The organism is Tahibacter harae (assembly GCF_024437735.1).
In the GTDB taxonomy this organism is placed as follows: Bacteria; Pseudomonadota; Gammaproteobacteria; order Xanthomonadales; family Rhodanobacteraceae; genus Tahibacter; species Tahibacter harae.
The window spans coordinates 1-57,671 of the sequence record NZ_JANFQO010000006.1 but is presented as its reverse complement, the minus strand read 5'-3'; the positions used below and the strand labels follow the sequence as shown (position 1 = coordinate 57,671).

The 57,671-nt window shown below is 68.8% G+C and carries 47 protein-coding genes (1 of these 47 running past the window's edge); 23 read left to right on the top strand and 24 right to left on the bottom strand.

Annotation, left to right across the window (positions count from 1 at the left end; genetic code table 11):
* From rapA to NM961_RS07980, 3 genes are all read left to right on the top strand, one after another.
* Window positions 1-872, top strand: partial view of an RNA polymerase-associated protein RapA gene (gene rapA / locus NM961_RS07990; protein ID WP_255913530.1) — the final stretch only. 1,972 nt of this gene lie to the left of the window's left edge; only the last 872 of its 2,844 coding nucleotides appear in the window; the start codon falls outside the window, past its left edge; its stop codon occupies window positions 870-872.
* Between the two features lie 316 nt (window positions 873-1,188).
* On the top strand, window positions 1,189-3,852 hold the full coding sequence (locus tag NM961_RS07985; protein WP_255913529.1) for a winged helix-turn-helix domain-containing protein: 2,664 nt from the start codon (window positions 1,189-1,191) through the stop codon (window positions 3,850-3,852).
* A 306-nt stretch (window positions 3,853-4,158) separates the two neighbouring features.
* Window positions 4,159-6,096: an LVIVD repeat-containing protein gene (locus NM961_RS07980; protein ID WP_255913527.1), complete on the top strand. Its 1,938-nt coding sequence runs from the start codon at window positions 4,159-4,161 to the stop codon at window positions 6,094-6,096.
* A gap of 263 nt (window positions 6,097-6,359) precedes the next feature.
* On the opposite strand, the gene NM961_RS07975 is transcribed toward NM961_RS07980, so the two are convergent.
* The 4 genes from NM961_RS07975 to NM961_RS07960 form a co-directional block, all read right to left on the bottom strand.
* Window positions 6,360-6,953, bottom strand: coding sequence for a class I SAM-dependent DNA methyltransferase (locus NM961_RS07975; protein ID WP_255913526.1), 594 nt, complete (start codon window positions 6,951-6,953; stop codon window positions 6,360-6,362).
* 64 nt (window positions 6,954-7,017) lie between these two features.
* Window positions 7,018-7,380, bottom strand: coding sequence for an MmcQ/YjbR family DNA-binding protein (locus tag NM961_RS07970; RefSeq protein WP_255913524.1), 363 nt, complete (start codon window positions 7,378-7,380; stop codon window positions 7,018-7,020).
* A 7-nt stretch (window positions 7,381-7,387) separates the two neighbouring features.
* Complete coding sequence (locus NM961_RS07965; protein WP_255913523.1) at window positions 7,388-8,050, bottom strand: L,D-transpeptidase family protein; 663 nt, start codon at window positions 8,048-8,050, stop codon at window positions 7,388-7,390.
* Window positions 8,051-8,309: 259 nt separating this feature from the next.
* Window positions 8,310-10,229, bottom strand: coding sequence for a formylglycine-generating enzyme family protein (locus tag NM961_RS07960; RefSeq protein WP_255913522.1), 1,920 nt, complete (start codon window positions 10,227-10,229; stop codon window positions 8,310-8,312).
* Between the two features lie 97 nt (window positions 10,230-10,326).
* On the opposite strand from NM961_RS07960, the gene NM961_RS24145 reads away from it, so the two are divergent.
* The 4 genes from NM961_RS24145 to thrC all read left to right on the top strand — a co-directional run bounded on the left by NM961_RS24145 (window position 10,327) and on the right by thrC (window position 16,471).
* The gene (locus NM961_RS24145; protein WP_255913520.1) at window positions 10,327-11,412 is read left to right on the top strand and encodes a ribonuclease D; all 1,086 of its coding nucleotides are present in this window, start codon (window positions 10,327-10,329) and stop codon (window positions 11,410-11,412) included.
* Window positions 11,413-11,740: 328 nt separating this feature from the next.
* Window positions 11,741-14,254 carry a bifunctional aspartate kinase/homoserine dehydrogenase I gene (gene thrA, locus NM961_RS07950; protein WP_255913518.1) on the top strand — a complete coding sequence of 838 codons (2,514 nt, stop codon included), beginning with the start codon at window positions 11,741-11,743 and terminating at the stop codon, window positions 14,252-14,254.
* Between the two features lies 1 nt (window position 14,255).
* Entirely contained in the window at window positions 14,256-15,179 is a 924-nt protein-coding gene (locus NM961_RS07945; RefSeq protein WP_255913517.1) for a homoserine kinase, read from the top strand.
* Window positions 15,179-16,471, top strand: a complete 1,293-nt coding sequence (gene thrC / locus NM961_RS07940; protein ID WP_255913858.1) for a threonine synthase — start codon at window positions 15,179-15,181, stop codon at window positions 16,469-16,471. Before NM961_RS07945 ends, thrC begins: the two co-directional genes overlap by 1 nt.
* A 345-nt stretch (window positions 16,472-16,816) precedes the next feature.
* Here thrC and NM961_RS07935 read toward each other — a convergent pair whose 3' ends face one another.
* Window positions 16,817-18,484, bottom strand: a complete 1,668-nt coding sequence (locus NM961_RS07935; RefSeq protein ID WP_255913516.1) for a hypothetical protein — start codon at window positions 18,482-18,484, stop codon at window positions 16,817-16,819.
* Between the two features lie 378 nt (window positions 18,485-18,862).
* Here NM961_RS07935 and NM961_RS07930 point away from each other — a divergent pair, with 378 nt between their 5' ends.
* Complete coding sequence (locus NM961_RS07930; RefSeq protein WP_255913514.1) at window positions 18,863-20,014, top strand: glycerophosphodiester phosphodiesterase family protein; 1,152 nt, start codon at window positions 18,863-18,865, stop codon at window positions 20,012-20,014.
* Between the two features lie 448 nt (window positions 20,015-20,462).
* On the opposite strand, the gene NM961_RS07925 is transcribed toward NM961_RS07930, so the two are convergent.
* The 3 genes from NM961_RS07925 to NM961_RS07915 form a co-directional block, all read right to left on the bottom strand.
* A complete protein-coding gene (locus NM961_RS07925) occupies window positions 20,463-22,583 on the bottom strand; it encodes an alpha/beta hydrolase family protein (protein WP_255913513.1) in 2,121 nt (706 codons plus the stop codon).
* Between the two features lie 78 nt (window positions 22,584-22,661).
* Entirely contained in the window at window positions 22,662-24,593 is a 1,932-nt protein-coding gene (locus NM961_RS07920; RefSeq protein WP_255913512.1) for an OPT family oligopeptide transporter, read from the bottom strand.
* Between the two features lie 248 nt (window positions 24,594-24,841).
* Window positions 24,842-25,528 carry a hypothetical protein gene (locus NM961_RS07915; RefSeq protein WP_255913511.1) on the bottom strand — a complete coding sequence of 229 codons (687 nt, stop codon included), beginning with the start codon at window positions 25,526-25,528 and terminating at the stop codon, window positions 24,842-24,844.
* Window positions 25,529-25,765: 237 nt separating this feature from the next.
* On the opposite strand from NM961_RS07915, the gene NM961_RS07910 reads away from it, so the two are divergent.
* Entirely contained in the window at window positions 25,766-27,580 is a 1,815-nt protein-coding gene (locus tag NM961_RS07910) for a peptide MFS transporter (RefSeq protein WP_255913509.1), read from the top strand.
* Window positions 27,581-27,795: 215 nt separating this feature from the next.
* Here the strand turns inward: NM961_RS07910 and NM961_RS07905 are convergent, their stop codons facing one another.
* From NM961_RS07905 to pdsR, 5 genes are all read right to left on the bottom strand, one after another.
* The gene (locus NM961_RS07905) at window positions 27,796-28,944 is read right to left on the bottom strand and encodes an FAD-dependent oxidoreductase (protein ID WP_255913508.1); all 1,149 of its coding nucleotides are present in this window, start codon (window positions 28,942-28,944) and stop codon (window positions 27,796-27,798) included.
* A 507-nt stretch (window positions 28,945-29,451) separates the two neighbouring features.
* Window positions 29,452-30,927 carry an anthranilate synthase component I gene (gene trpE / locus NM961_RS07900; protein ID WP_255913507.1) on the bottom strand — a complete coding sequence of 492 codons (1,476 nt, stop codon included), beginning with the start codon at window positions 30,925-30,927 and terminating at the stop codon, window positions 29,452-29,454.
* A 169-nt stretch (window positions 30,928-31,096) separates the two neighbouring features.
* A complete protein-coding gene (locus NM961_RS07895) occupies window positions 31,097-33,130 on the bottom strand; it encodes an ATP-binding protein (RefSeq protein ID WP_255913506.1) in 2,034 nt (677 codons plus the stop codon).
* A gap of 17 nt (window positions 33,131-33,147) precedes the next feature.
* Complete coding sequence (locus NM961_RS07890) at window positions 33,148-33,336, bottom strand: hypothetical protein (RefSeq protein ID WP_255913505.1); 189 nt, start codon at window positions 33,334-33,336, stop codon at window positions 33,148-33,150.
* Window positions 33,337-33,356: 20 nt separating this feature from the next.
* Entirely contained in the window at window positions 33,357-34,046 is a 690-nt protein-coding gene (pdsR, locus tag NM961_RS07885; RefSeq protein WP_255913502.1) for a proteobacterial dedicated sortase system response regulator, read from the bottom strand.
* Between the two features lie 335 nt (window positions 34,047-34,381).
* Here pdsR and NM961_RS07880 point away from each other — a divergent pair, with 335 nt between their 5' ends.
* From NM961_RS07880 to NM961_RS07870, 3 genes are all read left to right on the top strand, one after another.
* Window positions 34,382-34,558: a hypothetical protein gene (locus tag NM961_RS07880; protein WP_255913501.1), complete on the top strand. Its 177-nt coding sequence runs from the start codon at window positions 34,382-34,384 to the stop codon at window positions 34,556-34,558.
* Between the two features lie 314 nt (window positions 34,559-34,872).
* On the top strand, window positions 34,873-36,894 hold the full coding sequence (locus NM961_RS07875) for a marine proteobacterial sortase target protein (protein WP_255913500.1): 2,022 nt from the start codon (window positions 34,873-34,875) through the stop codon (window positions 36,892-36,894).
* The gene (locus NM961_RS07870; RefSeq protein WP_255913498.1) at window positions 36,891-37,457 is read left to right on the top strand and encodes a class GN sortase; all 567 of its coding nucleotides are present in this window, start codon (window positions 36,891-36,893) and stop codon (window positions 37,455-37,457) included. The genes NM961_RS07875 and NM961_RS07870 overlap by 4 nt, the downstream gene beginning before the upstream one ends.
* Before the next feature lie 112 nt (window positions 37,458-37,569).
* Here NM961_RS07870 and rpe read toward each other — a convergent pair whose 3' ends face one another.
* From rpe to NM961_RS07855, 3 genes are all read right to left on the bottom strand, one after another.
* Window positions 37,570-38,244, bottom strand: a complete 675-nt coding sequence (gene rpe / locus NM961_RS07865) for a ribulose-phosphate 3-epimerase (RefSeq protein ID WP_255913497.1) — start codon at window positions 38,242-38,244, stop codon at window positions 37,570-37,572.
* Between the two features lie 107 nt (window positions 38,245-38,351).
* Window positions 38,352-39,158, bottom strand: a complete 807-nt coding sequence (gene djlA / locus NM961_RS07860) for a co-chaperone DjlA (RefSeq protein WP_255913494.1) — start codon at window positions 39,156-39,158, stop codon at window positions 38,352-38,354.
* Window positions 39,155-39,469 carry a c-type cytochrome gene (locus NM961_RS07855; RefSeq protein ID WP_255913493.1) on the bottom strand — a complete coding sequence of 105 codons (315 nt, stop codon included), beginning with the start codon at window positions 39,467-39,469 and terminating at the stop codon, window positions 39,155-39,157. The genes djlA and NM961_RS07855 overlap by 4 nt, the downstream gene beginning before the upstream one ends.
* Window positions 39,470-39,553: 84 nt before the next feature.
* Between NM961_RS07855 and NM961_RS07850 the strand changes: the two genes are divergently transcribed.
* Together NM961_RS07850 and NM961_RS07845 are read left to right on the top strand one after the other, a co-directional pair.
* Window positions 39,554-40,450, top strand: coding sequence for a phosphoribosylaminoimidazolesuccinocarboxamide synthase (locus NM961_RS07850; RefSeq protein ID WP_255913492.1), 897 nt, complete (start codon window positions 39,554-39,556; stop codon window positions 40,448-40,450).
* Window positions 40,451-40,756: 306 nt separating this feature from the next.
* A complete protein-coding gene (locus tag NM961_RS07845; RefSeq protein ID WP_255913491.1) occupies window positions 40,757-41,524 on the top strand; it encodes an oxygen-binding di-iron domain-containing protein in 768 nt (255 codons plus the stop codon).
* A 204-nt stretch (window positions 41,525-41,728) separates the two neighbouring features.
* Here NM961_RS07845 and NM961_RS07840 read toward each other — a convergent pair whose 3' ends face one another.
* Window positions 41,729-42,964: a hypothetical protein gene (locus NM961_RS07840; RefSeq protein WP_255913490.1), complete on the bottom strand. Its 1,236-nt coding sequence runs from the start codon at window positions 42,962-42,964 to the stop codon at window positions 41,729-41,731.
* 575 nt (window positions 42,965-43,539) lie between these two features.
* On the opposite strand from NM961_RS07840, the gene NM961_RS07835 reads away from it, so the two are divergent.
* Entirely contained in the window at window positions 43,540-44,493 is a 954-nt protein-coding gene (locus NM961_RS07835; RefSeq protein ID WP_255913489.1) for an AraC family transcriptional regulator, read from the top strand.
* 137 nt (window positions 44,494-44,630) lie between these two features.
* Here the strand turns inward: NM961_RS07835 and NM961_RS07830 are convergent, their stop codons facing one another.
* Complete coding sequence (locus NM961_RS07830) at window positions 44,631-44,954, bottom strand: helix-turn-helix transcriptional regulator (RefSeq protein WP_255913486.1); 324 nt, start codon at window positions 44,952-44,954, stop codon at window positions 44,631-44,633.
* A gap of 473 nt (window positions 44,955-45,427) precedes the next feature.
* Between NM961_RS07830 and NM961_RS07825 the strand changes: the two genes are divergently transcribed.
* The 7 genes from NM961_RS07825 to NM961_RS07795 all read left to right on the top strand — a co-directional run bounded on the left by NM961_RS07825 (window position 45,428) and on the right by NM961_RS07795 (window position 50,850).
* On the top strand, window positions 45,428-46,252 hold the full coding sequence (locus NM961_RS07825) for an alpha/beta fold hydrolase (protein WP_255913484.1): 825 nt from the start codon (window positions 45,428-45,430) through the stop codon (window positions 46,250-46,252).
* Between the two features lie 54 nt (window positions 46,253-46,306).
* Window positions 46,307-46,804 (top strand): DUF2306 domain-containing protein, encoded by a 498-nt coding sequence (locus tag NM961_RS07820; protein ID WP_255913483.1) that lies wholly within the window; start codon window positions 46,307-46,309, stop codon window positions 46,802-46,804.
* Window positions 46,805-46,819: 15 nt separating this feature from the next.
* Window positions 46,820-47,479 carry a cysteine hydrolase family protein gene (locus NM961_RS07815; protein WP_255913482.1) on the top strand — a complete coding sequence of 220 codons (660 nt, stop codon included), beginning with the start codon at window positions 46,820-46,822 and terminating at the stop codon, window positions 47,477-47,479.
* On the top strand, window positions 47,476-48,552 hold the full coding sequence (locus NM961_RS07810) for an SMP-30/gluconolactonase/LRE family protein (protein WP_255913481.1): 1,077 nt from the start codon (window positions 47,476-47,478) through the stop codon (window positions 48,550-48,552). The genes NM961_RS07815 and NM961_RS07810 overlap by 4 nt, the downstream gene beginning before the upstream one ends.
* On the top strand, window positions 48,507-49,106 hold the full coding sequence (locus NM961_RS07805; protein ID WP_255913480.1) for a hypothetical protein: 600 nt from the start codon (window positions 48,507-48,509) through the stop codon (window positions 49,104-49,106). The genes NM961_RS07810 and NM961_RS07805 overlap by 46 nt, the downstream gene beginning before the upstream one ends.
* 39 nt (window positions 49,107-49,145) lie before the next feature.
* Window positions 49,146-50,066, top strand: coding sequence for an alpha/beta fold hydrolase (locus NM961_RS07800; RefSeq protein ID WP_255913479.1), 921 nt, complete (start codon window positions 49,146-49,148; stop codon window positions 50,064-50,066).
* Window positions 50,067-50,352: 286 nt separating this feature from the next.
* Window positions 50,353-50,850: an Mpo1 family 2-hydroxy fatty acid dioxygenase gene (locus NM961_RS07795; protein WP_255913477.1), complete on the top strand. Its 498-nt coding sequence runs from the start codon at window positions 50,353-50,355 to the stop codon at window positions 50,848-50,850.
* Between the two features lie 248 nt (window positions 50,851-51,098).
* Here the strand turns inward: NM961_RS07795 and NM961_RS07790 are convergent, their stop codons facing one another.
* The 4 genes from NM961_RS07790 to NM961_RS07775 all read right to left on the bottom strand — a co-directional run bounded on the left by NM961_RS07790 (window position 51,099) and on the right by NM961_RS07775 (window position 52,891).
* Complete coding sequence (locus NM961_RS07790; RefSeq protein ID WP_255913476.1) at window positions 51,099-51,368, bottom strand: DUF2845 domain-containing protein; 270 nt, start codon at window positions 51,366-51,368, stop codon at window positions 51,099-51,101.
* 225 nt (window positions 51,369-51,593) lie between these two features.
* Window positions 51,594-51,941 (bottom strand): GFA family protein, encoded by a 348-nt coding sequence (locus NM961_RS07785; protein WP_255913475.1) that lies wholly within the window; start codon window positions 51,939-51,941, stop codon window positions 51,594-51,596.
* Window positions 51,942-51,970: 29 nt separating this feature from the next.
* Window positions 51,971-52,507 carry a DUF1697 domain-containing protein gene (locus NM961_RS07780; protein WP_255913474.1) on the bottom strand — a complete coding sequence of 179 codons (537 nt, stop codon included), beginning with the start codon at window positions 52,505-52,507 and terminating at the stop codon, window positions 51,971-51,973.
* Window positions 52,508-52,540: 33 nt separating this feature from the next.
* Window positions 52,541-52,891, bottom strand: a complete 351-nt coding sequence (locus tag NM961_RS07775; RefSeq protein WP_255913473.1) for a VOC family protein — start codon at window positions 52,889-52,891, stop codon at window positions 52,541-52,543.
* Between the two features lie 84 nt (window positions 52,892-52,975).
* Between NM961_RS07775 and NM961_RS07770 the strand changes: the two genes are divergently transcribed.
* Window positions 52,976-53,383, top strand: a complete 408-nt coding sequence (locus NM961_RS07770; protein WP_255913472.1) for a VOC family protein — start codon at window positions 52,976-52,978, stop codon at window positions 53,381-53,383.
* A 586-nt stretch (window positions 53,384-53,969) separates the two neighbouring features.
* Here the strand turns inward: NM961_RS07770 and NM961_RS07765 are convergent.
* Window positions 53,970-56,474 (bottom strand): efflux RND transporter permease subunit, encoded by a 2,505-nt coding sequence (locus NM961_RS07765; RefSeq protein ID WP_255913470.1) that lies wholly within the window; start codon window positions 56,472-56,474, stop codon window positions 53,970-53,972.
* 89 nt (window positions 56,475-56,563) lie between these two features.
* On the bottom strand, window positions 56,564-57,671 hold a 1,108-nt coding region (locus tag NM961_RS07760; RefSeq protein WP_255913468.1), incomplete at its 5' end, for a WD40/YVTN/BNR-like repeat-containing protein.

Genomic DNA, 57,671 nt, shown 5'->3' with positions numbered 1-57,671 from the left:
CGCGCCTGGTGCACGCCGGGCGCGACCGCCTGCTGGAACTGGCCGCCAGCCGCGAGGCGCGCACGGAAACCCTGCGCGAGGCCCTGCTCGCCGGCGACGCGGATCTCGAAACCGAGGACTTCATCCTGCGCCTGTTCGAGCAGTTCGGCGTGCAGCACGAGGAAACCGGCCCGCGCACCTGGGTGCTGGATCCGGAATACCTCAGCACGGAAGGCTTCAGCGGCCTCAAGGACGGCCCGCAGCAGGTCACTTTCGACCGCGCCACGGCGCTGGCGCGCGAGGAATTGCCGCTGCTGCGCAACGACCATCCCATGGTGATCGGCGCACTGGACCTGCTGCTGGAAGGCGAGCAGGGCAATGCGGCCTTCCTGGTCGATGACGTGCTGCCGCCGCGCACGGTGCTGATCGAGGCGGTGTACGTGCTCGAATGCATCGCCCAGCGCAGCCTCGGCCTGGAACGTTTCCTGCCGCCGCTGCCGCTGCGCGTGGTGGTGGATACCAAGCTGCAGGCGCGCGAATACCGGCCCAATCCGGTGTCGCTGAAGAAATCCGCCGACCGCGCGGTGGATTTCAACCGCTACCGCAAGTTCCTCGCCCAGCTGGTGCCGCCGATGCTGGAGCGCTGCGAGAGCGTCGCCCGCGACGCGGCCGCGCGCGAGATCGACGCCGCCGTAGCCGCGGCCCAGGCCGCGCTGTCGGCGGATATCGCGCGATTGCAGGCGCTGCGCAGCGTGAATCCGGCGGTGCGCGCCGAGGAAGTGGACGAACTGGTGAACGAACGCGCGGCCGTGCTGGACGCACTGCCGCGGGCGCGGCCGCGGCTGGATGCGGTGCGTTTCGTCTGCAGCCAGGATTTCCTGGCGCTGCGTTGAGGCGGGACTTGCCGTGAAAGACGCCGGGACACCGGTTGACAGGCCCCGGCCGCGCCGGCCGGAAATCCACCATGCGCCGCGCCGGGCGAAGCAGGTTTGCGCCTGTCCGGCGAGCGCAAGCCCTGGCCGGCTCATGCCGCCGCCCGCCTGAGCCCGGCGACCGCGGCAGGACGACGCAACACGCGCCTGGCGCTGTTGCGCAGACCTGCCGCAAGACACAGAAGCCCGCGCCTCGAACGGCTATTCTGGCCGTTCCTGATGCGACGTTACGCCGGTTCCTCGCGTCCTGCCCATTCCTGCCGATTCCGTCGCACGCATGCCGCATCTGCATTACCGCTTCGGCGAATTCGACCTGGACCCGGCCGCGCGCGAACTGCGCCGCGGGACCGAACGGGTTGAGCTGCCCGGCAGCGCCTTCGACGGATTGGTCTATCTGATCGCCCAGCGCGACCGCGCGGTCGGCCGCGACGAACTGATGGCGGCGATCTGGGGCCGCGCCGACGTGGCCGACAGCCTGCTCGGCCAGACCCTGGTGCGCCTGCGCCGCGCCCTCGGCGACAACGGCGAGACACAGCAGTGGATACGCACCGTGCCGCGCTTCGGCTACCGCTGGGTGGGGGAACTGCGCGAGGAAATGCCGGGCGAGGCAGAGGCGGTTGCGGCGGACGCCGCGGCTGCCGCGGCAACGGCAGCGGGCGCCGCAACCACGGCTGCGATCGCGGTGCGCAGCACAACCGCGACGGCAGCGGACGCCGTGGCGGCGGCAACGGCAGCCAGCGCTGCAACGGCGACGGATGCCGGGCAGCCCGGCCCGAAGGCCGCCGCCGCGGCGCCCGTTACGACGCCAACGGCCGCCGCGCCAGCGGCGGTTGCAGCACCGGAGGTTCCCGCCGCCGTAGCCGCACCGCCTGTCGCAGCCGCTCCGGGCGCGGCGTCCGAGGCCGCAGCCGGCGCCGCACCGCCGGTCGCCGATCCATCCGTACCCACCGCCGCGCCCCTCCACCCGCCGGCGCCGGCGGCCGCCCCGCGGCAGCGTCCGGCCGCCTTCCTGCTGGCTGCTGCCGCCTTCGCCGCCGCGCTGGCAGCGCTGCTCTTCGTCCACCTTGCCGGCAGCCGCCGCACCGCGGCGCCGGACGCCGCCGTTCCGGCCGCGCTGCTCACGGCACCCGCGCTGGTGCTGCCGGCCCAGGTCAAGACCGGTCCGGAATGGGAATGGCTGCGTCTGGGCCTGATGGATCTGATCGCCGGCCGCCTGCGCCGCGGCGACCTGGCCACGGCGGCCAGTGAAAGCGTGGTCGCGGTGCTGCGCGAGCATGCCGATGTCCCGGCCGAGGCCCTGCTGGACCTGCCCGGCCTGGCCGGCGCCGACAGCCTGCGCATACTGCCGGAAGTGGAACAGCAGCAGGGCCGCTGGCTGCTGCGCCTGCACGCGCGCGACCGCAGCCGGCGCTTCGTGGTGGAGACCCGTGCCGACGACGCCATCAGCGCCGCGCGCGAAGCCGCCGACATCCTGCTGCTGCGCCTGGGCCACCTGCCGCCGGCCCAGCCCGAGGACAAGCCGCAGGAACTCACCGAGCTGCTGCAGCGCACCCGCGCCGCCATGCTGGCCGACCAACTGCAACTGGCCGGCGAACTGATCGCCCGCGCCGACCCGGCCCTGCGCGAGCGGCCGGAGATCGTGCTGCGCCAGGCCAATGTCGAACTGCGCGCCGGCGCCTACCTCGCGGTGGAGCAGCGCCTGCTGCATTTGCTGGACCAGATCCCGCCCGAACGCGATGCCGAACTGCGCGGCCGCGCCCTGGTCACCCTGGCCGCCAGCTACATCCGGCGCGAGCGCCCGGCCGACGCCGAGCGCTACTACGAGGAAGCCATACAGCTGCTGCACGGCAGCACCGCCTCGGATGCGCTGGGCATCGCCCTGCTCGGCCGCGGTCTGGTCGCCACCCTGCGCGAGGACTACGCCTCGGCCATGAGCGACCTGGGCCAGGCCCGCGGCGAGACCGAGACCGCCGGCAATCCGCTGGGCACGGCCCAGGTGGACCTGAACCTGGCCCTGATCGAGGTGCGCCGGCTGCGCCCGGCCACGGCCCTGCCCATGCTGGTCGACGTGGCCGCGCGCTTCGAGCGCCTGGGCGCGCAGGAAGAGTACGTGTTCAGCATCGCCAGCATCGCCGAGGTGCAGCAGCTGCTGCTGGATCACCAGGGTGCCCTGGCCACCATCGCGCGCTGCTGGCCGCCGCAGGAGCACAGCGCCAATCCGCGCCTGCGCTGGAAGATCAGCCTGGTACGGGCCGAGGCATTGCTGGAAACCGGCCAGGTCGAGGCCGCCGACCAGCTGGCCCAGTCCATCGTCGCCGGCGCCGACAGCAACCTGGATGCGCCGGCGCTGGCCCGCACTACCCTGCTGCAGGCGCGCCTGGCCGCGGCCCGCGGCGACGCGGCCGCCAGTGCCGGCCTGGCCAGGGCCGCGCTGACGCCGGTGCTGCAGGCCAACGACAGCGTGCGCTACGTCCAGGCCTGGCTGCTGCAGCTGCGCGGCCTGCGCGGCAGCGGCCGGCTGGCCGAGGCGGCGCAGGAAACCGCCCGCCTGGGCGACTGGGTCAAGCAGCATCCGGCGCCCTGGCGCCAGGCCTATGCCGATCTGGCCCAGGCCGAGCAATACGCCGCCGAAGACCGCCACGAGCCGGCCCTGGCCCGCTTCGACCAGGCCCTGCGCCTGATCGACGCCGCCGGCGCCATCCCCGACGACGTGGTCGAAGTGATCCAGCCCTATGCCGCCCTGCTGGTGCGCGACGGCCGCCTGGACCAGGCCCGCGCCCTGAGTGCGCGCATCGCGCCCTGGTCCGAGCGCGACTTGCGGGCCGCCACCGTGCTGGTGCAGATCAACAGCGCCCCGGGCCGCAGCGAGGCGCGCCAGAGTGCCGAACAACGCGCCCTGCAGCTGGCCGGCGAACGCCGCCTGATCCAGGCCCAGCGCTGAGCCAGGCTGCCGCACCGCCGACCACAAGCCGAGCTGGGCCGCCGCCCCGCGGCGACCTGAGCGGCATCACTGCCGCAATGGCCTGAGCGGCACCATTGCCAGCGGCAACCCGAGCTGTGCCAGCCGGCGACAACCAGGACTTCGCCGCCGCCACGATGGCCTGGGCTGTGCCGCCGGCAGCCCGGCCGCGGCGCGGCGCCAGCGCCGCCCTCAGGCAAATCCGCATGACAAACGCATGGCGAACGAATGCGCCGGCGCACGGTGCTGCCGACACTTGGGCGGTTGCAATCCTTGTCTGGAGTACCCATGAAAGCGCCGCATACCGTTCTCGCCCTGTCCCTGCTCGCCGCCGCCGCCGCCGTCGCCTCCGCCACCGCCGCACCGCCGGCGCCGACCGCCTTCATCGCCGCCCGCGGCGGCAATGCCGTGCCGCCGGTCGCCGCCGAGAGCCGGGTTTATTTCGCCGCCGGCTCCACCCTCACGGTGTGGGACCGCAACGCCGACGGTTCGCTGCGCTTTGCCGGCGACACCCGCACCAGCCCGGCCAAGGGCCTGCTCAACGGCCTGGCCCGCCAGGGCGACTATCTGTATGCCAGCTACCGCGCCCATGCCGAGGACGTGTCCGGCGTGGCGGTCTACTCCATCGCCGACCGGGACCACCCGCAGCTGCTGGGCCAGTACCCGTACAGCAACGGCAGCCTGCTGTACGCGCAGAACATCGCCATCGCCAACGGCTATCTCTACGTGCTGGACAACGAACACGGCCTGTTCGCCAGCAACCTGGCCAACAATCCGGCCATGCCGGTGTTCAGCCAGGTGTATACCGGCTGGAGCAACTACGACCACGTCGTGGTGGACGGCAACCGCCTCTACACCACCGGCCGCAATTTCCTGTCCAGCACCTCGTTCAACATCTTCGACCTGAGCACGCCGCTGGCGCCGCAGCTGCTGGGCTCGGCCACGCTGGACGGCTACGACAATTTCCGCCTCAAGGTGCAGCCGCCCTATGCCTACGGCGTGGGCCTGGCGCTGAACGTCACCGATTTCAGCGATCCCGCCGCCATCACCCAGCGCGGCCGCGTGGACGCGCCCATTGCGTACGAAGGCCTGGTCCTGGGCAGCCATGCCTGGAGCGTCGGCCTGCAAGGCATCGATGTGTGGAACGTCACCAATCCGGATGCGCCGGCCGAAGCCGGCCATGCCGATATCGACAGCTTCGCCACCATCGCCACCAAAGTACTGGGCGACGACGCTTTCCTCGCCACCCTGGCCGACCGCCTGGTGCGCCTGGACGCGACCCAGCCGGCCACGCCCACCCTGCGCGGCGAAGCCCTGTTGCCGGGCGGCGCCATGACCTACGACATCGCCATCCGCGGCGATACCGCCCTGATGCTGGGCAGTGCCTACGGCCTGGGCGTGGCCGAACGCGCCGACCTGGCCCCGCTGGGCCGCATGGTCGCCGACCTGGAGCTTTCGATTCAGGGCCGCGCCTTTGAACAGCTGGCCCTGGACGGCGACCGCGCCTACCTGACCAGCTGGGGCAGCGGCCTGGTCATCGCCGATATCAGCAACCCGCGCCAACCGGTGCAGACCGGCTACTGGGAATATCCCTTCGCCACCGCGATCGCCGCGGCGGGCAACTACGCCTACGTCGGCCGGACCACCAACGGCGGCGAGCTGGTGGTGCTGGACGTGACCGATCCGGCCAACCCGCAACCGCTGGCGTCGATGGAAACCAGCAAGCTCATGCGCCTGGCCCTGCACGGCAACTATCTCTACGTCGCCGACGAGGCGCAGATGGGCAATACCGGCGCCGGGCTGTACATCCTGGATGTGTCCAAGCCGGCGGCGCCGCAGCTGCTGTCCCACTTCGACGGCTGCGGCAGCACCCGCGACCTGGCCCTGGCGCCGAATGGCCGGCGCCTGCTGCTGGCCTGCGGCGACAAGGCCCAGCTGCTCGACGTGAGCAACCCGGCGGCACCGGTGCTGCTGGGCAGTTACGCCGCCGATACCTATTCCGTGGCCCTGCACGGCGACCGCGCCTATATCGGCGCCCAATACGGCCGCCTGGAAGAAGTCAGCTTCGCCGACCCGGCCCAGCCGCAGCTGCTGCAGCACTGGGACCAGGCCGCCGGCGTGATGCGCCTGCAGGTCGGCAGCGATGCGCGCGTCTACGCCATGACCACGGTCGGCGGCGTGTACGTCTACGAAGTCGACCGCCTGTTCGCCGACGGCATGGAATGAGCGGCGCGGAAAATTGATCGCAGGACGCCGCGACGCCGCACCACGGTTTCGCGTCCGGGCTGAGGTGTGCCGCTTTCCTCCCCTACCCCCCGGTGCGGCACACCCCGGGACGTCACGCCGCGCTTCCCTCGCGCGGCGTGACGTTCGTTTTCCGGACGTCTTCGCCGGGCAGCTGCGGGCACGAGGCAGTCACGGGCGCGCTTGCGCGGCCGGTCTGCCCGCTTCGTTTCCGGAGCGCTTCGCCGCCTGCGGACGCCGGCCGGCTAGCCCGCTTCCATCGCCGTGATCCATGGCGCCTGGCGCGGGCCCACCCAGCCCTGCGAGCCCACCGACAGCAGCCCGGCCTCGGCAAACACCTGGCGGTACCAGCGCGGCGTGCGGCGCTGGAAACCGACCATGTCGCCGTCGAGGCGGTCGGCCGTCGTATACACCTCCAGATAGGCCAGGCCTTCGAGCTGATCGACGATGCCGTCCAGGCCGCGGCGCAGCTCCGGCGCGCGCAGGTAGTGCATTACGTCGGCGCAGATGATGAGGTCGTAGCGCTCGCCCAGGCGCAGCTGGCCCAGGTCGCCGAAGCTGGCCAGGCGCAGGTTGCGCTGGCGGCCCCAGCGGGCGATGGCGTATTCGCTGGAATCCAGGCCGAGGTAGCTCGCCTGCGGCCGCAGCGCGCGCAGCGGCTTGTACCAGGCGCCTTCGCCGCAGCCCACGTCGAGCACGTTGCGGATGGGCCGGCCCAGGTAGTACTCGGCCAGGCCCACCGCCAGCGCGGCCTTGCGCGCGAGCACGCCAGAGGAAATCACGCGGTGCCGGCCGTCGCGGTACCACTTGTCGAAATAGGCCTTGTCGTAGATTTTCATGCGCACCGGAAAGTGGGGCTGCCGCGCCGGCACAGCCGGCACGCGGACAGCGTGGCGAAGGATGTCAGCGCGGCTGCAGCGACTGCTGCGCCTTTTCCGGCAGCTTCTCCACCACCAGCTCGTAGGAGCGGCGCAGATAGGCCTCCAGTTCGCCCGGGGCGAGCTGGGCCGGATCGGTCAGGGTGACCCAGAACGCCCGCGCCATGTACGGCGCCGGCATGAAGCCGGGATGCTCGGCCAGTTCCAGGAACTTGTCCGCATCCACCTTGAAGGAGACCCGGCCGCGTTCCACGCCCAGGGTGCAGTAGACGGCGAACATCTTGCCGGCCACGTTGTAGACCAGGTCCACTTCCCATTTCAGCGTGGTGCTCACGCCGGGCCAGTCGGCGCAGATCGCGGCCAGTTGCTCGGCTTCCAGTGTCGTCATCGCCTGCCTACCCCTCGCCGATCCGATAGCGCTTGTTTTCCACCCGCACGCGCGGCGGCTGGCGCTCGCGCTCGAACGCATCGTAACCGGGCTTCAGCTCGGACCAGAAATCGAACCAGGGCGAGGCCCGCGCCGCAGCGAGCGCGGCATCATCCAGGCGGAACGGAAAAGCATGCACCTCGAACGCCGCCTGGCCCTGGCGCAGGGCGGCCTCGGCCAGGGTGTAGATCTCCTCGATCGCCGCATCGCCCATGGCGTAGCAGCCGATGGAAACGCAGCTGCCGTGGACCATGAGGAAGTCGCCGGTATAGCCGTTGGCGCGCTCGTAGGCGTTGGGATAGCCCAGGTTGAAGGACAGGTGGTAGCTGCTGGCCGGATTGAGCTGGCCCAGGCCCACGCGGTAGAAACCTTCCGGCGCCTGGCGGTCGCCCTGGCGCCGCTTGGGGCCCAGCCCGCCGGAGAAGGTGCAGATCGGATAGGTGCGGAACAGCTGGTAGCGGCCGTCCTTGCCGGCCAGCCACAGTTCCAGTTCGGCCTCGCGCTTGAAGATGCGCATGAACACGGCGCCGCCGTATTCCAGGCCCAGTGCGGCCAGATCGCGCTGCAGCGCCGGCCTCACGCGGGCCGCGGCCTGCTGCGCGCGACTGCCGCCGCCTTCCACGGCATTCACGAGGGTTCTGCCCGATTTGCTCCAGGCCCACGGAGCCATGGCCGCCGCACAGGCGGCAAGCAGGAAAAGCGTCCAGCGCAGCATGTTCGGCGTCCGGTAGCGGCGGAAGGCAGGGTGTATCGACAGGGGCGGCGGCGCGGGGTTGCGGGGGCGGGATGCGGGATTGGGAATTCGGGATTCGGACTGGCGCTGCCGGCGCCGCGGCGAAGGTCGGCGAAGCGGAACCGGCCCGGGCGGCGTGGCGGCACCTGCCGCACGCCTACAGATCCCGCGCTACGCGGAAGCCTACGCGACCGCTGCGCGTGGTGCTCAGCGCGGACAGGCGGAAGGCCGAGCGCACCTGGTCCGGATCGCTGCCCCAGGAACCGCCGCGCACCACATGACGCTCGCAGCCGGCATTGACCCAGGCGCGGCTGTCGCGCGGCGCGCGGATGTAGTTGTCATGCCAGCAGTCCTGCACCCATTCCGACACATTGCCGTCCAGGTCGAAGAAGCCCAGCGGATTGGCCGGGAAGGTGCGCACCGGCGCCGGGCCCCAGTGATCGTCGGAATAGCGCGCGAAGGCCTTGCGCCAGGTGCGGTGGGCCGGCGAGCGGTCGCCGGTGCCGGTGTAATTGCCCAGTACCCGCGGCGGATCGCCGTCGCCCCAGGGAAAGCGCGTGACCGAGCCGGCGCGCAGGGCGTATTCGAATTCGGCTTCGGACGGCAGGCGATAGCGTTTGCCGCTGCGTTCGCCCAGCCAGGCCAGGTAGGCGCTGGCATCGTCCCAGCTCACATGCACTACCGGCAGGTCGTCGGCGGCGCGGCGGCCGCGGTAGTCGTCCTGCCAGGTCACGCCGCGGCCGTCGCCCATGCGGCCGGAATTCTCGTCGTAGACACTGGAGGTGCCTTCGATCTCGGCCGTGGTGCGGTAGCCGCTGGCGCGGATGAACTCGCGGAACTCGGCCACCGTGACCTCGCTGCGGCCCAGGGCGAAACCGCTGTCGATCACCACCTCACGCTGCGGTCCTTCGGAACTGCGGTGGCCTTCCTCGGCATCGGGCGAGCCCATGAGGAAACGGCCGGTGGGCACGACCAGCAGCGCCGGCGCCGAGCCGGCGCGATCGAGGAAGGGATCGCTGACCAGCTGGCCCGGGCGCAGGCTGGCGTACAGGCGCGCGTTGCGCAGGCGGTCCTGGAATTCGTCCACGCCGGGCAGATCGGCGCTGATGCCCTGGGCCTGCGCGGCCAGGCGCTCGGCCAGGTCGGCATTGCCCGAATCCAGCGCCGACTGGGCCTGGGCCAGCACGGTCTCGGCACGCTGGCGGCGCACGCCCTCGGTGCGCGTGCGCGTGTCCAGCAGCTGCTGCGAACCCGGCGCTATGGTCGCGGCCTGGGCCAGGATGGCGTCGGCGGCGAGGAAATCGTCCCGCGCCACCGCGGCCAGGGCGCGTTCGAGCACGCCGCGCTGGATCTGCTCCAGGCCCTGTTGCGCCAGCACATTGGCCGGATCCAGTTCGCGCACGCGGCGGTAGACATCCAGCGCACTGTTGCCCGGCGGCTCCAGCCCCTTGCCTTCGCGCAGCAGTTCGGCAGCCTGGGCCAGCAGCGGCTCGACCTGGCGCGCGAGCTTCACCCGTGCGCGCAATTCGGCGAAACGGTTGGCCTCGTGCGGCAGTTTTTCCAGCGCGGCCAGCATGCGCTCGGCCTCGTCCGTGTCGCCGCCGTCCAGGCGCGCGCCGATGTCGCCCAGCAACTGGTCCTGCACCGCGGCCAGGCCGCTGCGCGCGCGGCGGTTGCCCTTGTCCTCGTCCAGTGCCTCGCGGTACAGCAGCAGGGCGCTGCCTTCGGCCGGCTCGAACAACTGGCCGCGGGCCAGCGCCTCGTCGGCCTGCTTGAGCAGGCCGGCAATCTTCTCGCTGGCCGGCACTTCGGGTTCGGGCGGCGCCTCGGGCAGGGCCTCGGCCACGCCGGCCAGTTCGCGCGGCGGGCCGAATTCGACCACCGCCGGCGCCGCGCCGCGCACATTGATCGGCGGCGGCGGCGCGCTGGTGCGCACCGGCAGGCCGGCCGGGCGCTCGCCCGGGGAAACGTGGATCACTTCGGGAAAAAAGCGGTAAACCAGCGCGAAGCCCAGCAAGGCGATACCCGCTGCCCCACCCCAGGTGGTCTGCTTGCGGACTTTTTCAGGACCAGCCATGCGCGCTTTCAGTGTGACAGCAGGGGCGACTGACCTTAGGCTAATGCGTTTGACCTGACAACCGCGCGCGCCCCGCGCGCCCTGCCCGGAGTATTGCGTGCACCAATGGATAGCGCAGCCTGAAGCCGCCGCCGAGCTGCTCAACCGCCACCCCGCCGCCCGCCTGGTCGGCCTGGACACCGAGTTCATGCGCATAGACACTTTCTATCCGCGCCTGGCCCTGGTACAGGTCAACCTGGAAGGCGAGATCGCCCTGCTCGACCCGCTCGCCCTGGGCGGCATAGGCGCCCTGGCGCCGCGCCTGGCCGATCCGGCCACGCTCTGCGTCATGCACAGCGCCAGCGAAGACCTCGAAGCCCTGGCCGAGGCCGTACCCGGCGGCCTGGGCCAGCTCTTCGACACCCAGATCGCCGCCGCGCTGTGCGGCTACGGCGCCGGACTGAGCTACCAGAAACTGGTCGCCGCCATCGCCGGCGTGGATCTGCCCAAGGCGGAAACCCGCTCGGACTGGCTGCGCCGCCCCTTGAGCGCCGAGCAGCTGGACTACGCCGCCCAGGACGTGATCCACCTCGCCGCCATCCACGCCGAACTCGATGCGCGCCTGCGCGCCCGCGGCCGCAGCGACTGGCATGCGCAGGACTGCCAGCGCCTGCTGGCCAAGGCGCGCAGCCGCGACGGCGACCCGCAGCCCCAGCGCAGCTTCAAGAGCGCCGCCGAATGGAGCCGCCCGCAGCAGGCCCTGCTGCGCCGCGTGCTGCTGTGGCGCGAAGCCACCGCGCGCCAGATCGACAAGCCGCGCCCCTGGCTGATCGACGATGCGCATATCGCCGAATTCGTGCTGCGTCCGCCGCACGATACCGACGAGCTGTTCCAGCGCGCCAAGGGCCTGCGCGCCCTGCGCGGGCCGCAGCGCGAGGAATTGTTCCTGCAGCTGGCCACGCCGCTGCTGCCCGAGGAAATGGACTTCGCGCCGATCTTCCCGCTGCCCAGCCCGGCGCAGAAGCGCACCATCGCCGCAATGAAGGAAGCCGTGGTCGCCATCGCCGCCGAACTGGACATTCCCGACGGCCTGCTCTGCGCCCGCCGCCACCTCGAAGCCTACGTCTTCGACGGCCAGTGGCCCGAGGCGCTGGAAGGCTGGCGCCGCGAGGTGCTTTATCCGCGTCTGGCAACGCTGCTCTGACTGCCGCACTTTCAACAGTTCCACTTTGAAACACAGCCGCGCCGACCCTGTGCCGGCGCGGCCCGGACGTTATGCCATCTGCGCCCTTGACAGCACGGGGCCGCATCCGCTCCACTGGCCCGCATGTCCACGACCCCGCACAGTGAACTGAACGCGACCGCCCTTGCGGCGGCAGCGTCCATTGGCGGCGGTACCATTACCACCACCACTACCGTGGTGCGGCGAGTCGTGCGCGAATAGGTTCATACGCAAACGGCCCCGCACCCGAACACGGATGCGGGCCAGAACCCGGATCCCTGTGACGGCGGGGCCTCTCAACGGAGGCAGCATGAGTTCGTCCGCTGTACAGGTTCAGGAGTCCGGGGCCGCCGCACTGGCGGCGGCGCCCTTGTCCATCATTGCGCATAAATTCGGCGGCTCGTCCGTCGCCGACGCGGCGCGCTACCGCCATGTGGCCGGCCTGCTGCGCGCCCGCGACGAGGCCGTGCAGGCCAGCGTGGTCTCGGCCATGAAGGGCGTCACCGACGCGCTGATCGGCCTGGCCCACAGTGCCGCCGACGGCCGCGACTGGCGCACGCCCTGGGAAGCCCTGCGCGGGCGCCATCTGGACACCGCCGCCGATCTGCTCCAGGCCGATGCCGCTCCCGTACAGGACTGGCTGCGCGCGCAGTTCGACGAACTGGCCGAACTGCTCCACGCCCTGTCCGTACTCGGCACGCCCACGCGCGAGGCGCTGGAGCGCGTACAGGGCCTGGGCGAGGTGTATTCGGCACGGCTGCTGTCGGCCCATCTCGCCGCCCTGGGCGAGGACGTGGCCATGCTCGACGCGCGCGAGGTGCTGGTGGTCAACCACGGCGACCTCGGCGTCGCGGTGGACTGGCCGGCCAGCGAGGAACGCCTGGCGCGCTGGCGCGAACGCCATCCGGCGCCGCGCATCATCATCACCGGCTTCGTCGCGCGCGACGGCGCCAACCGCATCACCACCCTGGGCCGCAACGGCAGCGACTATTCCGGCGCCATCTTCGCCGCGCTGTTCCAGGCGCAGGAGCTGCACATCTGGACCGACGTCGACGGCGTGCTCTCGGCCGATCCGCGGCTGGTGCCCGACGCCGTGCCGCTGGCCGCGCTGTCCTATCACGAAGCCTGCGAACTGGCCTATTTCGGCGCAAAGGTCGTGCATCCGCAGACCATGACGCCGGCCATCAGCCGCGGCCTGCCCATCCTGATCCGCAACAGCTTCCGGCCGGAACACCCGGGCACGCGCATCGCCGCGGCCGGCGACGAGGCCGGCCCGGTCAAGGGCCTGACCCTGTCGCCGGGGCTGGCCCTGCTCAATCTCGAAGGCGCCGGCATGATCGGCGTACCGGGCACGGCCGAGCGCGTATTCGCCGCGCTGCGCGATGCGCGCGTATCGGTGGTGATGATCTCGCAGGGTTCCTCCGAACACTCCATCTGCTGCGTGGTGCGCGAAGCCGAGGCCGAGATCGGCCGGCGCGCGGTGCAGGCCGCGTTCGCGCGCGAACTGGCCAACGCCCAGGTGCAGAACGTGCAGCTGATCCGCGACATCAGCGTGCTGGCCGCGGTCGGCGACGGCATGGCCGGCACGCCCGGCGTGGCCGCGCGCCTGTTCGGATCGCTGGCGCGGGCGCAGGTGAACATCCGCGCCATCGCCCAGGGCGCGTCCGAACGCAATATCTCCGTCGCCGTCGCCAGCGCCGATGCGGACAAGGCCCTGCGCGCCGCGCACGCGGGCTTCTGGCTGTCGGCGCAGACCATCTCGGTCGGCCTGATCGGCCCGGGCAAGGTCGGCGGCGCCTTGCTCGACCAGCTGCATGCGGCGCAGGCGCGCCTCAAGCGCGAAGCCAACCTGGACCTGCGCCTGCGCGCCGTCGCCGCGCGCGGCCAGATGTGGCTGGACGAGCGCGGCGACACCGCCGGCTGGCAGGCACGCCTGCAGGCTTCGGCCGAAGCCACCGATCTCGACCGCTTCACCGCGCACCTGCAATCGGCCCATCTGCCGCATACCGTCATCATCGACTGCAGTGCGAGCGACCGCGTGGCCGAGCGCTATGCCGGCTGGCTCGCCGCCGGCATTCACGTCATCACGCCGAACAAGCAGGCCGGCGCCGGCCCGCTGGAACGCTACCGCGCGATCCGCCAGGCCGCCGCCGCGAGCGGCGCGCGCTTCCGCTACGAGGCCACCGTCGGCGCCGGCCTGCCGGTGGTCGGCACCCTGCGCGACCTGCTCGACACCGGCGACGAACTGAGCGCGGTGGAAGGCATTTTCTCCGGCACGCTGGCCTGGCTGTTCAACCGCTACGACGGCTCGGCCGCGTTCTCGGCCCTGGTGCGCGAGGCGCACGGCCTGGGCTATACCGAGCCGGATCCGCGCGACGATCTCTCCGGCACCGACGTGGCGCGCAAGCTGGTCATCCTCGCGCGCGAGGCCGGCCGCGAACTGTCGCTGGCCGATGTGCGCGTGGAAAGCCTGGTGCCCGAATCCCTGCGCGCCGCCGCGCCGGAGGAATTCATGCAGCGCCTGGGCGAACTCGACACCGCCTTCGCCGCGCGCCACGCCGCCGCCGCCGCGTCCGGCAAGGTGCTGCGCTACGTTGCGCAGCTCGACCGCGACGGCCGCGCCAGCGTGGGCCTGGTCGAACTGGGCCGCGAACACGCCTTCGCCCATCTGCGCGAAACGGACAACATCGTGCAATTCTCCACAAGACGCTATTGCAACAATCCACTCGTGGTGCAAGGCCCCGGCGCCGGGCCCGAAGTCACTGCCGCCGGGGTCTTTGCCGATCTGCTGCGCGTCGCCGCCACGCTGGGAGCGCGCATCTGACATGAAGCATGAGGCTACTGCTTTCTCGCCGGCCTCGGTCGGCAATATCGGCGTGGGTTTCGACATCCTCGGCCATTCCATCGCCGGCGCCGGAGACCGCGCCACAGTGCGGCGCATCACCGAGCCCACGGTGCGCATCGCCGCGATCCGCGGCAGCACCGTGGACCTGCCGCTGCAGGCCGAAGCCAATACCGCCGGCGCCGCGCTGATCGCGCTGCGCGAGGCGCTCGCCCTGCCCTACGGCTTCGAGATCGAACTGGACAAGGGCATTGCGCTGGGCTCGGGCATGGGCGGCTCGGCCGCTTCCTGCGTCGCCGCGCTGGTCGCGGCCAATGCGCTGCTCGATGCGCCGCTGTCGCCTGCGCAGTTGTATCCGCATGCCATGACCGGCGAAGCCGTCGCCAGCGGCGGCCGCCACGGCGATAACGTAGGCCCCATGCTGCTGGGCGGCCTGGTCCTGGCCACGGCCGACCACGTCGTCGCCGTGCCGGTGCCCCCGCAATGGACCTGCGTACTGGTGCATCCGGATGCGGTGCTGGAAACCCGCCGCGCCCGCGCTGCTTTGCAGGGCGCCTACGAACTGAAGGAATTCGTCGCGCAGAGCGCCAACCTCAGTCTGGTGCTGGCCGGCTGCTGGCGCGGCGATGCGGCCCTGGTGCGCGCCGGCCTCAGCGACGTGCTGGTGGAACCGCGCCGCGCGCCGCTGATCGCGGGCTTTGCCGCGGTCAAGCAGGCCGCGCTGGATCACGCCGCGCTGGGCGCGAGCATTTCCGGCGCCGGCCCCAGCGTATTCGCCTGGTTCGAGGACGCCGCCAGCGCAAGCCGCGCCGCACCGGCCATGCAGGCCGCCTTCGCCGCCGCCGGCTTTTCCAGCCAGGCCTTCCTGTCTCCGGTGGCCGGACCCGCGGCCGAGGTGCTCGCATGATCTTCGTCAGCACCCGCGGCAAGGCGCCACCCGCCGGGCTCAGCGCCGCGATAGCCGCCGGTCTCGCGCCCGACGGCGGCCTGTACGTGCCGCAGAACCTGCCGGCGCTGAAACCCGAAGACTTCGCCGGCCGCGACACCCTGCCCGCCATTGCCGCACGCCTGCTGCAGCCGTTCTTCGCCGGCGACGCGCTGGAGGCCGAGCTGGATGCCATCTGCGCCGAAGCCTTCGACTTCCCCGCACCGCTGCGCGCACTGGCCACGCCGCGGGACTCCGTGCTGGAACTGGTGCACGGCCCTACCGCCGCGTTCAAGGATTTCGGCGCGCGCTTCCTCGCCGCCTGCCTCAGCCGCCTGCAGCGCGCACGGCAGCAGCCGCTGACCATCGTCGTAGCCACGTCCGGCGACACCGGCGCCGCCGTCGCAGCGGCGTTCCATCGTCAGCCCGGGCTGCGTGTGGCCGTGCTCTATCCCGACGGCCGCGTATCGCCGCGCCAGGCGCACCAGCTCGGCTGCTTCGGCGGCAATATCCACAGTTACCGCGTGGCCGGCTCCTTCGACGACTGCCAGGCCCTGGTCAAGCAGGCGCTGAACGATGCCACGCTGCAGCAGGCCGTGCCGCTGAGTTCCGCCAACAGCATCAGCCTGGGCCGGCTGCTGCCGCAGATGAGCTATTACGCCGCGGCGTCCTTGCAGCACTGGCGCCGCCACGGCGAGGTGCTGAACTTCGTCATACCGACAGGCAATCTCGGCAACGCCTTCGCCGCGGTTCTGGCGCGCGCGCTGGGCCTGCCGCTGGGCGAAATCGTGCTCGCCACCAATGCCAACGACGTGCTGCCGCAGTTCTTCGCCGGCGCCGACTACACGCCGCGCGCCAGCGTGGCGACCCTGGCCAATGCCATGGACGTGGGCGCGCCCAGCAATTTCGAGCGTCTGCGCTGGCTGTATCCGGACGCCGCCGCGCTGCGCAGCGCCTTCCGCGCCGTGCGCGTGGACGATGCCGCCATCCGCGCCACCATCGCCCGCCGCTGCCGCGATCACGGCGAAGTGTTCTGCCCGCATACCGCTACCGCGGTACATGTGCTGGAAACGCTGCGTGGCGAAGGCCGCGATGGCGACTGGTGCGCAGTGGCGACGGCGCATCCTGCCAAGTTTGAAAGCATCGTCGAACCGCTGATCGGCCGCACTGTGGACGTGCCGCCGGCCCTGGCCGAACTGCTGCAACGCCCGGCCCGGGCCGAACCGCTGGCGGCGGACTATGCGGCGTTTGCGGGAGAACTGCAGCGGATGTGAGCCGACGATGGCGGAGAATCGCAGCCACGCTGCACGGCTGCCGCACCAATCCGCAGCCGCAGCGCGAAGACAGCTGCGCAAACATGCCACAACCGTTCCCAATCGCCCTCGCCCCGCCGATGCACCAGGAAAAGCCCTCTCCCCCAAGCGCGTTCACGCGCCTGGGGGAGAGGGTTGGGTGAGGGGCGACGCCGGCCTCCAGCGCAACATCAGGTTTTTCGGCGCGAGTTCAACATTGAAAATTCAAGTGAATTTGCAATCTCCCGCCAGCACCGGCACCGCTCCCGGCGCAAACCATCGCGACCCCAGCCGGTGCCTGGCCACCGCGCGCGGTACCTGCATGCGCTACGGCAACACCACCTCCGCCGCCGCCCCGTCATTGCCGGCATTCGCATCCGGCTGCCCGCCGGAGACCTGCACGCTGGCCTGGGCCACCCCGGCCGGCACGCCGCCCACTTCGACCAGCAACGCCGGCGCACCCGCCCCCGGTGCGACAAAGCCGGCATAGCTGCAGCGCGGCGCGGGCACGGTCGTATCGCACTGCCAGCCGCTGCCGCCGGCACTGAGCACCACGCCGCCGGCCGGCGGCGTCAGCACCGCGACGATTCCGCCCGCCGTGCCCATGCCGCGAACCGGCGACGGCATCTGCAGATTGTCCACACCGATCTGGTAACCGATCAGCGTCGGCGCCGTCGCACTCTGCACGCTGGCCTGCAGGCGCGCCGCCAGATCGACGCTGGCGTAGGCGGCGATGCGCCGGCCCACCACGCCGAAATCGTTGCTCCAGGACGATTCCGCGTTCTGCCACACCACCGTGGCGTCGCCGTCGGCATCGGCGGCAATCTGCGCATAGGCCGCTCCCGCGGTGCCGTCGGAGATCAGCTGCTCGCTGCTGCGCGCCGTGCCGTTCGCCGCGTAGCTGCGCACGTAGATAGTGCTGCTGCGCCGCTGCCAGCTCACGCTGAAATCGCCGCTGGCCCGCGCCATCGCCACCGAAGGCCGGGTCGGTTCCTCGGCCGGATAGCCCTGCTTGTAGGCCAGGACGAATTCGCCGCCGACGGCCGCGCCGTTCGCGCCATAGCGCTGGCCCAGCACACGCGAATCGTTGCGATTGATGTAGCTGTCCCAGACCACGACGCTGTTGCCGGCCGCATCCATGGCGATGTCGGCCACGCGCTGCCCGCCGGCGTAGGCGGTGTTCACCCGCTGCACCGGCCCCTGGGCGATGCCATAGGCGTCGAAGCGGCGGCGGAACACGTCATAGTCGGCGCCGTTGCCCGTATCGTGCGTCCACACCACGGTGAAGGCACCGCTGTCGTCGGTGGCGATGCTCAGATCCGGCCCGGCATAGCCGCTGCCGCGCACGGCGACGGTGATCTCGCCGCCCAGCGCATTGCCGGCCGCATCGAAGCGGCGCGCGCGGATCTCGGCGCCGCTGGCCGGATAGGCGTCCCAGGCCACCACATAGCGGCCATCGGCGCTGCGCGCGACCACGGCGCCGCCCGCCTCGGGCACAGCGGTGTCGATCTGTTGCTGCGGGCCCAGCGGCACGCCGTTGCGGTCGAAGCGGCGCATGTGCACATGGGTAAGGCTGTACAGCTGCGTGCTCGACGCCGACCAGACCACGACGAAATTGCCGTCCGCATCGGTGGCGACGGACGGGTGGTAAACGCTGCCGGCCTGGGCAATGTCGTTGACCAGGATTTCGGCACCGGCCGGCGCGCCGGCGCTGTCGAGCAGGCGCGCACGCACACCGGCGGGGCCGGCGCCGGAATCAGGCCGGCTGTACCAGACCGCGACGGCGTTGCCGTCCGCCGCCGCGGCGACCGACGCCTGCTGCTGCGGTCCCGAGCTGACCTGGTTGTAGCGCAGTACCGCACCGGCCGGCGCGCCGGGCGCGACCGCCTGGGCCGTGCCCGCGGCCGCGAGGCCCAGCAGCACGGCAACGGCGAGCACGCGGCGGCGGGAAGAAATGGATTCGAGGAAATCGGGTACGAGGGAGTGCAATGGCATGGGTCGCTCCTAGCGATGAAGTTCCAGGGAGCGGCAGCCGGCGCCGGCAGGGCCGGCGTCACGCTGCCGCCATCGCAGTCTGCGAAATTCACCGCGTACCGGCCTGCCGGCCTTGTCCAGCGCGCTGCGAAGAACTGGACAATTTGTTCGGTCGGGCCTTGCGTCGCGGTAGTTGCGACAGGAGCATGCAGCGCGATGTTCAACCGGCTTCTCGGGCAGCGGAATCCGCTTGGCCAGGACACGGCGGCCCTGCGCAGCGCGACATCGCCCCGGCGGCGGCTGTCGTATCCGCTGCGGATCGCTTCGATAATGCTGGCCGCCCTGCCCGTCGCCTGCACGCAGGCACCGCCGCAGCCCTCACCTGACAGGGAAACCCGCATGCCGACCGCCACGCCGCTTGTCATCGCCCACCGCGGCGCCAGCGCCTACCGGCCCGAGCACACGCTCGCCAGCTACGCCCTGGCGATAGAACAAGGCGCCGATGTGATCGAGCCCGATCTGGTGCCAACCCGCGACGGCGTGCTGATCTGCCGCCACGAGAACGAGATCAGCGGCACCACCGACGTGGCCGCACGGCCGGAATTCGCCAACCGCCGCACGCGCAAGCGCATCGACGGCGAGGAGGTCGAAGGCTGGTTCGCCGAGGATTTCACCCTGGCCGAGATCCGCACCCTGCGCGCACGCGAACGCCTGCCGCAGCTGCGCGGCGGCAGCGCGCGGTACGACGGCGAATTCGGCATTCCCACATTCGCCGAAGTGATCGCACTCGCCGCCGCGGCGCCGCGACCTGTCGCGATCTATCCGGAAACCAAGCATCCGACGTTTTTCGCCCACGAAGGCCGTTACCTGGACGGCACGCCGATACACGTATCGCTGGGAACGCTGCTGGTCGAGGAATTGGTACGCAGCGGTTTCACCGACGCCACGCGCATCTATATCCAGTCGTTTGAACTGGCCAATCTGATCGAACTGCGCGACAGGCTGCTGCCGGCCGCCGGCCTGGACGCGCGGCTGATGCAGCTGTTCGGCGATACCGGCACGGTCACGGCGCAGAACCGGGATTTCGCCCTGCCCCACGATTTGCGCTGGCATGCGCAGCGCGGCGACGATCTCGATGCGCTGTATCCGGGTTTGCGCGAGGTGCTGCCGGTGCTGGGACAAAGCCCCGTCAGCTACGGCGATCTCGGCGCGCCGGCCGTGCTGCACTGGATGCAGGCGCGGTATGCCTACGGGATTGCGCCGTGGAAGGACAATCTGCTGCCGCGCAGCACTGTTCCGGATGAAGTCCTGCCGCGACTGAGCGGCACGGTGTCGCCACTGATTGCGGCTGCGCATGCGGCCGGACTCAAGGTGCATACCTATACCTTGCGTGCGGACCCGGGTTTCCTCGTTGCGGACGCCGATGGCCGCACCTTGCCGATGCCGCAGGAAATCGCGCTGCTGCTTGCCGCGGGGATAGACGGCTATTTCACCGATTTCCCGGATCTGGGCGTAGCGGCGCGGGATGGGTGGAAGGCGAAGGCGAACTAAATTGTTCGCTTGAGTCGACGATCTCAAGAAACGTACGTTTCCTGAACCACGATGATTGCGAACCACGCAATGGATGAAACGAAAGCGCGACAGAGCTCAAGTTAGCGATAGCCCTCTCCCCCAAGCTTGCTTGGGGGAGAGGGTTGGGTGAGGGGGAAACGCCCACACCATCGGCAAAGCAGAAGTCTTAGCCATGCCTTGCATGCGGCGGAAAACCAGCAATGAGGTGATCGTCCGCGTCGCCCCATCACCCCGCCCCTCTGCCCCAGGCGCGCTTGGGGTAGAGGGCGATTTACCGCAGGGGTTTGATCCCAGGGGTCCGGAATCAGAAAGCGCGACAGGGCTCAAGTTAGCAATAGCCCTCTTCCCCAAGCTTGCCTGGGGGAGAGGGAGATCTACCGCCGCGAACCAGCCAATCGAACCTCACCACTACTCCGAATCCCGATCTTTACTGCCCCGTCCACCGCTTCAACCAAGCCCCCACCGTCTCATGCCACTGCACGCTGTTCTGCGGCTTGAGCACCCAGTGGTTCTCGTCGGGGAAGTGCAGCAGCTGGCTTTCGATACCCTGGCGCTGCAGGGCGGTGAAGGCGCCCAGGCTCTGCTCCAGCGGAATGCGGAAGTCCATGCCGCCCTGGATCACCAGCATCGGCACCTTCCACTTGGCCACGTGGTTGGCGGGGTTGAACTTCTCGTAGTTCTCCGGCTTTTCGTACGGCGTGCCGCCGTTTTCCCACTCGCTGAACCACAGCTCTTCCGTGGAATAGCCCATCATGCGCGTGTCGAACACGCCGTCGTGGTTGACCAGGCATTTCCACGGCTGCTGCCAGTGGCCGGCGATCCAGTTGATCATGTAGCCGCCGTAGGACGCGCCCAGTGCGCAGGCGCGGCTACCGTCGAGGAAACTGTACTTGGCCAGCGCGGCAGCCCAGCCCTTCTGCAGGTCCTCCAGCGGCTTGCCGCCCCAGTCGCCCGAGATGGAATCGGTGAAGGCCTGGCCGTAGCCGGTGGAACCGTGGAAATTCACCGCGACCACGGCGAAGCCCAGGCCCGCATAGGTCTGCGGGTTCCAGCGGTAATGGAAATCATCGCCGTAGGCGCCCTGCGGGCCGCCGTGGATCAGGTAGGCAACCGGATACTTCTTGCCTTCTTCATAATTCCACGGCTTGACCACATAGCCCTGCACGCGCTCGTTGTTCCAGCCCGGGAAATCGAAGAACTCGCGTTCGCCGAAGGCGATGTCCTTCAGCTTGTCGGCGTTGCGGTCGGTGAGCTGCCTGGCCTTGCCGCCCTTGACCGTGGTCAGGAACAGCTGGCTGGGCGAGCGCAGATGATCGCGGCCGAACACCAGCGTATTGCCGGCGACGTCATAGCCGTTGATATGGCCTTCGCCCACGATCTGGCGCACCTTGCCGCTGGCGACATCAATGCCGAACAGCGGATGCTGGCCGTTGTCGTCGGCGGTGGCGAATACGGTCTTGCCGTCGGCGGAGAGCTGGATGGAGCCGGCGGAGCGGTCCCAGTCCGGGTTCACTTCGCGCGCCTTGCCGCTGGCCAGATCCAGTGCCATCAGGCCGAAGCGGTCGGCCTCGAAGCCGGGCCGCTTCATGGCCAGGTAGTACAGGGTCTTGCCGTCGGCCGAAGGCAGCGGGTTGGCATCCCAGGCCGGGTTGGCCGCGGTCAGGTTGCGCGGCTGGGCCGAAGCGTCGGCCGGTACGGCGTAGAGATCGAAATTGGTCGACCAGGGCTCGCTCTTGCCGGCGATGCGCGCGCCGAAATAGACCGTCTTGCCGTCCGGCGAGAAGGCGTATTCGCTATCGTCGCCGAAGGGCTTGGACGGCACATCGCCGTCGATGCCGCGCGACATCAGCTTCAGGCGCGGCCCGAGCTTGCCGTCGGCGCCGATCTCGCCCAGGAACAGCTGGCTGCGGCGGCCGTCGGACCAGGTATCCCAGTGGCGCACGAACAGCTTGTCGTACAGCACGCCGGTGTTCTTGGCGGCGGCGCGCTCATCCAGGCGCTTCTTGGTGCATTCCAGATCGGGGCAGTCGGTGAACACGTCCAGCCCCAGCAGCACGTGCGTGCCGTCCGGCGAGAGCTTGAACGAGCCCACGTCCAGCGGCAGGCCGCTGGTGACCACGGCCGGCTGCGGCCGCGCCTCGAAGGCGTCGCGCATCACCGATTTGGGCGCCTTGTCGCTGCCTTCCAGGGCCGGCGCGATTTCCACGCGCCAGAGCTGGTTCACGCCCTCCTGCACCGCGGTGAAATAGACGCTGCGGCCATCCGGCGCCCAGCGCGGACCGGCGCTGCTCTTGCCCGGCGCGGTCAGGCGCAGCGGTGCGGACTTGCCATCCAGCTTGAGCAGCCACAGGCCATTGACGCCCTTGTTGGCGGCGTAGTCGGTCTCGCGCACTTGGTAGGCCAGGTAGCGGCCGTCGGGCGAGAGCTGCGGATCGCTGATGCGGTCCAGGTTGACCAGGTCGTTCACGGTGAAGCCGCGGGCGGCCGCGGCATTGCCGGCGCCCAGCGCCGCGAGCACGGCGAGGGAAAGCGTGGCAGACAGTTTCATGAGTCCGTCCATCATCGGAAAGGTGGAAAACAATAGTTCTTCACAAGGCACGCCGGCGGCGCGGCCGCCGGCGCGGGCTCACTGGCCCTGGCCCTTGATCGCGGTGCGGTACAGCAGCCAGCCAGTGATGCCCAGCACGATCAGGCCGGCGAACTGGCCCAGGTGCCACGGCGTCGGCAGGGCCAGCACATCGGCGCGCTCGCTCAGCACGATGGGCACGGCTATGCCTATGCCCATCAGCGCCTCGCCGGTGATAAGGCCGGCGGCGAACAGGGTGCCCGGACGGTGCACGCGGTCGCGCGCTTCCTCGTCCGTGGCCGGCACGCCGAAGCGGCGCTCGACGATGTAGGACAGCACGCCGCCGAGGAAGATGGGCACCATCAGTTCCAGCGGCAGGTAGATGCCGATGGCCGCGGCCAGCACCGGCACGCGGAAGTGCGACTTGCGCGCCTTCAACCATTCGTCGTAAGCAATGATGGCCGCGCCGATCACGGCGCCCAGGCCGATCATGTCCCAGGGCAGCTTGCCGCCGAACAGGCCCTTCGCCACCGAGGCCATCAGCGTGGCCTGGGGCGCATTGAGCGAATTGGGATGCTCCGGCGTGGCCGGGCCTATGCCGTAGGCGGTGGCAAGCAGGTTCAGCACCGGCGCCATCACCAGGGCGCAGGACAGCGCGCCGATGGCCAGCATCACCTGCTGCTTCCACGGCGTGGCACCGACCAGGTAACCCGCCTTGAGATCCTGCAGGTTGTCGCCGCCGACCGCGGCCGCGCAGCAGACCACGGCGCCGATCATGATGGCGGCCACCGCGCCTATGGGCGAATCGCGGCCCAGCAGCAGCATCAGTACCACCGAGGCGAACAGGATGGTGGCGATGGTGATGCCCGAGACCGGGTTGTTGCTGGAACCGACCAGGCCGGCGAGATAGCCCGACACCGATACGAACAGGAAGCCCGCCACTACCATGATGATGGCCATGGGCACGCTGACCACCCAGTTGCCCACGATGGCCTGATACAGCAGCAGCAGCGGCAGCACGAACAGCACCAGCGCAATCAGCATCCACTTCATGGGCAGGTCGCGCTCGGTCTCGGCGACGTTTTCCGTACCGCCCTTGCGCGCGGCGGCGATACCGCTCTTGATGCCCGACAGCAGCGACTTGCGCAGCGAGAACAAGGTCCACATGCCGCCGATCAGCATGGCGCCGACGCCGAGGTAGCGCACCTTCTCGGCGCGGATCAGGCCGGCGGCTTCGGCCGCGCCCAGGCCGGCCAGGCGCGTGGCCAGTTCCGGGTCCAGGCTCTGCGCAAACAGGTGGAACAGCGGAATGGCGATGTTGTACGACAGCACGCTGCCCGAGAGCACGACGATGCCGATGTTCAGGCCGACGATGTAACCCACGCCCAGCAGCGCCGGCGACAGGTTGGTGCCCATGTAGCCGAGGAACTTGCCGAAGAAGGTCGCGCCGGAGGCGTTGTCCGGGATCATGCGCAGGCCGCTCTCGGCCATCAGCTTGACCAGGGCGCCGATGGCGCCGGAAATCGCCAGGATCTTGATGCCCGGGCCGGGGTTCTCGCCGGCCTTGAGCACTTCGGCCGCGGCCTTGCCTTCAGGGAACGGCAGCGGTTCTTCCACGATCATGGAACGGCGCAGCGGCACCGAGAACAGCACGCCCAGCAGGCCGCCCAGGCCGGCGATGGCCAGCACCCAGGAATAGCGGAAGTCCTGCCAGTAGTTGAGGATGATCAGCGCGGGGATGGTGAAGATCACGCCCGCGGCGATGGACGAGCCGGCCGAGGCGCCGGTCTGCACGATATTGTTTTCCAGGATGGTGCCGCCGCCCAATACGCGCAGCACGGCCATGGAGATCACGGCGGCGGGAATCGCCGTGGCGATGGTCAGGCCGGCGAACAGGCCGAGGTAGGTATTGGCGGCGGCGAGGATCATCGCCAGCACCACCGACAGCACGACGGCGCGTACGGTCAGCTGCGGAACGGCAGGTGTACTCATGCGGACTCCGGAATCGCGGAAAACACGGCCGCGCGGCTGGCGCGGGGGCGCCAAGCATAACCGGGATGGGTGCGGGGCTGGATGCCCGGAAAGCGCGATGGCATCACCGGCGACCTACCCTGCCATTGGTCATGGTGATTTTTGCTGCGCCGCGCAAAAAACTGTGCGACAGAACCTGCAACCGGCCCCAAGCGAGGCCAGCTGCGCCGCTTTTCCCGATGTGGATTAATCCATCGGCAGCACGGACCTCACTTGCGCGATTCCGCACCCCACGCCGCCGGCGGCAGCTTCTGCGGCTTGCCCAGATCGAACTCCACCCGGAACAGCCGCCCGGGCCGCGCCAGTTCGTAGATGAAGCGCTGTCCGTCCAGTTCCAGCGCCCAGACATTCGGTATCGACACCGCCCGGTCCAGCTTCTGGAACAGTGCCTTGGATTCCGCATCGGCCGGGAATTCGTAGCGCCAGCGGTCCGCTGCGGCGTCGCGGTCGGCGGCCTGGGTCTCGCCGCCGTACGGGGTCATCGCATCGGAACTGCCGTCCTCGTGGCGGTGATCGTGCTTGAGGCGCAGCCGGCCGCCGTCCAGGCGCGTGATGATCCAGGTGCGCGAGCGGTCGTCGCCGACGTGGAAGGGAATGCGCAGCGTGTCCGCCGTGCAGTCGCGCAGGTGCATGACCAGGGGCTTGCCGGCGAAGGGGTTGTCGGCACTGGGCGGGGTGTCGGCGACTATGCGGCCGGCATAGGCCTTGCCGCAGTGCGCGCGCAGCTGCGCGAGAAAGGCATCGCGCGCCGCGGCGGCATCGGGCGCGGGCTTTGCGGAGTCCGCCTTCGCGGCGGCAGGTTCGGGCGCTGCGCCCGCATCGGCCGAAATAACCGCGACACCGGCGGCGGCGCTGCCGGCATACAGGCCGGCGAGCAGGAGGAACAGGGAACGCATCGTCGTGGGATTCATCCGGCTACAGTACGAATCCCGGCGCGGCGCCGCAAACCTTGGCCCATACCGGGCCGCAGCGCGCGCCGTTTCCGCCATCCCGGGCCGATCCGACGCGCGCGGTCCGCCTGGCAGGCCGTCCGCCGTTTATGCTCGGCACGGCAACACCGCTTCCCGTCCGCGCGGCCCGGCGCCGTCATCCTGGCGCCGCCGGCCGTCTTCTGCTTCGACCACAGGTTTTCCATGTCATCCAACGCCATCGCCGCCGCGCCATCCACGGACAATTTCCTCGGTCATCCCAAGGGCGTCTACGTCTGCTTCTTCACCGAGATGTGGGAGCGCTTCTCGTTCTATGGCATGAAGGCGCTGCTGCTGCTCTACCTGCTGCGCCATCACAAGTTCGGCGACAACGTCGGCCTGGACGTGCTCGGCGCCTACGGCGGCCTGGTCTACTGCCTGCCGGTGATCGGCGGCATGCTGGCCGACCGCTGGCTGGGCATGCGCAAGGCGGTGCTGTTCGGCGGCCTGCTGCTGGTGCTGGGCCATGCGGGCATGGCGGTGGAAGGGCACGAGGCCAGTCTCGCCGGCGGCGTGGTGCAGCGGGACGAAAACGCCCTTTACGTGTTCTATTTCTCGCTCGCACTGATCATCATGGGGGTGGGTTTCCTCAAGCCGAACATCTCCACCATCGTCGGCAAGCTCTATGCGGCCGACGATCCGCGCCGCGATTCGGGCTTCGCGCTGTTCTATGCCGGCATCAACCTGGGCTCCCTGCTCGCGTCCATCGTCTGCGGCTATCTGGGCGAGACCCTGGGCTGGAGCTACGGCTTCGGCATCGCCGGCCTGGGCATGCTGCTGGGACTGCTGCAATTCCTCTGGGGCCAGAAATACCTGCACGGCCATGCCGAGGCGCCGGCGCCGCAGAAGCTGCGCGAGCGCGTGGCCGGCGTACCGCGCGAATGGCTGATCTATGCCGCGGCTCTCGCCGGGCTGTTGCCGCTGGCCGGGCTGATGTGGGCGGTGGCCAACGGTGCGTTCAAGCTCGGCGGCGAGATCACCCTGGCCCTGGCGCTGATGATCCTGATGATGCTGGCCGTGCTGGGCTGGTTCGCCTGGTTCATTACGTTCAAATGCAGCAAAGTACAGCGCGACCAGATGCTCGCGCTGATGGCCATGATCGCCATGTGCCTGGTGTTCTTCACCCTGTACGAGCAGACCTACGGCTCCTGGGTCACCTTCACCGACCGCCTGCTGACCAAGGACGTGGTGCCCGCGCTGGTGCAGGCGACGCCGCCCATCGTCTGGAGCGGCGACTGGGGCGCCAATCTTTCGCTGTTCCTGCGCACCGCGCCCTGGTCGACCAGCGTGCTGCTGCTGGCGCCCGGAGCCTTTGTCGTGGCCGCGCGCCTGTCCGACCGCGATCCGCATTCGCGCGCGCCGCGCCTGCTGTTCGGCACGGTGGCGCTGGCCGGCCTGCTGATGCTGGTGCGCGACTGCGTGGTGCTGCCGCAGACCGCAGGCTCGCTGACCTATCTCGGCGCGCTGTTCCTGGTGCTGCTGGCGCCGCTGTTCAGCGGGCTGTGGGGCTGGCTGGACCGGCGCGGCGCGGATCCGTCCAAGCCGGTGAAATCCGCCCTGGGACTGCTGCTGGCCGGGCTGTCCTTCCTGCCGCTGATCTGGGCCGCGGAGCAGGCCGGCGCCAGCGGCGTGCAGGCCAGCGTATGGTGGCTGGTGCTGGCCTATCTGGTGCTGGAGCTGGGCGAAATGTGCCTGTCGCCCGTAGGCCTTTCCGCGGTGACGCAGCTGTCGGTGCCGCGCGTGGTCAGCCTGATGATGGGCACCTGGTTCCTGGCTACGGCGTTCTCGGAAACCCTGGCCGCGCAATTGGGCAAGCTCGCCGCCATCGAGATCCCCGAAGGCGCCACCCTCGCCTTCGCCGAGGCCGGCGCCAAGTACGCGCATCTGTTCTGGGTGCTGCTGCTGATCGGCGTGGGCTGCGGCCTGGCCGCGCTGGTCGCGGCGCCGTTGCTGCGGCGGCTGATGCACGGCGTGCGCTGAGGACACGACGGAGTTTCCTGCGCCGCTGTCGCTGTCGGGAAAGCGCGGCGGCAGCGGACGATGTGGTGCGTGCGATGCCATGCGGTGCGGCGCGTGCTGTGCCGTGTGGTTCTTGCGGTACGTCGATCCATGCGGTCCGCGCGATGCGTACGGTGCATGTGGTCCCGCGGTACGCAGAAGCGCGCTGCGATGCCGCAATGCGCACGGCGCCGCCGCTAGCGTATCGCTTCGACGCGGCGCGCACCGGCTGGCGGCACCGGCAAAACCTGGGCGCGGCAGCGTCCCGCTACCACATCCTCGGCCAGGCCGAATGCCAGCGTCATGCCGAGGCCGGCACCCGGCGTGGCTACGGCGGTCACGCCGTCGGCGATGGCGACCGCGCCTTCGCCGGCGCCCAGCGCCTGTGCGGCCTGCCAGGTCTGTTGCAGGCGGCAGTCGGGCAACTGGGCCAGGCCGCGCACCGCATCGAGGACACGGCGCTGACGCAAGCTGTCGTTGCCGGCATCGTCGCCGCTTTCGCCCTCGGGCAGGGCGAGGATCTCGCCGCTGCCGTTCTGCAGCAGCAGCAGGCCGCTGCCGCCCTCCTGCGCCAGCCGCTCGCGCAGCCGCGGCAGGGCGGGCAATCCGGCGAAGGCGGCCAGCTGCGGCAGCAGTGCGGCATTGCCCAGCGGCAGCGGCAGGCGCCAGCCCTCGGGCTGGTTCACCAGGCGCGCCGCGGGCTGACGCTGCAGCCGCACCGCACCGGCCGCGGACAGCGCCGGCACCAGCGCGGGCAGATCGGCGCCGCCGGTGAGATAGATCACGTCGGCGGCGTGGCGGCGCCCGCCGCTCCAGACATACGGGTGCTCGACCCGCGTGACCGCGTGCTTCCAGCGGAATTCGACGTCATGGCGATCCGCCAGCCAGGCCGGCAGCTGGCGCAGCGCGACGCGCGGATCGACCAACATTTCCTCGCTGCTCCACAGCGCGCCGCGCAGGCCGCGGGCCGGCAGCAGCTGGCAGCGCTCGCGCGCGGCGGCCGGCCCCAGCCATTCGCCGCCGCGGTGCGCGCCGGCGGCGAATTCCTGCATTACGGCGGCCTCGTCGTCCTGCCAGGCCGGCAGCAGGCAGCCTGAAGCGTCGTACCAGACATCGGCAGCCTCGCAGAACTCGCGCCATACCGCGCGGGAACGCCGCGCCTGCTCCAGCGCCGGCCCCTCGGCCACGCCCAGCGGCAACACCAGGCCCGGGTTGCGCGCCGACGCGCCGACGGCGCGCTCATGCCGTTCAAACACGACCACGCGGACACCCTGCACAGCCAGGGCCCGCGCCAGCGCCAGCCCCACAATGCCCGCGCCGACCACGATGGCGGAGGAGTGCTTCATGCGTACACCGTAATCGTCCATGGCAATTAATGACTAACTACACATGTGACATTTGACTTTGATTGCCGCCGGATGACAGCAGCGTTGCAGGCCAGCAGCAGAGCCTTGCAGCTTACGGTGGCGGTTTGATGACAGCGCGGCCGGGCGCGCACCTGGCGGCGGTGCGGCGGGGACAGCCTGGTGGGTTGCAGGCGGGCGCTTCGACCCTCTGCCCAAATGCGTTCACGCGCTTGGGGCAGAGGGTCGGGCGAGGGGGCGACGCATCAGAAAGCCATGAAGCCCGAAGTTTCGCCGAAAGCTCTGGTGCTGAAAATCATGGCGGAAACTCAAATGCTGCGGCGGGGTTTGTCGTTTCCCCCTCACCCAGCCCTCTCCCCCAAAGCAAGCTTGGGGGAGAGGGCTAAAGCGTGCTGCAGCCGGCTTCATTTCCGGACATGGATTTCCCGCAAGAGGAAAAAACCAGGGAGATCCACAGAGGAAAAAGCCGGGAAAAATCCACCCGGCAAATCAAAGCCCGCTCACCGCCTGCGCCACCGCGCGGAACAGCGCCCGGCCCTTGTTCATGGTCTCGTCCCACTCGGTCGCCGGGTCGGAGTCGTAGACGATGCCGGCGCCGGCCTGGACGTGCAGGCGGCCGTCCTGGATCACCGCGGTGCGGATCGCGATGGCGGTGTCGCCGTCGCCCCACCAGCCGATATAGCCGACCGCGCCGGAGTAGATATTGCGGCGTATGGGTTCGAGTTCCTGGATCACTTCCAGCGCGCGGATCTTGGGCGCGCCGCTGACGGTGCCGGCGGGGAAACTGGCGCGCAGTACGTCCATGTAGCTCAGGCCGTCGGCAAGATCGCCCTCGACCTGCGACACGATGTGCATGACATGGGAATAGCGCTCGACGGCGAAGCTCTCGGTCACCGTGACCGTACCGGTGCGGGCGACGCGGCCCACGTCGTTGCGGCCCAGATCGATCAGCATGAGATGTTCGGCGCGCTCCTTGGGATCGGCCAGCAGCTCGCGTTCCAGCGCCTGGTCGGCTTCCGCCGTCGCGCCGCGCGGGCGCGTGCCGGCAATGGGACGCAGCACCACCCGCCCCTGCTTCAGGCGCACCAGGATCTCCGGCGAGGAACCGACGATCTGGTAGCCGCCGAGGTCGAGGAAATACATGTACGGCGAAGGATTCAGCGCACGCAGCGCACGGTAGACATCGACCGGGCGGGCGCGGAACGGCACGCTCATGCGCTGCGACAGCACCACCTGGAACACGTCGCCGGAACGAATGTACTCCTTGCTTTTTTCCACTGCCTCGATGAAGCCTTCGCGGGTGAAGCCGGAAACGAAATCGCCCTCGTCCAGCAGCTTCGGATCCAGCACCTCGGGGTAGCTGGAGCCGGAATGGCGCAGGCGGAAGCTCAGCTCGTCCAGCCGGCGCACGGCGCGGGCGTAGGCGCGCGGTTCGGACGGATCGGCGTGGACGATCAGGTACAGCCGGCCCTTGAGGTTGTCGAAGACGGCGACTTCCTCCGACAGCATCAGCAGCGCATCGGGCGTGCCGAGCTGGTCGGGCTTGTCCCAGCCGGCCAGGCGCGGCTCGATGTAGCCAATGGTCTCGAAGCCGAAGTAGCCGACCAGACCGCCGCTGAAGGCGGGCAGCTGGGGCAGGCGCGGCACGCGGTAGTGCCGGCGCAGCGCATCCACGTCGGCCAGCGGGTCGGCCAGTTCGCGCGTTTCCACGGTCTCGCCCAGCTCGGACACGGTCAGCGTAGTGCCGCGCAGGCTGTATACGCGCCGGCAGGGCAGGCCGATGATGGAATGGCGGCCCCAGGATTCGCCGCCTTCGATGGATTCCAGCAGGTAGGTGTAAGGCCCGTCGGCCAGCTTGAGATACACCGACAGCGGCGTGTCCAGGTCGGACAGCACTTCGCGCATCAGCGGGATACGGTTGTAGCCTTCCTCGGCCAGCGCCTGGAATTCTTCCTGGGAAATCATTGCCGCCACCTTGCTCCGGAGGCGGCGGACGATAGCAAGACCGCCGCGCGGGCGACAGGTTGTAAGCCTGGCGGCATAAGCGCGCGGCCCGGGCGGGCGCGGCGCATGCCGCCATGGTCGCGGCCGCCTGCACGCGGCGGGCCTGTCGGCCCGGCGACGGCGGCGGCGCTCAGCCGCCCCGGCGCAACACAGATTCGCGCGCCATGCCGCGCAGGCGCAGCACGAATTCCACGCCCTCGCCGCCGGCCAGGTTGTGCGCGGCCGCGCCGCCGCCGTGGCGTTCGCAGACCAGGCGCACCACGTACAGGCCCAGGCCCAGGTGCGGCGCCTCGCCGCGCGAGGCGCCCTCGCGCAGGCTGACCAGGGAGTCGAACAGGCGGCCTTGCATGGCCAGCGGCAGCTCCGGGCCCTGGTTGGCCACGCGCAGCGAGATACCGTCCGGGCCGCTGTCCAGGGCAATGCGTATCCAGCCGGATTCGGGGGTGAACGAGCGCGCGTTGTCGAACAGCTTGTCCAGGGCCTGGGCGATGAGTTCCGGCGCGCCGTGCATGGGCACGGCCTGGGCCGGCAGTTCGCAGTCGATGCGCCGCGGCGCGGCCAGCGCGCGGTAGGCCTCGGCACAGCCGCGCACCACGTCGGCCAGGTCGAAATCCTCGCCCTCGGCCGAGGCAATGGCACGCTCCATGCGGCTGGATTCGCTCATCGCCCGCACGATGTGGGTGAGGCGGTCGGTGCCGTCGCGGGCGCGCACGACGTAGGCGCGGGCCTCGGCGGAAATCGGCTGGTGCTCCAGGTTGTCCAGCGAGGATTTGACGATGGCCAGCGGCGTATGCAGCTCGTGCGAGAGCTTGGAGGCGAGCGTGCGCAGGTAGTCGGTATACGCGCCTACCGCATCCAGCAGCTGCTGGAAGCTGCGCGCGAGGTCGCCGAGTTCGTCGCGCATGTCGGTCAGCGGCACGCGGCCCTGGATGCGGCCGTCGGCGGCCAGGGCGCGCTCGGCGCCGTCGCGCAGGCGGCGTATGCGCACTGATAGCCAGGTGGCGAAGACGAACAACACGCCGCCGGCCAGCAGCAGCGCGGCCACACTGACCAGGGCCAGGCGCTGCAGCGCCGCGTCGGTGAGCAGCGGCAGCGCGGTATTGACCTGCTCCAGCACCAGCGCGCCGCGGGTTTCGCCGTTCAGGCGCAGCGGCAGCGCGGCCACCAGCACCACGTCGCCCTGGCGTTCGCCGGCGCGCCAGCTCGCCGCGGGCACGCCGGACAGGGCCTGCCACAGTTCGGCCGCGTCCAGCCGCGGCTGGCGCCCGGCCAGGCCCGGCGTGCCCTGCAGCGCCGGCGCGATCAGCCAGCGGTAAGACCAGCGCGCCAGTGCCGAGGGCTCCTGCTCCGCCGCCGGCGCGGCGCCGGCGCCCAGCTCGCCGCTTTCGGCCATCAGCCAGCCTTCGCCGCTGACCAGGCGCGCGCGCGTGGCCTCCGGCGCGAACTGGGCCAGCTCGGCGGCCAGCGCGGCGGAGTAGCTCAGCAGCGGCAGTTTTTCCAGGCTCACCACCGGCGCGGCGCCGACAGCGGAATCGAACCATTGCAATGACAGCCGCTGCGGCTGCTGCGCCAGCGGCAGGCGCAGCTCGACGCGGTAGCCGGCGGCGTCTTCCTGCCATTCGCCGCTGAGGGCCAGCGGCAGGCCGGCGCCGGTGCCGCCCAGCCCCTGGGCCTCGAACGAACCCGGCGCCGCGCTGGCCAGTAGGTAGCGCCGCTCGGCGCCGGCGCGTTCCAGGCCCAGCTCGATGCGGTCGGTTTTCTGCTCCAGCGCCGCGGCCGCGTCGGCGCGGTGGCGGCTGGCATCGCGCACTTCGATCAGCAGATACAACCAGGCCGCGTCGGCAGCCAGGGTCATCTTCAGCTTCTGCGCGTTCTGCGGCGGACCCAGGTGCTGGGAATAACCGCGCAGTTCCAGCCAGTCGTCGGCATAGCCGTCGACCTGCAGCTGTATGTCCAGCGCATGCACGTACAGCGCGCCGCCCGGCGGCGGCAGCTCGGCGTTGATGGCCGCGAGGCTGCGCGCCAGCGCCTTGCCCGAGGCGATCAGGGTCTGCTCCTGGCCTTCGCGCAGCAGCACTTCCATCTGGCGCACGAACTGCCAGCCGGCCCAGGGCAGGGCCAGCATGGCGAGGGCGACGAGCAGGAGTTTGCGCCGTAGCGACATAGGCTGGGAGCCGGAAATCAGGTGAACGGGTGGGACGTGCCAGCGGCAAGCGCCGCAACGGCGGGAACAAGGATCAGGGAACGGTTCCCGCCGTATTCCTGCCGCCCTTTGCGATACCGCCCGCGCACCGGCAGGAGAGAACCGCGCAGGAGACAGCCGGGAATCCGCAGCGGCGGTGAAATACCCGCGCCGGCTTCAACCGCCATGCCGGCCGCTGCGCGCGGCTTCACGGCTTCCAGCGGTAGCCGACCCCGTGCACCGTGTCGATCGCATCGAAGTCAGCGTCTATGGCGAGGAATTTCTTGCGGATGCGCTTGATGTGCGAGGTGATGGTCGCGTCGTCGACCACGACCTGGGCCTCGCGCATGAGCTGGTCGCGGTTCTTCACGTGGCCGGGGAAGCGCACCATGGTGTGGACCATCCAGAACTCGGTCACGGTCAGCGGCACTTCCTCGCCGTTCCAGGTCACGCGCATGCGTTCCTGCTCCAGCTTGAGCGGGCCGTGGCTGATTACGTTTTCCGCTTCGGCCGGCTTGCGCAGCGCGTCGATGCGGCGCAGCAGCGCGCTGATGCGCGCGGCCAGCTGGTGCAGCGAGACATCCTTGGTCAGGTAATCGTCGGCGCCCAGGCGCAGGCCGGAGATCACGTCCAGGTCCGAATCGCGCGCGGTCAGGAACAGGATGGGCAGGGTCGCGGCGCGGGTGCGCAGGGAACGGCACAGGTCGAAGCCGCCTTCGGGTTCGTCGCCCAGGCCCACGTCGATGATGACCAGCTCCGGCAGGCGCAGGGCGAAGGCGGCCTCGGCCTCGGGCCGCGAGGCGTAGCCGCGCACTTCGTAGCCGAAGCGGGTCAGGGCCTCGACGTAGTTGGCGCGGATCAGCGGTTCGTCTTCGACGATGGCAATGCTGCGGGGCATGGGCGGAACTCGGCGTGGATTCGGGCGGCACTGTATCGGCCCGCCGCGACCGGCCGCAACGGCGGGGGACGGTTTGCCCGCGAAAAGCCAGAAATCGCTGCTGGAATGTCCGCCGCCGGCAGCACGCGGCCCCGAATGCGCGACTACGCTGATTTCCACCGAACCGAGGCAATCCCCATGCAAGCCCGTCCCGCCGAACCCAACGCCGAACTCAAGAGCAGCTTCGAGCCGCTGCGCGTGATCTTCGCCCTGGGCGCCCTGTTGCTCGGCTTTCTCGCGGCGCTGCAGGGCGGTTGAGCGGCCGGACCGCCCTTCCCCACCAGCAAGGTTGCTCCATGGACGTCTGCCTGCCCGAAGAATTCCTGCGCCTGACCAGCGAGAACGCTGGCGAAACCGATGCGAACTGCGCCGACTGGCTGGGCGCCGAAGCCTGGGTCAGCGGCGTGCCGCAGCGCGCGGCGGCAGCGCAGCGCAATGCACGCCGCGACGACCCGACCTGGCAGATAGGCTGAATTCTCCCGACGGCGGCAGCGCAAGGCTGCCGCCGGATGTTCGCGACTCCGGAATCGCCGCCCGCGATTCGCGCGGCCCCGACCGCACGCCGTCGTTTGCAATAAATCCCATATAGGCAACTGTGAAATATTCATCGCCGCGCCAGCGACGCCGGCGGCCTTGCCGTGTCCGCGTCGTGTCCGCGGCGGCCGCCGCAGCCGCGTCAGAAAAAGCGCCGCATTCGCCGCCGCCGCGCCGCAAGTCCGCAATACCCGCGCCGCCGCCGCTGCGGAAAGTGAGGCCGCGGCGACCGCCGCGCCACCGACGACGCGCCATGAAATTCCTGTCTTTGCTGTTCTCCGCTGCCGCGGGTCTGGGCCTGCTGCCGTCCGCTGTCCGCGCCGATGCCGGCGCACTCGCCATACTGCGCGAGGACGGCAGCCGGCTCGAAGTCGCCAGCCTGGAAACCACGGCGCAAATCGACATCCACGGCCTGCTGGCCGAAGTGCAGCTCAAGCAGCGCTTCCGCAACGACGGCGCAGCCTGGCAGCAGGGCGAATACCTGCTGCCGCTGCCCGAAGGCGCGGCGGTGCATGCGATGACCTTGCGCCTGGGCCGGCGCCTGATCGTCGGCGAGATCCGCGAAAAGGAAGCCGCCCGCGCCGAATACGCCCAGGCCGTGGCCAGCGGCCGCAAGGCCAGTCTGGTCGAGGCGCACAGCGCCAACCTGTTCCGCACCGCCCTGGCCAACGTGGCACCGGGCGAGACCGTCGAGGTGGAAATCCGCTACTGGCAGCAGGTGGATTACCGCGACGGCGAGTTCTCGCTGCACCTGCCGCTGACCTTCACCCCGCGCTACACGCAGCAGGCCATGCCGGTGCAGGCTGCCGCGCCTGCAATCGATGGGCTGCCGCAGGACGCCGCGGCCGCGGTGGACACCGCCGCGCCGGCACCGGCGGCGACGCAGCAATCGACGCTGACCACGCCGCCGGTGCGCGCCGGCGCCCCGACCGTGGTGATCGACGCCGTCCTCGACGCCGGCCTGCCGCTGCAGGACGTGGGATCCTCCACCCATGCGCTGGAGGTGCAGCGCCAGGACGGGACTTACCGCATCGCGCTGCGCGATCGCGTGGTCGCCCCCGACCGCGACTTTGTGCTGCGCTGGACGCCGCAGCCGCTGGCCGCGCCCACCGCCGCCCTGCTGCGCGAACAGGCCGGCGGCGAGCAGTTCGCCCTGCTGATGCTGCTGCCGGCGACCCGGCCGGCCGCGCCGCTGCCGCGCGAGCTGATCCTGGTCATCGACACCTCCGGCTCGATGGAAGGCCAGTCCATCCTGCAGGCGCGCGCGGCACTGGACCTGGCGCTGCGGCATCTGGCGCCGCAGGACTATTTCAACGTGATCGAATTCGATTCGGATACCCACGCGCTGTTCCCGCGCTCGGTGCCGGCCGCCGCGGACGATGTACAGCTGGCGCGCGAATGGGTGGCCAATCTCGGTGCCGACGGCGGCACCGAGATGCTGCCGGCGCTGCAGACCGCGCTGCGCAGCGAGGCGGCGCCCGACCGCCTGCGCCAGGTGGTATTCATCACCGACGGTGCGGTGGAACAGGCCGATGCGCTGTATACCGCGCTGGATACGGAGCTGGGCGCGGCGCGCGTATTCCCGGTCGGCATAGGCAGCGCGCCCAACGGCGAATTCCTGCGCAAGGCGGCCGAGCTGGGCCGCGGCAGCGCGGTGGTGATCCGCGATATCAACGAAGTCGGCGCGCAGATGGAAAAACTCTTCGCGCGCCTGGACCGCCCGGCCCTGCGCGATCTGCAGCTGAATCTGCCGGTGGCGGCCGAGGTCTATCCGCAGCGCCTGCCCGATCTCTACGCCGGCGAGCCCCTGCTGCTGGTCGCGCGCCTGGACGGCGCGGCGCGCAGCGGCGGCCAGATCGAGCTGCTGGGCCAGCTCGCCGCAGCGCCCTGGTCGCAGAAGATCGGTTTTGAACTGCACGGCCAGGCCAAGGGCCTGGCCCGGCTCTGGGCCCAGCGCAAGCTGGAGGCACTGGAAGATGCCCAGCGCCGCGGCGGCGATGCGCAAGCCCTGCGCGCCGAGGCCACGGCGCTGGCGCTCAAGCACCACCTGGTCGGCCGCTATACCAGCCTGGTCGCAGTGGACCGCACGCCGCAGCGGCCGGCCGATGCCGGACTGCAATCAGTAGAAGTAGAAAATGCCGCACCGGCCGGCAGCGTGGCGTTCGCCCAGACCGCGACATCGGGCAGGCTGTGGCTGGCCCTGGGCGCCCTGTGCCTGCTGCTGGCCCTGGCGCTGCGCCGCGCGCCGGCAGCGCGCCGCGGACTGGCCGCATGAACACACGCCGCCGTCTCAGCCTTCTGCTGCTGCTCGCCGCCGGCCTGCTCTGCGGCAGCGCCGGCTATGTGCAGGCCAAGGCCTGGCTGGCCCAGCTGCTGCTGGAACAGGCCTGGCAACGCAGCGCGGCCGGCGCTGTCGCGGCCAAACCGTGGCCCTGGGCCGATACCCGCCCCGTCGCGCGCCTGCGGGTGGCCCGGCTGGGCGTGGACCAGATCGTGCTGGCCGGCGATTCGGGCCGCAGCCTGGCCTTCGGCCCGGCCTGGAACGAGGCCAGCGCCGCGCCCGGCGCCGCCGGCACCAGCGTCATCAGCGGCCACCGCGACACGCATTTTGAATTCCTGCGGCATCTTTCAAACGGCGACGTGATCGAGATCGAAAGCCGCGGCCGGCTGCGGCGCTACCGCATCAGTGCGCAGCAGGTAGTCGATGCGCGCACCACGCGCATCGCCGCCGGCGAGGGAACGGCTACGTCGAAGCTGCTGCTGGTGACCTGCTATCCGTTCGACGGCTGGATCGCGGGCGGACCGCTGCGCTATGTGATCGAGGCGGTGCCGGTCTGAAGGCTTGGGGCCGCAGCGGCTGCGGCCTCCGGCACGGTACGGCGTCGCGGCCCATGCGCGGCGGACCGCAGCACCCGGCCGGGCCTGCGGCGAACGCAGACCCGCGCCGCCGTCAGACCTTCGCCAGCTCCGCCCGCATCGCATTGATGACCTGGGCGTAGTCCGGCTTGGCGAAGATGGCCGAGCCGGCGACGAAGGTATCCGCGCCGGCCGCACCGATCTCGGCGATGTTCTCGGGCTTCACGCCGCCATCGATCTCCAGGCGGATCTCGCGGCCGCTGCGGTCGATCAGCTCGCGCACGCGGCGCAGCTTGTCCAGCGCCGAGGGAATGAAGCTCTGGCCGCCGAAGCCGGGATTGACCGACATGATCAGCACCAGATCGAGCTGGTCCAGCACGTGGTCCAGGTAGTTCAGCGGCGTGGCCGGATTGAATACCAGCCCGGGCTTGCAGCCCAGCGAGCGGATCAGCTGGATGGTGCGGTCGATGTGTTCCGAGGCTTCCGGATGGAAGGAGATGTACGTGGCGCCGGCCTTGGCGAAATCCGGCACGATGCGGTCCACCGGCTTGACCATCAGATGCACGTCGATGGGCGCGGTGACGCCGTGCTTGCGCAGCGCCTCGCAGACCAGCGGGCCTATGGTCAGGTTGGGCACGTAGTGATTGTCCATCACGTCGAAATGCACCCAGTCCGCGCCGGCGGCAAGGACGTTGTTCACCTCTTCGCCGAGGCGGGCGAAATCGGCGGAAAGGATGGACGGCGCGATGACGGCGGACTGGCGGGACATGGGACGGTTTCCGTGGACACCGCGGACGCGGGCGGCGCGCAGTGTAACCGCGCCGTCCGGGCTGGCAAATGCAGGATCGTCCGCGCTGCCGCGCAGCGGCAGCGCGCTCAGCGAAATCCGCGCTCGGCCTTGATCCGCTCGTATGCCGTATTGATCTCCCGCGCACGCTGCTCGGCGCGCTGGCGCAGCAGTTCGGGCACGTCGCCGAGCTTGTCCGGATGGTGTTCGCTCATCAGCTTGCGCCAGGCGCGCTTGAGACCGCGCTCGTCGATGCCGCGCTCCACGCCGAGCACGGCGTAGGGATCGGTGCCGCCGTTCTGCGGCGGCGGCGGCGCGGCGGTGCCGCCGCCGTGGCGGTAGGAATAGCTCTGCCCGGCCGGATTCCAGATATGGCCCTTCATCGCGGCGAGTACCGCGATCTCGCGCTCCTGCACGCCCAGCGCCGCACACATGCGCCGCATCAGCTGCATGCGCGGCTCGGTACCCTGGCCGTCGGAGAACACCACGTCCAGCAGCACGTCGATCAGCACGTAGGCATGATCGCGCCGGCCCAGGCACCAGCTGCGCAGGTCGCGGATGGCGCGGTCGACGACGAAGCCCGGCGTCTTGCCCGCGTTGAAGCAGGCGATGGCCTCGTGGCGCTGGGCGGCGCTCAGGCCCATGCGCTGCATCAGCTGCTCGACGGCCGCGATCTCGCTTTCGGAAACGCGGCCGTCGGCCTTGGCCATGGCACCGATCAGGCCGAACAGCGGATCGACGAAACTGCGCGCCACGCGCGGCCGCGGCCGGGAAAACGAAAAGCCGCCGATGTCGTACATATGCCCGACCAGCAGCCCGAACAGCAGGCCCAGCGGATGCCGCAGCAGGGCCAGGCCGACCGCGGCGCCGATGATCTTGCCCAGCCATCCTTTCATTGCGGCTGCGGCGCCTGGGCCGCATACCAGGCAGCGAGTTCGTCCAGATCGGACTGGCTCAGCGCACCGACCGCCGCACGCATCACCGCCACGTCGCGGGCGCCGCTGCGGTAGGCGGCCAGGGCGGTCTTCAGGTAATCCAGATCCTGCCCGGCCAGGTGCGGCGTGCCCTTCAGCGGCGAGCGGCCGGATTCGCCGTGGCAGGCCGCGCACAGGCCCAGGCGGGCGGGTTTGGCCGGGTTCTGGGCATGAGCCGCCGGCAGCGCGGCCAGGGCGGCGGCCGCGAGCGCGGCACGGGACAGGAACGGCATGGGACGCTACCGGAAACGAAATGCGCGCGATTCTAGCCGGCGCGGCCGCTACAATGCGCGCCTTTTCCCGCGGAGCCCCGGCCAGTGCCTACCACCCTGAGCGAATCCCACCTGCCCGGCCTGAACCTGATCCACCGCGGCAAGGTGCGCGACGTCTATGCCCTGTCGCCGCAGGAGCTGCTGATCGTCGCCAGCGACCGTCTCAGCGCCTTCGACGTGGTGCTGCCCGACCCCATCCCCGGCAAGGGCGAGATGCTCTGCCAGATGTCCAACTTCTGGTTCGCCCAGACCGCCCACCTGGTGCCCAACCACCTGACCGGCAAGGACATCGCCGGCGTGCTGCCGGCCGGCACCGACCTGGCCACCTATGCCCGCCGCAGCGTCATCACGCGGCGCCTGAAGCCGGTGCCGGTGGAGGCCATCGCCCGCGGCTACCTGATCGGCTCGGGCTGGAAGGATTACCAGGCCAGCGGCTCGCTCTGCGGCATCCGGCTGCCGGCCGGCCTGCGCCAGGCCGAACAGCTGCCCGAACCCATCTTCACCCCGTCGACCAAGGCCGCCGTCGGCGACCATGACGAGAACATCAGCTTCGACAGCCTGGTGGCCAAGGTCGGCGCCGACCTGGCCGAGCAGGTGCGCGAAGCTACTCTGCGCATCTACCGCTGGGCCGCGGCCTTCGCCGCCGAGCGCGGCATCCTGATCGCCGATACCAAATTTGAATTCGGCACCGACGAGGACGGCAAGCTCTACATCATGGATGAAATGCTGACGCCGGATTCCTCGCGCTTCTGGCCCGCCGACGAATACCGCGTCGGCATCAGCCCGCCCAGCTATGACAAGCAGTTCGTGCGCGACTACCTGGAAACGCTGGACTGGAACAAGACCGCACCCGGCCCGCGCGTGCCCGCCGAGGTGATTGCGGCGACGGCGGCGAAGTATGCGGAAGCGCTGAAGCGGCTGGCGGGAATAGATCTGGCCTGAGCGGCGGAACCGGATTGGCGATGGGAGATTCGTGGCAGGGTGCGCCTGGAATGGCCAGCTTGCAGGTTTCCGGGTGGGAGCTTGCGGTACTGGGCGACGCGCCTTCCGGCTTTTGAGCAACCTGGGGCGAAGGATCAGGCGCGTCGGCCGCCGGATCGCCCCGGCACCGCGACGACACGGCTCGGAATCCCTATCGCCCTCCGTAACCCGAAACCCCGATCCCGGCTTGATCAGGATCAAAACGCGCCCCGCAGCGCCGGCTAGCATGGCCCTGCACACTCCGCGTGCGCCTGCCGACCCAGCCCCATGCCTACCGAACTATTCCGCCAGGGCGACCATGCCTGTATCGCCTTCCACGATCTGGTGCGTGGCGACGACGGCATACAGGCGAATCAATTCCTGGTGCTGCACGGCGACAAATCCGCCCTGATCGATCCAGGCGGCGCCCTGCTGTATACGCCGCTGAGCCTGGCCGTATCGCGCTATCTGCCGCTGCGCCAGCTGACCTACGTGCTGGCTTCGCACCAGGATCCGGACATCATCGGTTCGGTCGACCGCTGGCTGATGTATACCTCGGCCACCATCGTCTGCTCGCGCCTGTGGGGCCGCTTCATTCCGCACGGCGTGCCGCATTACCAGAAAGACAGCGGCGGCGAACGCTATTTCCTGCTGCCGGATCCCGGCGCGGACATTCCGCTGGGCAATTCCCACCTGCGCGCGGTACCCGCGCACTTTCTGCACAGTGTGGGCAATTTCCAGTTTTTCGATCCGGTCAGCCGCATTCTCTTCTCCGGCGACATGGGCGCCTCCATGGTCGACGGCGAATACGCGCCGGTGCGCGATTTCGAGGCGCATGTGCCGACGATGGCCGGTTTCCACCGCCGCTACATGGCCTCGAACAAGGTCTGCCGGCTATGGGCGCGGCGGGTGCGCGCGCTGAATCCCTCGATGATCGTGCCGCAGCACGGCGTGCCGTTTGCGGATCCGGCGACCATCGGCAAATTCCTCGACTGGGTGGAAAACCTGGCTTGCGGGATCGATCTGATGGACGAGACGGATCCGGTGTTTGCCTAGTTCCCGGTTCGGCAGCCCCCTGACACAAGCCTGGCCTCGCCGTGGCACGAGGAAATGGCCATGGCGACTCCGCAAGCAAGGTTTCCCGGCCTGTACGCTTGCGCTGGCTCGCGTACTCGCCATCGCCGACGCTCATCGGGTCCGCCGCCCGGAGTTCCGATCGGGGCGGGGCTGTCTCGGTCAGGTGGATTGTTCAGACCTTTCTCAATTGCCCTTCAGGATGTCCGCCTGCCAGGACGGCATGGTGGAGGTGCCGAGATAGTTGCCGTTCTGGTCGTAGCTGCGGACGGTGACATCGCCGCGGCTGCGGTCGATCTTCCAGGCATTCGCCCGCGACACCCGCTCTTCCATCGCGGCATTCTCGCGCGCGTAGGCGAGATCGCGCTGGCGTTGGCAATAATCGGCCGGACCGTACTGGCAGAAGTCGTCGCGCTGCCATTGCTGCATCAGCACCTGCTCCTTCCCGATCGGTACGATGTACTCCCCGCGCAGCCAGAAGGAGAGCTGCACGAACCGCTGTTCGTCTTTCGCGTCGAGTTCCTGTTTAGCCGCCTTCGCCGCGATGCGCTTTTCCTGCAGCGATTTCCATTCCGCGATGCGGGCCTGGTGTGCGGCCGCATCCGCTTCGCGCTTGGCGATGTTGGCGGCGCCTTCCCGCGCGTTCACGCCGGCGCGCATCCTGTCGTAAGCCGTCGAGTAGGCCGCTCTCACCTCCGGGCCCTGCGTATAGACCCAGGACATGATCCACACGCCATCTTCCGGCGCATCCGTGGTCTCGCCCTGGTTCCACTTCGCGATGATCCGCTGGAACCGCGCCAGCTCTTCTTCCGGCGTCAGCTTCGGCGCCATCGCGTATTCCTCGAACACGATGCTGCGCGGCGCGGCGAATCCCGGCTGGCCGTTGGCATAGCGGAACAGGTCCTGGCCGGCATCAAGTTCGATGGTCGCGCTGTAACCGCATTGCGTGGCCGTGAAGCGGCCGGACTTCGGCCCGGTCTGGGGACCGCCGGCATCATCGAGGCACCCGTTGATCGCCCACGCCAGCCATCGGTCGCGCTCGCCTTCCCGCCACAGCGCCATGGCCCACAGGCCGCGCAAGCCCGCCATCGCTTCCGACTCGCGGCGGCTGCCGCCGGTGAAAAGGGTCTTGACGTCCCGCACATCGCCATAGCCCTCGAACAGTGCGTACATGGCGGCAATATCGCCCGCGTTGGCCATCGGGCGCAGCGCGATCAACTCGGCTTCGGTCAGGGTCTTCTTTTTCTTGAGCGCGGCGATCACGTTCTTCGCCGTCGACTTCTCCTTCGACGTAAGCGGGCGCTTCTCGATCTTCGGCCGGTGCTCGTCGATGTACTCCCTCGCGGTGGGGAATTTGACCTCTGCCACTGCCGGCGGCACGGCCGCCAGCAACAGACCCGCCAAGGCTATCCAACGGCGCATGTCCCCCTCCCCGTCCGGTTCGCCAGCCCGAACAGGGTGGCGTCATGCGGAAGTTTGGCACAAGGCGTGTTTTCCCCCGCGCACGACAAGCAAACTTCCTGCGTTTCTTGCGGCGCTCCCCGCTCATGCCCGTCCGTTACGGCCACCCTCAGCCCGGCCCGGACGAAATTTCGGGACACCCATAAATCCCGCAGTTCCGGGACCCCCACACAATCCTGCCCCACACAACCGCGCCAACGCCTTGAGCGCCAGCCCATTGCAGCGAAATTTCAGGACACCCATGGACGAAATTTCGGGACACCCATATCCCGCAGTTCCGGGACCCCCACACAATCCCGCACCACACAACCGCGCCAACGCCTTCAGCGCCAGCCGATTGCAGGAGGGCAATTCGGGGACATTCATGATTCCCGCTGTGCTACTGGGGCGCCATTTCATCGCCCCGCCCGTTTCGGCATACCGTGCGGCCGACGCAAGCCATTGATCCCGATTTTTTTTTTGCTCCGCATTGTCCAGAATGCGAGGCTTGTAACAGATGAGTCCGCTGTTGTAGCGTCCCGGACGAGGTGCCCGCGATGCTCAAGCTTACTTGCGGCGAGTTCGACGAGTTCGAGGAAGCGCTCTACGGCGTACAGGGGCGCTACGTCCTGAAGTCCAGGCAGCAGCGCGACTGGCGCCTGCGCGTCCTCGACCTGGGCGGCGTGGCCGTCATGGCCGGACGCGAAGGCGCCGGCACCGTGTATCACGGCGTCGGGCTTTCCGGTTACTTCAACCTCTTTCTTCCGATCACCGGCCACGACATGACGGCCGTCGACGGGAATCGCTTCAACCGGCGTACCGTCGGATGGATGATCCCCGGCGCCATGTTTCACATCGACGCAGCGCGCCCGGCAAGCTGGATGACGATAGCCATGTCGTGCGAGCTGGTGCTCCGGTGGGCCGCCGCGCACGAGGATGAATTCGATGCTTCGCTGCTGAAAAAGAACCTGGTGATCCGCTCCGCCGCCGGTACCACCGCGCTCTCCTGGCTGGTGCGGCGGCTGTTCCGGCAGGAGCTGAATGCCCCCGAGGAACTGCACGCCGACGCCGCCCAGGACGCCGCCCGCCGTGAATTGCTGGAGGCGGTATTCGCGCTGCTGCTGCCGGTCGAATCCCGCCAGGTGCTGCGCCCCAAGGGCTATGTCGACTACGCCCGCGTCCTGCGGCTTGCCCTGGAACTGATCGACTCGGTATCCCACGCGCCGCTCTACACGGAAGATCTGTGCTCCGCCACCGGCGCTTCCGAGCGGACGCTGCGCAACATATTCAACAGCCATCTCGGGATCAGTCCCCACCGGTATCTGATGGGGCACCGCCTGAGGGTCATACACGCCGCGCTGAAGCAGGCGCCTCCAGGCGAAACCGTGACCAATGTGTGCGCCCGCTTCGGCGTCTGGGATCTCGGGCGTTTCGCCAGGCAGTACCGTGACTATTTTGGCGTGCTTCCATCGACGGCCCTGCGGGGAGCACTGAACAAGCCGGAATCCTGATCTGCGCGGCGGGCCTCCTGTCCAGGCGGGCGGCCCGGTGCCTGCGCAACAGGCGTCCGGCGGGGCTGCGAAGATGAAAGAACGGATACGCGACCGTGCCGCGAACACCGGCCCGGGTACACGAAGACCGCACGCAGCTACTCGCCGAGGCGTCGTTCCAATGTCTGTTGCGGATACTCGCCGAACAGGTCCAGATAAGCGGACGCCATGCGCCCGGCATCGGCGTATCCGAACCGCTTCGCCACGGCGGCCACGGTGTCCTGACCCGCCCCGGACATACTCAATGCAATGCGGATCAAATGCATGCGCCGGATATGCAGGTAGCGGTGCGGCGCCACGCCGAAACACCGCCGGAACCAGGAACGCAGCGTCCGCTCGCTCATGCCCGAGGCCTGCACCAGATCCGCAACACAGAGCGGCCGGGCATCCGCCTGCCTGAGCCGATCAACGATCTTGTCCACAGGTGTCCTGTGGCCATGTCCAACCGGGGACCACGCGGGAGAGCGCACCATGAGGCCGGCCTGTGCGGGCTGCGGGACACGTTCCCATCATTTCCGGAAATCCCGGCGTCGGCTACGCAAATCTGGCAATTCCGCTCGCCGCCGGATCACAAAGCGAAAATCGCGGCGGTGGTGCTTTTTGCCGTTTTTACGTAGCCAGGCCGCAGGCGGCGGACCGACCATCTTGCACAGCCGCTCCGCATTCCAGCCTGGGGAGATGACCTGTGGGCCCGCCTCGCATTGCGCACTCCCCGGCCGACAGCAGCGCCCGCGGGCCGTTGGACGCGACCCGCCGGGAACTGATTATCGGCGGCGCCGCACTCGCCGCGGCTGCGCTGCTTCCGCTGGCGGGCTGTGCGCCCTCGCCGCCGCCACCCGGCGGGAATGCTCCCGTCGCGTCATCCCCTTCCTCAAGCGCAGGAGTCCGCCGGACCATGAGCACCTTCACAACCAAAGACGGCGTGGAGATCTATTACAAGGACTGGGGGACCGGCCCGGTGGTCACCTTCAGCCATGGCTGGCCGCTCAATGCCGACAGCTGGGAATCGCAGATGTATCACCTGGCCGCCAATGGTTTCCGCTGCATCGCCCACGACCGTCGCGGACACGGCCGCTCCAGCCAGCCCTGGGACGGCAACGACATGGATCACTATGCCGATGATCTGGCGCAGTTGCTCGATCACCTCGACGTGAAGGACGCGACGATGTTCGGCTTCTCCACCGGTGGCGGCGAGGTGGCGCGCTACATCGGCCGCCATGGCAGCAAGCGCGTGAAGAAGGCCGGCCTGATCTCCGCGGTGCCGCCGCTGATGGTCAGGACCGAAGCCAATCCCGGCGGCCTGCCGCTCGCGGTCTTCGACGGCATCCGCGCCGGCCTGCTGGCCAACCGTTCGCAGTTGTTCCTGGATATCCCCTCCGGCCCGTTCTTCGGCTACAACCGCCCCGGCGCCAAGCCCTCGCCGGGCGTGATCCAGGCCTGGTGGATGCAGGGCATGATGGGCGGGCACAAGAACACCTACGACAGCATCAAGGCCTTCTCGGAAACGGATTTCACCGAGGACCTGAAGAAGTTCGACGTGCCGACCCTGCTGGTCCACGGCGACGACGACCAGATCGTGCCGATCGACGCCGCCGCGCGCGCCTCGGCCAGGCTGATCCCGAACAACAAGCTGGTCGTCTACGAAGGTGCCCCGCACGGCATCGCCGACACGCACAAGGACCGTCTCAACGCCGACCTGCTGGCGTTCGCCCGGTCCTGAACCCCGTGCAGCCGTAGAAGCCGGACACCTCGCCGCGACGCCGGAGTACGCGCCATGCTCAACATCAGTCCGTTCGGAATGATCCACACCATCATCGCTCTCGCGGCGGTGGCCTGCGGCCTGGCGGCCCTGTTCAAGTACGGCGAGATCGGCATGCACACGCGCGCCGGCCGGCTGTACGTCTGGCTGACCGCCGCCACCGCATTTACCGGCCTTTTCATCTTCCGCCACGGCGGATTCGGTCCGCCGCATGCGCTGGCCATACTGACCCTGGTGGTGCTGCTCATCGCCCACGCAGCCGGGAAACGCGGCGGTACCGGCCTCTCCCGCTACCTGGCGGTAACGGGCTACTCGCTGACGCTGTTCTTCCACCTGATTCCCGGCCTGACCGAAACCGGAACGCGCATTCCACTGGGCGCCCCGGCTTTCAGCGGGCCGGAAGATCCGACATTGAAGCTGCTGGTCGCAATCGGCTTCGTCATTTATCTGGCCGGCGCCGCCTGGCAGGTGCTGCGGATTCGCCGTGCGCCAAGGATTGCGCCGTCAGCCTGACAGGAGGAGGAAAAGGTGGACTCAGCCTACACCGCACATGACAGCGCCCTGCTGATCGTAGACCCGTACAACGACTTCATGAGCGAGGGCGGCAAGCTCTACGAACTCACGAAAGGTACTGCGCAAGCCTCGGGCTTCTATGAAAACCTGCCCCGTGTCATCCAGGCGGTCCGTGCTGCTTCCCTGCGCGTGTTCATCGTGCCTCATCGGCGCTGGCGGCCCGGCGACTACGCGGGCTGGCTGCAGACCAATCTGTCGCAGCAGGGCGTCGCCAGAACACAGCTGTTTGCCGAAGGCAGCTGGGGCGGCGAATTCCATCCCGGGTTCGGTCCCAGGCCCGGCGACATCGTCGTGCACGAGCATTGGGCGCAGAGCGGCTTTGCCAACACCGACCTGGATGCACAGCTGAAGCTGCACGGGATCCGCAGGATCATCCTGGTCGGCATGGTTGCCAACACCTGCGTCGAGTCCACCGCGCGATTCGGCATGGAGCTGGGTTATCACGTGACGCTGGTAAGAGACGCCACGGCCGCCTTCAGCGCCGAAGGCATGCACGCCGCACACGAGGTAAACGGCCCTTCCTTCGCGCACGCGATCCTTTCCACCGATGAACTCCTGGCGGCCCTTCCGCGCGGCGAGCAGCAGGCCGGTGCCGTTCGCCGGGATTCGCCGTGAAAACCGCCTTTCTCCCCGTGCTGATCCTGGCGGCTGCCGCGGCAGCGGCAGCGGCAGCCGAATCCCTGCCGCTGCGCATCGCCGTGGAGCGCTTCATCGAATTGCCGCCGGATGTACGCCAGCCCGAAGGGCTGGCCGTTGATGCCGCCAGCGGCGATATCTTTGTAGGAACGTACGACGCGCGCCTGCCCGAATCCGTGCGCAACAACCAGTTGCTGCGCTATTCCCGCGACGGCCGGCTGCTGGCACAGCGCCGCTTCGGCACTGCGCCGCTCACCGGCCTGGCGGTGGCCGGCGGCCACGTCTACGTGCTCAACTTCGGTGCATCGAAGCTGCAGCGTTTGCCGGTGGACTTCGACGCATCTACCGCTGTTACGGATGTCGCCACCTTCGGGCGGCTCGATCCGCCCCAGCCCACTGCGCGCACCGTCGCCAACCCGGAAGGAAGCCAGGACCGCATCGAATTCGGTGCGTCGGGATTTCCCGGCATCAACGGCATGGTGCCGGACCGCGCCGGCAACCTGTATGTTTCCGATTCGTTCCAGGGTGCGATTTACCGCATCGCCAAGGCTGCGCAGTGCGCGCCGTGCGACGTGCAGGTCGTGTCGCGCGACCCGCTGCTGGGCACGGCCGGCGCCCTGCCGTTCGGTGCCAACGGCCTCGCGCTCGATGAAGACGAGCAACACCTGTACATCACCAACGCCGGCGACGGACGGCTGCTGCGGATGAAGCTGCCCCAGGGCAGCGTGAATGTCGTGGCGGAAAGCATCCACGGCGCCGACGGCCTGCTGCAGCACAAGGGATGGTTCTGGGTTGCGGCGAACCAGGCCGACGCCGTGATCGCGCTGGATGCGGCCGGACGTGTGCGCGCACGCGCCGGCGCGTTCGAGGGACTGGACGGCGGTGCGCCGCGCGGCTTGCTGTTCCCGGCGAGTACGGCGGTAAACGGTGGCTGGATGGTGGTCACCAACCTGTCGTTGCCGATCACGCCTATGCAGGGCGACGAATGGGAGGAGGACGTGACGCGATGGACGCTGAGCCGTTTCAAGCTTCCCGCAACGCCGCCGGAATGAGCGTGCATCCGCGTAGCGCCCCTGTTCTTCTGGCCCGGTTGCCGCTGCTGGACGACATTCTCGGACAGCATGCGCAGCACCTTGGCACCGACTTCGTCGCTTACCGCAACCATGCGTATCGCGTGGCCAATTTCTGCCATGTGCTGGCTCCGGCGAGTTCGCTGGATGCCGTCAGCATTGCCGCGGCTTTTCACGATATTGGCATCTGGACACAGCGGACCTTCGACTATCTCGAACCGTCGAGGAAACGCGCGCAGGAATGGCTGGCGTCGAACGACCACGACAACCAGGGCGAGGTCATCGACGCCATGATCGGCCAGCATCACAAGGTGACGCGCTATCGGGGCGCCGGCGAAGCATTGGTCGAACCGTTCCGGCGAGCCGATCTGGCCGACGTATCGGCAGGCCTTTTTGCGGCGGGGATTGCGCGTCCGTTCCTGTCCGAAGTGTTCGGCCGGTTTCCCACTGCCGGGTTCCATCGCCTGCTGTTTCGCCTCGCCTGCCGGCGTTTCGTTCAATACCCGCTTAACCCGCTTCCCATGATGCGCTGGTAGTACGCCAGTGACCCCGGACCTGAGATCGGAGAATCATCCATGAAGCCCGCCGCGTTTCTTTGGTTGCTGTTGACCAGTGCACTTTCGTGGACGAGCCACGCCGCAGACCGTGGCGCAGCCATATCCGCAGCGGCCGCGGCAACGCGGTATGTAACCGTGGCTGGCGACAAGATCGCCTACCGCAGGATCGGCCACGGTCCTACGATCATCCTCGCAAACCGCTTGCGCGGAACACTGGATACCTGGGATCCCCTGTTCCTCGACAGGCTGGCCGCGCAGTACACGGTGGTGACCGTCGATTACCCGGGCATCGCCTATTCGGAAGGCAAGCTGCCCGACAACATGGCGGACGCGGCGAAGTTCATCGATGACTTTGCGAACGCCATAAAAGCCGAGCGCTTCGTCCTCCTCGGCTGGTCCTGGGGCGGGCTGGTCGCCCAGACCTATCTGCTCGATCACCCGCAGCGCGTCACCCACGCGATTCTCATTGGCACCAATCCACCCGGCCAGAACGAAATCCCGCTGCAACAGGTGTTTCTTGACCGGGCGTTCAAGCCGGTGAACGACCTGGCCGACGAGGAAGTGCTGTTCTTCGAGCCTGCCTCGGAAGCAAGCCGTGCCCAGGCCAAGGCTTCGCACACGCGCATCTATGCCCGCAGCGATGTCGCCGCGCGGATACCGTCCACGCCCGAAGAATTCGCCCCGTACTTCAAGGCCGCCGAAGGCTTTCGCCAGGATGCCGAAGGCAGACGCGACCGCCTGGCGCAGGCGCGCACGCCGATCCTGGTCATCTCCGGCGATCACGACACAAGCACCGCCGGGCAGAACTGGTTCCCGCTGATCGGGAAGATGCAGGACGCCCAGTACATCTTTTTCTCCAAGACCGGGCACGCGCCCCAGCATCAGCACCCCGTTCTCATCAGCAACTACATCCACAGCTTCCTCTCCGCCTCCCACTGAGGCGGAGGCTGCTGCCGGAGCTTTCCAGGGCGCGGGCGACGCCATTCCGGAGCGCCCGCACCGCGCCATTTCAGGACACCCGCAAATCTGCCCGGCCCAGCCTGCCACTGCAGCGCCTGGCCTGATCCGACGCACCCGGAAAACCCGTCGCCCGACCGGGAGAAACTGCCAGCCGGGGAAATAGTCCAACCCCGGATCGATCGCCCCAAAGAAAAACCGGCCAGTACAGAAATGCCCGGTTCGCGCTAAGCTTGGCCAATCCCTCGCCAGCCTGCGGGAAGCCCCCATGAACACCGCCACGCACCCGGAAATCGATTCCCGCCGCGAAGTCGACCGCTGGCTGGGCAACTACGCCGAAGACCATCGCAACCCGACCAATGTGCTGATCCACTGGATCTGCGTGCCGGCCATCCTGTGGACGGTGATCGCGGCCCTGTGGGTGATACCGGTGCCGCCGCTGCTGGGCCGGGCCGGACTGTGGGCCGGCGCGGCCATGTTCTTCGCGCTGATGTTCTATTTGCGCCTGTCGCGCAATCTCGGCCTGGCCATGTTCCTGGTCTTCGTGCTGCTGAGCCTGCTGACCGAATGGCTGTTCCGCACGCTGGGGCCGGCCAACCTGCTGTATACGGCCATAGGCGTCTTTGTCGCCGCCTGGATCGCCCAGTTCATCGGCCATCACATCGAAGGCAAGCGCCCGTCCTTCCTGACCGACCTGGCCTACCTGCTGATAGGCCCGGCCTGGATCGTCGCCAAGCTGATGCGCAAGGCGGGCATTGGCTACTGACCGCGCCGCCACGGCAGCGTACAGACAGTTACCCGGCGGGTAGGCCAGATCCAACTGGCTCAGCTGCGCGAGTGCGCGCCCCACGGCCGGACGGGCGCGCTGATCTTGTGTGTGCCGCCGCTTTGGTAGCGGTGTCGCTGTCTGCTACAGCGACGGCAGAAGACCAGACGCTACGCGCCGCTGGAGCCGTGCGCACCGCCTGGTGCGTGCGCTCCTCCCGGCTGCGTCGCGGCAAACCGGAAACCGATTCAGTCGTAGCGCTCGTCGATCGAAGCGACCTTGCCGGCGCGGATCTCGAAGGTGACCGTCTTGCCGTCGAGCGCATACTGCCAGCGCTCGCCGAGATAGCCGCCTTGCTTGCTTTCGATCGGCACTTTTACTGCCGGCTCGCCGACAGCCTGGGAAACCTTGGCGGCGCTGTCGCCAACCGTAATGACGCGGCTGCCGACGCGATAGGTGTCCGCCGCCAGGGCGGTGCCGGCCATCAGCAGGCCGGCGGCGAGAATCAGGGGACGCAAGGGATTTCTCCTGGGCTGGACCGGGTGGACGACCCGGCGGCGCGAACGCGGTTGCCGCCCGTGTGTGGCCATGCCGCAGCACGCGGCGGTTGCGGGCCAGGCCATGGTAGCGCGGGGGACGCGGCGCAGATTAGGCACACGCGGCTGAAGCCGGGCTGTCGCCGCCAGCCGGTATCACTGCGGCGCATCGCGCAATTTTTGCAACAGGCAGCGGGCGGCGCCCCCTCAGAACGAACGCCCGTCCACGTGCTTTACCGCCAGCGATTCGATCGCGACATCGTCCAGGCAACGCACATTGACCGCCGCCATGCGATTGCCCTGGCGATCGCTGCCTTCGCCGTAGGGATGGATGCCGCAGTCCGGGCAGAACCGATGCTGGATCACGTGCTTGTTGAAGGTGTAGGTGGCGAGCTTTTCTTCCGGCGTCTGCAGACTCAGCGCGTCGCGCGGCACGAACCACATCAGCGCGCCCTTGCGCTGGCACATGGAGCAGTTGCAGGACATGACGCCGTCGAGCTGGCCCTCGACTTCGAACTTCACATTGCCGCAATGGCAGCTGCCGCTGTATTTCATGGGGATCTCCGTGACGGATGAAGGGCCGCTCAGGCGTGCCTGGCGACCAGGCGCACTATCGTATTCCAGGCGCGCGTGGTGGCGGGAAGTGCCAGGGTTTTCTCCAGCAGCGCATTCGGGCTGCCCGGCGTGTTGCCGATCTTGTAGCTGAGGCTGAACGCCTCGCGCCCATTGCAGGACAGCACGGCCACATCGCCGCGGCGCGAGTGCAGCGGCAATGCCGGCAGATCCGGCGAGCGCGGCGAGAGGAAGGTAATGCAGCATTCGTATACCTGTTCCCGCTCAATGCCCGCGAAGGGATCGGCCGCAACCAGTGCGGCCAGCTCATCCACGCGGCGCAGGAAGGCCGGCTCCTTCAGTCCGCAGACTTGCTGCAGCTGCTGTACCGCCGATTTCAGCACACCGGCGGAACGGTTGGCCGGCGCGGAGAAGACCAGGGTGCCGTTGACCAGGAACGATGCCGCCTCGGCCGCACCGGCGTCGAGAAAGGCCTGCTCCAGCTGCGCCTTGCTCGGGCAGTTGGCGCGGCCCAGATTGACGTTGCGAAAAAATACCGCGAATTTCATCGTGCCGCCCTGGGATTGCTGGAAACCTGCGGCCTATTCGCCTTGGTGGAACTGCAGGCAGACGCCGGAAGGCAGGATCATATGGAATTCGCGCCGCCCCCAGGGCTTGATTTCCAGCGCGCCGGTCCGCGCCGCAACGCCGGCATATTCCGCATACAGCGCATCGAGATCCGCAACCGCGATCGCACAGCTGGCGTTGTCGGCCCAGGCCCGTTCGCTGTTGACGACCAGATTGAACGCGACACCGTCGCGCCCGATACCTGCCATGTCGCCCTGGCGCCAGCGCAGCGCGAAACCGAGCTGGCCGCAATACAATCCCAGCGCCTCGTCCAGCGAAGCGCCGGCCGGCAGCAATGGTGTCACGGCATGGAACTTGGTGGGCATGATGAGCTGGCTCCGCGCGCGGGTCCCGCCGCGCAGATTTGCAGCCGCGGCAGCCGCGCGCAAGTACCCGCAAGGAGCGTTGCCATGGGCCGGTTGCTGCTGAACATCGACGTACCCGAGCTGGACAGCGCGGTCGCGTTCTATACCCAGGCAGTGCGGCTGGAGCTGCGCCGGTATCTGTTCGGACACAGCGTGGCCGAACTCGAAGGCGCCGGTGTCGCCGTATTCCTGCTGCTCAAGCCCGCCGGCTCCATCGGCGCCGGCGGGCAGCCGCGCGATTACGGCCGGCATTGGACACCCGTGCATTTCGATCTCGTCGTGGACGACCTGGAAGGCGCCCTGCGGCGCGCGCTGGACGCCGGCGCCGTGGCGGAAAGCGGCATCGAGAGCGCCGCCTGGGGCCGCCAGGTGCGCCTGGCCGATCCCTACGGTCATGGCTTCTGCCTGGTCGAATTCAGCGCAACCGGCTATGCAAGCGTGGCCGACGGTTGAGCCGTAGCGCGATCAGCTCGTCGCAGCTCCACTGGACAACGGAGTCAGCGCAGGTTTTGAGCAACTGACCAGCTGCTGCGCGTGATTGTGCTTCAGCTCGTGCCTTGGCTGTGACTCGTGCCTAAGCTGTCGCTTGTGCTCCGGTTGCTGCTTCTGTCCTCAGCTGTGGCTTCCGCGCTTGCTGTGGCTTTTGCCGTTGCCGTTGCTTCTGCGCACACGGATGTGCGCCGCTCTACCGGGGCCCCATAAGCCGCGGCGAGGCGGCGTAGGACCAGCCCGCGCATCGCGCGGGTCGCGCCCAGGGATGGGCGCGAGTCGGCCGTTGGGCCAGGATGGCCCTTCGGCCGACCCCGCAGCCGCCTCGCGCACCCGGAGGGCAGGATGCCCGCAGGGCGCGGCTTCTGGGGTGTGTTTCTTTCTGCCTACTCTTTCTTTGCACAAGCAAAGAAAGAGTAGGTCGGGCGCCGCAGGCGCACGAAACCGCCCTGAAACAAACACCCCGCGCCGCAGGCGCACAACCCCGCTCTTCAAGCAAAACCGCGATGGACGCAAAAACAATTCCGCCCACAAGCGATCAATCAAAAAATCAAACCTTCTCAAACGGCCTCAACAACCACCGACACAAGGCCGGCAAGAAAATCAACGCCGCAAACATATTCACCACGAACATGAAGGTCAGCATCAGTCCCATGTCCGCCTGGAATTTCAGATCGGAGAAAATCCACATCGCCACGCCCACCGCCAGCGTCAGTGCGGTATAGAAAATGGCGATACCCGTGGTCTTCAGGGCGCCGAAATAGGCCTCCGTCAACGGACTGCCCGCCTGCATCGATTCGCGCATGCGCGCGAAAATGTAGATCGCGTAATCCACGCCGATGCCCACGCCCAGCGCCACCACGGTCAAGGTGTTGACCTTGAGGCCGATGCCCAGCTTCACCATCAGCGCGTGGCCCAGTTCGGTCACCAGCACCAGCGGCAGCACGATGCACAGCGCCGCCAGCGGATTGCGGAAGCTCAGCAGGCACATGATGAACACCGCGCCGTAGAGCAGGTACAGCATCACCGCGTCGACCTCGCGCACCTTGTCGTTGATCGCGGCAAGCACGCCGACGTTGCCGGTGGCCAGGCGCAGGTTGATCTGGTCGCTGTGGAAGGTCTCGCCCTTCTCGGCCGCCGCGGCGGCCTGGTCGGTGAGCTGCTTCATCAGGTTGGTGTTGCCGCCGGCCCAGGCGCCGTTCTTCTCGCGGAATTCCTTCACCGCAGCGACGACGCGGTCGATGGTGGTGGAGCGGTGGTCGCCCAGGAACATCATGATGGGCATGGCGCTGCAATCGTTGTTGAGCAGGCCGGAATCGGTTTCGAAGCCCTGGGTGGCCATGCGCAGGGTGTCCGGATCGCGCGGCAGCGCGCGCCAGCGCAGGTTGCCCTCGTTCCAGCCGGCGTTGACGATCTTGGCCGCCATGGGCAGGGTCATGACCTGCTCCACGCCTTCGACATTGCGCATGTGCCAGGCGAAGCGGTCCATGGTTTCCATGACCGGATAGCTGGTGGTGCAGGCCGAAGGCTGGGCTTCGGCGATGACGTTGAGCATGTCCACGCCGAGCGAGAATTTCTCGCTGATAAGCACGGCGTCCTTGTTGTAGCGCGCTTCGGGACGCAGCTCGGCCACGCCCTTCTCGGCGTCGCCGATCATCACCTGATGGCCGTACTGCTTGGCAAAGAACCAGATCACCACGCCGAGCAGGATGATGACCGCCGCCGGCACGGGCCGGGCGAACTTGGCCAGCAGCGACCAGATCTTGTCGAACTGGGTGAGCTGGCGCAGGCGGTATTCGCGCTTCTTTTCCAGGTTGCGCAGCTTGCAGTAGGACAGCAGCACCGGCAGCAGCACCAGGTCGGTGAGGATGGTGATGGCGACGCCGACGGTGGCGGTGATGGCCAGCTCGTAGATGATCTGGATGGGGATGATAAGGATGGTGGCGAAGCCGATGCAGCCGGCGATCAGCGCCACCGCACCGGGCACCAGCAGCATGCGGAAGGCCAGGCGCGCGGCGGTCTGCGCGTCGACGCCGCGGCGGCTGCGCAGTTCCTCGACCGTGCCTTCCTCCAGCCCGCCGAAGAAGATCTCGCCGCGGAAGCGGTTGATCATCTGCTCGCCGTGGCTGACCGCGATGGCGAAGATCAGGAACGGCGTCAGCATGTTCATCGGGTCTATGCCGAAGCCGAGCAGGCGCAGCGCACCCAGCATCCACAGCACGGCCACCAGCGCGCAGAACACGGTCAGCGAGGCCAGCTTCACCGACGAGGAATACAGGAACAGCAGGATCCAGGTGAAGGCGATGGTGAGGAAGAAGAAGATGATGACCGAGCGCGCGCCGTCGCTGATGTCGCCGACCATCTTGGCAAAGCCGATGATGTGGACGCTGGTGGCTTCGTTCTCGTACTTGGCGCGGATGTCTTCCAGCTGCTTGGCGACTTTCTGGTAGTCGAGCTTGACCTGGCCTTCGCCGCCCTCGGGCACCAGTTCGGCCCAGACCATGGCGCCGGAGAAATCCTTGGCGACCAGACGGCCGACGATGTTGGCCTTCTCGATATTGGCCTTGATCGTGGCGAACTGCTCGCTGGTGGCCTCGAAGCCTTCGACGTTGGGCGTGAATTCCTGCGGGATGACGTTGCCGCCGGCGAAGCCGTCCTCGACCACTTCGACGAAGCGCACGTTGGGCGTGAAGATGGAGCGGATGCGCGCCTCATCGATGTTCTCGATGGTCTTCACGTCCTGGGTGATGTGCTCCATGGTCTGCATGAACGGCAGGTTGAACATGTCGCCGTTCCTGGCCATCACCGCGATCAGGATGCGGTTGGCGCCGCCGAACTCTTTCTCGTAATCGAGGAAGGTCTGCATGTATTCGTGCTGCAGCGGGATCTGCTTCTTGAAGCCCGCGTCCACGCGCAGCTGCGCGGCGAACCAGCCCATCGCGATGGTCACCAGCGCGAACAGCACCAGCACGGCGGCGCGGTTGCCGAAGATGGCGCGTTCGGCGAAACGGTGGAATGCGCCGGGATTGTCTACCGCCTTGATCGAACCCGCCATGTCGTCCCCTCGTGCTTGGCTGGCGACGGCCGCCGCGGTGCGGCGCCGGCCGGAATTTCTGGAGTTCTTGCCTTATCTACAACGCCGCATCAGCGCGGCTGGTAGCGCGCCACGCCGTTCTCGCCGGCGACCAGAAAGGCGGCCGCGCCTTCGATCGGCAGCACCGCGGCCAGGGCGCCGGCCGGGTCTATGGCGCCGGCGCGCAGGGCTTCGGTCGGACTGCGCCGCACCAGCACCAGGCCATTGGCGCCGACCAGGGCGACGCCGCCGTTGGCCAGCTTGACGCCGCCGAGCAGGCTCAGTTCGGTGCCTGTGGCCAGTTCGCGCCAGTTGTCGCCGAGATCCTCGGTTTCAAAAGCATGGCCGCGCAGGCCGAAGACGATGGCGCGCTGGCCGTCGAAGCCGATGGCGCCGAACATGGAGCCGTCGTAGGGCAGCTTCATGCGCTGCCAGTTGGCGCCGTTGTCGCGCGAGCGCAGCAGGCTGCCGCGTTCGCCCGCGATCAGCAGCGAGCCGTCGCTGGTGCGCGCAATGGCGTTGAAATGCGGCTCGCTCTCGTCCTCGATCTTGAGTTCTTCCCTGGAGAAGGTCCATTTGTCGCCGCCGCCGGCCGCCGCAGCGCCACCGCCGCCGCTGGCGGCGGACGTGGCATCGGCGAGGATGCTGCGCTGGGTCCAGGTGGCGCCGCCATCGCTGGTTTCCAGGAACAGGCTGTAGGCGCCGACGGCGAAGCCGCGGCGTTCGTCGAGAAACAGCACATCCAGCAGCGGCGCGCCGTGGCGGGCATCGGAGCTGGCCGCGCCGGCGTCGGCGCCGGGCGGCAGCCAGGGATCCTTGCGCTGCAGCTGCCAGTGTTCGCCCGCGTCGGTGCTGGCGAGGATGACGCCGTCGCGGCCCACCGCCCACACCAGGTTGCCCACGGCGCTGAGCGCGGTCAGCGTGGCCCGCGTGGGCACATCGGCGACCTGGCGCCAGGTGGTGCGGTCTTCGGAGACGATGATCGCGCCGCGCTCGCCCACGCCTATGGCGCGGTTGCCGGATTCGACCAGATCCAGCAGCAGCGACTGGGTTACCAGCGGCATGGCCTCGGCCTTGCTGTCGACCGGCTCGGGCCAGGCCACGGCGGCCGCCTTGGCCGGCGCGGCGGCCGGCGCGGCGGCCGGTGCGTCGGCGGGTGCCGCCTGCCCGGCCGGCGGC

What these genes read in the sequence shown, in the direction of transcription:
- NM961_RS07800 (WP_255913479.1), top strand. Translation starts at nt 49,146, where the DNA reads ATGAAGCCCGCCGCGTTTCTTTGGTTGCTGTTGACCAGTGCACTTTCG.
- NM961_RS07895 (WP_255913506.1), bottom strand. Translation starts at nt 33,130, where the DNA reads ATGTCGCTACGGCGCAAACTCCTGCTCGTCGCCCTCGCCATGCTGGCC.
- NM961_RS07825 (WP_255913484.1), top strand. Translation starts at nt 45,428, where the DNA reads ATGAGCACCTTCACAACCAAAGACGGCGTGGAGATCTATTACAAGGAC.
- pdsR (WP_255913502.1), bottom strand. Translation starts at nt 34,046, where the DNA reads ATGCCCCGCAGCATTGCCATCGTCGAAGACGAACCGCTGATCCGCGCC.
- NM961_RS07890 (WP_255913505.1), bottom strand. Translation starts at nt 33,336, where the DNA reads ATGGCGGTTGAAGCCGGCGCGGGTATTTCACCGCCGCTGCGGATTCCC.
- NM961_RS07880 (WP_255913501.1), top strand. Translation starts at nt 34,382, where the DNA reads ATGGACGTCTGCCTGCCCGAAGAATTCCTGCGCCTGACCAGCGAGAAC.
- NM961_RS07925 (WP_255913513.1), bottom strand. Translation starts at nt 22,583, where the DNA reads ATGAAACTGTCTGCCACGCTTTCCCTCGCCGTGCTCGCGGCGCTGGGC.
- NM961_RS07795 (WP_255913477.1), top strand. Translation starts at nt 50,353, where the DNA reads ATGAACACCGCCACGCACCCGGAAATCGATTCCCGCCGCGAAGTCGAC.
- NM961_RS07805 (WP_255913480.1), top strand. Translation starts at nt 48,507, where the DNA reads ATGGACGCTGAGCCGTTTCAAGCTTCCCGCAACGCCGCCGGAATGAGC.
- NM961_RS07910 (WP_255913509.1), top strand. Translation starts at nt 25,766, where the DNA reads ATGTCATCCAACGCCATCGCCGCCGCGCCATCCACGGACAATTTCCTC.
- NM961_RS07845 (WP_255913491.1), top strand. Translation starts at nt 40,757, where the DNA reads ATGCCTACCGAACTATTCCGCCAGGGCGACCATGCCTGTATCGCCTTC.
- NM961_RS07980 (WP_255913527.1), top strand. Translation starts at nt 4,159, where the DNA reads ATGAAAGCGCCGCATACCGTTCTCGCCCTGTCCCTGCTCGCCGCCGCC.
- NM961_RS07945 (WP_255913517.1), top strand. Translation starts at nt 14,256, where the DNA reads ATGAAGCATGAGGCTACTGCTTTCTCGCCGGCCTCGGTCGGCAATATC.
- NM961_RS07775 (WP_255913473.1), bottom strand. Translation starts at nt 52,891, where the DNA reads ATGCCCACCAAGTTCCATGCCGTGACACCATTGCTGCCGGCCGGCGCT.
- NM961_RS07870 (WP_255913498.1), top strand. Translation starts at nt 36,891, where the DNA reads ATGAACACACGCCGCCGTCTCAGCCTTCTGCTGCTGCTCGCCGCCGGC.
- NM961_RS07840 (WP_255913490.1), bottom strand. Translation starts at nt 42,964, where the DNA reads ATGCGCCGTTGGATAGCCTTGGCGGGTCTGTTGCTGGCGGCCGTGCCG.
- NM961_RS07780 (WP_255913474.1), bottom strand. Translation starts at nt 52,507, where the DNA reads ATGAAATTCGCGGTATTTTTTCGCAACGTCAATCTGGGCCGCGCCAAC.
- thrA (WP_255913518.1), top strand. Translation starts at nt 11,741, where the DNA reads ATGAGTTCGTCCGCTGTACAGGTTCAGGAGTCCGGGGCCGCCGCACTG.
- NM961_RS07960 (WP_255913522.1), bottom strand. Translation starts at nt 10,229, where the DNA reads ATGGCTGGTCCTGAAAAAGTCCGCAAGCAGACCACCTGGGGTGGGGCA.
- djlA (WP_255913494.1), bottom strand. Translation starts at nt 39,158, where the DNA reads ATGAAAGGATGGCTGGGCAAGATCATCGGCGCCGCGGTCGGCCTGGCC.
- NM961_RS07970 (WP_255913524.1), bottom strand. Translation starts at nt 7,380, where the DNA reads ATGACGACACTGGAAGCCGAGCAACTGGCCGCGATCTGCGCCGACTGG.
- NM961_RS07920 (WP_255913512.1), bottom strand. Translation starts at nt 24,593, where the DNA reads ATGAGTACACCTGCCGTTCCGCAGCTGACCGTACGCGCCGTCGTGCTG.
- NM961_RS07835 (WP_255913489.1), top strand. Translation starts at nt 43,540, where the DNA reads ATGCTCAAGCTTACTTGCGGCGAGTTCGACGAGTTCGAGGAAGCGCTC.
- NM961_RS07935 (WP_255913516.1), bottom strand. Translation starts at nt 18,484, where the DNA reads ATGCCATTGCACTCCCTCGTACCCGATTTCCTCGAATCCATTTCTTCC.
- NM961_RS07765 (WP_255913470.1), bottom strand. Translation starts at nt 56,474, where the DNA reads ATGGCGGGTTCGATCAAGGCGGTAGACAATCCCGGCGCATTCCACCGT.
- NM961_RS07785 (WP_255913475.1), bottom strand. Translation starts at nt 51,941, where the DNA reads ATGAAATACAGCGGCAGCTGCCATTGCGGCAATGTGAAGTTCGAAGTC.
- trpE (WP_255913507.1), bottom strand. Translation starts at nt 30,927, where the DNA reads ATGATTTCCCAGGAAGAATTCCAGGCGCTGGCCGAGGAAGGCTACAAC.
- NM961_RS07855 (WP_255913493.1), bottom strand. Translation starts at nt 39,469, where the DNA reads ATGCCGTTCCTGTCCCGTGCCGCGCTCGCGGCCGCCGCCCTGGCCGCG.
- NM961_RS07985 (WP_255913529.1), top strand. Translation starts at nt 1,189, where the DNA reads ATGCCGCATCTGCATTACCGCTTCGGCGAATTCGACCTGGACCCGGCC.
- NM961_RS07930 (WP_255913514.1), top strand. Translation starts at nt 18,863, where the DNA reads ATGCCGACCGCCACGCCGCTTGTCATCGCCCACCGCGGCGCCAGCGCC.
- NM961_RS07905 (WP_255913508.1), bottom strand. Translation starts at nt 28,944, where the DNA reads ATGAAGCACTCCTCCGCCATCGTGGTCGGCGCGGGCATTGTGGGGCTG.
- NM961_RS07820 (WP_255913483.1), top strand. Translation starts at nt 46,307, where the DNA reads ATGCTCAACATCAGTCCGTTCGGAATGATCCACACCATCATCGCTCTC.
- rpe (WP_255913497.1), bottom strand. Translation starts at nt 38,244, where the DNA reads ATGTCCCGCCAGTCCGCCGTCATCGCGCCGTCCATCCTTTCCGCCGAT.
- NM961_RS07915 (WP_255913511.1), bottom strand. Translation starts at nt 25,528, where the DNA reads ATGCGTTCCCTGTTCCTCCTGCTCGCCGGCCTGTATGCCGGCAGCGCC.
- NM961_RS07770 (WP_255913472.1), top strand. Translation starts at nt 52,976, where the DNA reads ATGGGCCGGTTGCTGCTGAACATCGACGTACCCGAGCTGGACAGCGCG.
- NM961_RS07975 (WP_255913526.1), bottom strand. Translation starts at nt 6,953, where the DNA reads ATGAAAATCTACGACAAGGCCTATTTCGACAAGTGGTACCGCGACGGC.
- NM961_RS07875 (WP_255913500.1), top strand. Translation starts at nt 34,873, where the DNA reads ATGAAATTCCTGTCTTTGCTGTTCTCCGCTGCCGCGGGTCTGGGCCTG.